This is a genomic window from Streptomyces sp. NPDC088817, assembly GCF_044750345.1.
Taxonomy (GTDB): domain Bacteria; phylum Actinomycetota; class Actinomycetes; order Streptomycetales; family Streptomycetaceae; genus Streptomyces.
This window is the reverse complement of record NZ_JBIVJN010000028.1, coordinates 1-51,548: the sequence shown is the minus strand read 5'-3', so window position 1 is coordinate 51,548 and position 51,548 is coordinate 1. Positions and strand designations below refer to the sequence as shown.

Annotated in this window: 43 protein-coding genes and 1 pseudogene; 13 read left to right on the top strand and 31 right to left on the bottom strand. The window is 72.8% G+C overall.

Features of this window, described 5'->3' with window-relative positions:
• Positions 1–141 precede the first annotated feature (141 nt).
• Both ACIP4X_RS34105 and mgtA read right to left on the bottom strand, forming a co-directional pair.
• Positions 142–891, bottom strand: coding sequence for an MBL fold metallo-hydrolase (locus tag ACIP4X_RS34105; protein WP_358737323.1), 750 nt, complete (start codon positions 889–891; stop codon positions 142–144).
• Positions 892–988: 97 nt separating this feature from the next.
• Positions 989–3,712, bottom strand: a complete 2,724-nt coding sequence (mgtA, locus tag ACIP4X_RS34100; protein ID WP_401352194.1) for a magnesium-translocating P-type ATPase — start codon at positions 3,710–3,712, stop codon at positions 989–991.
• Between the two features lie 612 nt (positions 3,713–4,324).
• Here mgtA and ACIP4X_RS34095 point away from each other — a divergent pair.
• Positions 4,325–5,692: a hypothetical protein gene (locus tag ACIP4X_RS34095; RefSeq protein ID WP_401352191.1), complete on the top strand. Its 1,368-nt coding sequence runs from the start codon at positions 4,325–4,327 to the stop codon at positions 5,690–5,692.
• A 26-nt stretch (positions 5,693–5,718) separates the two neighbouring features.
• Here ACIP4X_RS34095 and ACIP4X_RS34090 read toward each other — a convergent pair whose 3' ends face one another.
• On the bottom strand, positions 5,719–6,171 hold the full coding sequence (locus tag ACIP4X_RS34090; RefSeq protein WP_391460160.1) for a hypothetical protein: 453 nt from the start codon (positions 6,169–6,171) through the stop codon (positions 5,719–5,721).
• A 156-nt stretch (positions 6,172–6,327) separates the two neighbouring features.
• Here ACIP4X_RS34090 and ACIP4X_RS34085 point away from each other — a divergent pair, with 156 nt between their 5' ends.
• The 3 genes from ACIP4X_RS34085 to ACIP4X_RS34075 all read left to right on the top strand — a co-directional run bounded on the left by ACIP4X_RS34085 (position 6,328) and on the right by ACIP4X_RS34075 (position 8,692).
• Positions 6,328–6,978 carry a class I SAM-dependent methyltransferase gene (locus tag ACIP4X_RS34085; RefSeq protein WP_358737330.1) on the top strand — a complete coding sequence of 217 codons (651 nt, stop codon included), beginning with the start codon at positions 6,328–6,330 and terminating at the stop codon, positions 6,976–6,978.
• Between the two features lie 160 nt (positions 6,979–7,138).
• Complete coding sequence (locus tag ACIP4X_RS34080; protein ID WP_401352187.1) at positions 7,139–8,095, top strand: LLM class F420-dependent oxidoreductase; 957 nt, start codon at positions 7,139–7,141, stop codon at positions 8,093–8,095.
• Between the two features lie 24 nt (positions 8,096–8,119).
• The gene (locus ACIP4X_RS34075) at positions 8,120–8,692 is read left to right on the top strand and encodes a cysteine hydrolase family protein (protein WP_401352184.1); all 573 of its coding nucleotides are present in this window, start codon (positions 8,120–8,122) and stop codon (positions 8,690–8,692) included.
• A gap of 376 nt (positions 8,693–9,068) precedes the next feature.
• Here ACIP4X_RS34075 and ACIP4X_RS34070 read toward each other — a convergent pair whose 3' ends face one another.
• From ACIP4X_RS34070 to ACIP4X_RS34045, 6 genes are all read right to left on the bottom strand, one after another.
• The gene (locus ACIP4X_RS34070) at positions 9,069–9,476 is read right to left on the bottom strand and encodes a monovalent cation/H+ antiporter complex subunit F (protein ID WP_401352181.1); all 408 of its coding nucleotides are present in this window, start codon (positions 9,474–9,476) and stop codon (positions 9,069–9,071) included.
• Entirely contained in the window at positions 9,473–9,925 is a 453-nt protein-coding gene (locus ACIP4X_RS34065; RefSeq protein ID WP_401352178.1) for a hypothetical protein, read from the bottom strand. Before ACIP4X_RS34065 ends, ACIP4X_RS34070 begins: the two co-directional genes overlap by 4 nt.
• Before the next feature lie 36 nt (positions 9,926–9,961).
• The gene (locus ACIP4X_RS34060; RefSeq protein WP_358737339.1) at positions 9,962–10,129 is read right to left on the bottom strand and encodes a hypothetical protein; all 168 of its coding nucleotides are present in this window, start codon (positions 10,127–10,129) and stop codon (positions 9,962–9,964) included.
• Positions 10,130–10,131: 2 nt separating this feature from the next.
• Complete coding sequence (locus tag ACIP4X_RS34055; RefSeq protein ID WP_358737341.1) at positions 10,132–10,464, bottom strand: plasmid stabilization protein; 333 nt, start codon at positions 10,462–10,464, stop codon at positions 10,132–10,134.
• Between the two features lie 2 nt (positions 10,465–10,466).
• Positions 10,467–11,531, bottom strand: a complete 1,065-nt coding sequence (locus tag ACIP4X_RS34050; RefSeq protein ID WP_358737343.1) for an SDR family oxidoreductase — start codon at positions 11,529–11,531, stop codon at positions 10,467–10,469.
• Between the two features lie 75 nt (positions 11,532–11,606).
• A complete protein-coding gene (locus ACIP4X_RS34045) occupies positions 11,607–13,367 on the bottom strand; it encodes a glycoside hydrolase family 15 protein (protein WP_401352173.1) in 1,761 nt (586 codons plus the stop codon).
• Positions 13,368–13,560: 193 nt separating this feature from the next.
• Here ACIP4X_RS34045 and ACIP4X_RS34040 point away from each other — a divergent pair, with 193 nt between their 5' ends.
• Complete coding sequence (locus ACIP4X_RS34040; RefSeq protein ID WP_358737346.1) at positions 13,561–14,196, top strand: TetR/AcrR family transcriptional regulator; 636 nt, start codon at positions 13,561–13,563, stop codon at positions 14,194–14,196.
• A 34-nt stretch (positions 14,197–14,230) separates the two neighbouring features.
• Positions 14,231–15,904 carry an FAD-binding dehydrogenase gene (locus tag ACIP4X_RS34035; RefSeq protein WP_391460177.1) on the top strand — a complete coding sequence of 558 codons (1,674 nt, stop codon included), beginning with the start codon at positions 14,231–14,233 and terminating at the stop codon, positions 15,902–15,904.
• Positions 15,905–15,949: 45 nt separating this feature from the next.
• Here the strand turns inward: ACIP4X_RS34035 and ACIP4X_RS34030 are convergent, their stop codons facing one another.
• On the bottom strand, positions 15,950–16,303 hold the full coding sequence (locus tag ACIP4X_RS34030) for a DUF488 family protein (protein WP_358737349.1): 354 nt from the start codon (positions 16,301–16,303) through the stop codon (positions 15,950–15,952).
• Positions 16,304–16,424: 121 nt separating this feature from the next.
• The gene (locus ACIP4X_RS34025; RefSeq protein ID WP_358737351.1) at positions 16,425–17,639 is read right to left on the bottom strand and encodes a saccharopine dehydrogenase C-terminal domain-containing protein; all 1,215 of its coding nucleotides are present in this window, start codon (positions 17,637–17,639) and stop codon (positions 16,425–16,427) included.
• A 111-nt stretch (positions 17,640–17,750) separates the two neighbouring features.
• Between ACIP4X_RS34025 and ACIP4X_RS34020 the strand changes: the two genes are divergently transcribed.
• Together ACIP4X_RS34020 and ACIP4X_RS34015 are read left to right on the top strand one after the other, a co-directional pair.
• The gene (locus tag ACIP4X_RS34020) at positions 17,751–18,506 is read left to right on the top strand and encodes a TetR/AcrR family transcriptional regulator (RefSeq protein ID WP_358737353.1); all 756 of its coding nucleotides are present in this window, start codon (positions 17,751–17,753) and stop codon (positions 18,504–18,506) included.
• A 39-nt stretch (positions 18,507–18,545) separates the two neighbouring features.
• Positions 18,546–19,853, top strand: a complete 1,308-nt coding sequence (locus ACIP4X_RS34015) for an MFS transporter (RefSeq protein WP_401352167.1) — start codon at positions 18,546–18,548, stop codon at positions 19,851–19,853.
• Positions 19,854–19,869: 16 nt separating this feature from the next.
• Here the strand turns inward: ACIP4X_RS34015 and ACIP4X_RS34010 are convergent, their stop codons facing one another.
• From ACIP4X_RS34010 to ACIP4X_RS33995, 4 genes are all read right to left on the bottom strand, one after another.
• Positions 19,870–20,322, bottom strand: a complete 453-nt coding sequence (locus ACIP4X_RS34010; protein WP_358737357.1) for a cyclic nucleotide-binding domain-containing protein — start codon at positions 20,320–20,322, stop codon at positions 19,870–19,872.
• A gap of 149 nt (positions 20,323–20,471) precedes the next feature.
• Positions 20,472–21,482 (bottom strand): cytochrome d ubiquinol oxidase subunit II, encoded by a 1,011-nt coding sequence (locus ACIP4X_RS34005; protein ID WP_358737395.1) that lies wholly within the window; start codon positions 21,480–21,482, stop codon positions 20,472–20,474.
• A 41-nt stretch (positions 21,483–21,523) separates the two neighbouring features.
• The gene (locus ACIP4X_RS34000) at positions 21,524–22,933 is read right to left on the bottom strand and encodes a cytochrome ubiquinol oxidase subunit I (RefSeq protein WP_401352198.1); all 1,410 of its coding nucleotides are present in this window, start codon (positions 22,931–22,933) and stop codon (positions 21,524–21,526) included.
• Positions 22,934–23,170: 237 nt separating this feature from the next.
• Positions 23,171–23,392: a 3-deoxy-D-manno-octulosonic acid transferase gene (locus ACIP4X_RS33995; protein ID WP_401352163.1), complete on the bottom strand. Its 222-nt coding sequence runs from the start codon at positions 23,390–23,392 to the stop codon at positions 23,171–23,173.
• A gap of 272 nt (positions 23,393–23,664) precedes the next feature.
• Here ACIP4X_RS33995 and ACIP4X_RS33990 point away from each other — a divergent pair, with 272 nt between their 5' ends.
• On the top strand, positions 23,665–24,549 hold the full coding sequence (locus ACIP4X_RS33990; protein ID WP_358737363.1) for a SigB/SigF/SigG family RNA polymerase sigma factor: 885 nt from the start codon (positions 23,665–23,667) through the stop codon (positions 24,547–24,549).
• Between the two features lie 77 nt (positions 24,550–24,626).
• The gene (locus tag ACIP4X_RS33985; RefSeq protein ID WP_358737365.1) at positions 24,627–25,058 is read left to right on the top strand and encodes a hypothetical protein; all 432 of its coding nucleotides are present in this window, start codon (positions 24,627–24,629) and stop codon (positions 25,056–25,058) included.
• A gap of 38 nt (positions 25,059–25,096) precedes the next feature.
• Here the strand turns inward: ACIP4X_RS33985 and ACIP4X_RS33980 are convergent, their stop codons facing one another.
• From ACIP4X_RS33980 to ACIP4X_RS33950, 7 genes are all read right to left on the bottom strand, one after another.
• Positions 25,097–27,409: an FUSC family protein gene (locus ACIP4X_RS33980; RefSeq protein ID WP_401352159.1), complete on the bottom strand. Its 2,313-nt coding sequence runs from the start codon at positions 27,407–27,409 to the stop codon at positions 25,097–25,099.
• 95 nt (positions 27,410–27,504) lie between these two features.
• Positions 27,505–28,869, bottom strand: coding sequence for an NAD(P)/FAD-dependent oxidoreductase (locus ACIP4X_RS33975; RefSeq protein ID WP_358737369.1), 1,365 nt, complete (start codon positions 28,867–28,869; stop codon positions 27,505–27,507).
• Between the two features lie 300 nt (positions 28,870–29,169).
• The gene (locus ACIP4X_RS33970) at positions 29,170–30,957 is read right to left on the bottom strand and encodes a GAF domain-containing SpoIIE family protein phosphatase (protein ID WP_358737371.1); all 1,788 of its coding nucleotides are present in this window, start codon (positions 30,955–30,957) and stop codon (positions 29,170–29,172) included.
• A complete protein-coding gene (locus tag ACIP4X_RS33965) occupies positions 30,954–32,045 on the bottom strand; it encodes a SpoIIE family protein phosphatase (protein WP_401352156.1) in 1,092 nt (363 codons plus the stop codon). The genes ACIP4X_RS33970 and ACIP4X_RS33965 overlap by 4 nt, the downstream gene beginning before the upstream one ends.
• Positions 32,045–32,485: an anti-sigma regulatory factor gene (locus ACIP4X_RS33960; RefSeq protein ID WP_401352153.1), complete on the bottom strand. Its 441-nt coding sequence runs from the start codon at positions 32,483–32,485 to the stop codon at positions 32,045–32,047. Before ACIP4X_RS33960 ends, ACIP4X_RS33965 begins: the two co-directional genes overlap by 1 nt.
• Positions 32,485–32,904, bottom strand: a complete 420-nt coding sequence (locus ACIP4X_RS33955; protein ID WP_401352150.1) for an STAS domain-containing protein — start codon at positions 32,902–32,904, stop codon at positions 32,485–32,487. Before ACIP4X_RS33955 ends, ACIP4X_RS33960 begins: the two co-directional genes overlap by 1 nt.
• Positions 32,901–33,800 carry an STAS domain-containing protein gene (locus ACIP4X_RS33950; protein WP_358737378.1) on the bottom strand — a complete coding sequence of 300 codons (900 nt, stop codon included), beginning with the start codon at positions 33,798–33,800 and terminating at the stop codon, positions 32,901–32,903. Before ACIP4X_RS33950 ends, ACIP4X_RS33955 begins: the two co-directional genes overlap by 4 nt.
• Positions 33,801–33,971: 171 nt before the next feature.
• Between ACIP4X_RS33950 and ACIP4X_RS33945 the strand changes: the two are divergent.
• Positions 33,972–34,418: pseudogene (locus ACIP4X_RS33945) on the top strand (MarR family winged helix-turn-helix transcriptional regulator); the annotation flags it as partial.
• Between the two features lie 82 nt (positions 34,419–34,500).
• On the opposite strand, the gene ACIP4X_RS33940 reads toward ACIP4X_RS33945, so the two are convergent.
• The 3 genes from ACIP4X_RS33940 to ACIP4X_RS33930 all read right to left on the bottom strand — a co-directional run bounded on the left by ACIP4X_RS33940 (position 34,501) and on the right by ACIP4X_RS33930 (position 41,876).
• Positions 34,501–34,887, bottom strand: a complete 387-nt coding sequence (locus ACIP4X_RS33940; RefSeq protein WP_358737380.1) for an STAS domain-containing protein — start codon at positions 34,885–34,887, stop codon at positions 34,501–34,503.
• Positions 34,888–35,080: 193 nt separating this feature from the next.
• Positions 35,081–37,504 carry a SpoIIE family protein phosphatase gene (locus ACIP4X_RS33935; protein ID WP_401352146.1) on the bottom strand — a complete coding sequence of 808 codons (2,424 nt, stop codon included), beginning with the start codon at positions 37,502–37,504 and terminating at the stop codon, positions 35,081–35,083.
• Positions 37,505–37,601: 97 nt separating this feature from the next.
• On the bottom strand, positions 37,602–41,876 hold the full coding sequence (locus ACIP4X_RS33930) for a HAMP domain-containing protein (RefSeq protein ID WP_358737382.1): 4,275 nt from the start codon (positions 41,874–41,876) through the stop codon (positions 37,602–37,604).
• A 347-nt stretch (positions 41,877–42,223) separates the two neighbouring features.
• Here ACIP4X_RS33930 and ACIP4X_RS33925 point away from each other — a divergent pair, with 347 nt between their 5' ends.
• Both ACIP4X_RS33925 and ACIP4X_RS33920 read left to right on the top strand, forming a co-directional pair.
• A complete protein-coding gene (locus ACIP4X_RS33925) occupies positions 42,224–42,598 on the top strand; it encodes an STAS domain-containing protein (RefSeq protein WP_358737383.1) in 375 nt (124 codons plus the stop codon).
• Between the two features lie 77 nt (positions 42,599–42,675).
• Positions 42,676–43,047, top strand: a complete 372-nt coding sequence (locus tag ACIP4X_RS33920; protein ID WP_401352142.1) for a PRC-barrel domain-containing protein — start codon at positions 42,676–42,678, stop codon at positions 43,045–43,047.
• Positions 43,048–43,135: 88 nt separating this feature from the next.
• Here the strand turns inward: ACIP4X_RS33920 and ACIP4X_RS33915 are convergent, their stop codons facing one another.
• From ACIP4X_RS33915 to ACIP4X_RS33890, 6 genes are all read right to left on the bottom strand, one after another.
• Complete coding sequence (locus tag ACIP4X_RS33915) at positions 43,136–43,570, bottom strand: ATP-binding protein (protein ID WP_358737387.1); 435 nt, start codon at positions 43,568–43,570, stop codon at positions 43,136–43,138.
• 131 nt (positions 43,571–43,701) lie between these two features.
• The gene (locus tag ACIP4X_RS33910) at positions 43,702–45,609 is read right to left on the bottom strand and encodes an AMP-dependent synthetase/ligase (RefSeq protein ID WP_358737389.1); all 1,908 of its coding nucleotides are present in this window, start codon (positions 45,607–45,609) and stop codon (positions 43,702–43,704) included.
• A gap of 133 nt (positions 45,610–45,742) precedes the next feature.
• Entirely contained in the window at positions 45,743–47,977 is a 2,235-nt protein-coding gene (gene glgB / locus ACIP4X_RS33905) for a 1,4-alpha-glucan branching enzyme (protein ID WP_358737390.1), read from the bottom strand.
• Between the two features lie 4 nt (positions 47,978–47,981).
• Positions 47,982–49,370, bottom strand: coding sequence for a maltokinase N-terminal cap-like domain-containing protein (locus tag ACIP4X_RS33900; protein ID WP_358737392.1), 1,389 nt, complete (start codon positions 49,368–49,370; stop codon positions 47,982–47,984).
• Between the two features lie 29 nt (positions 49,371–49,399).
• The gene (treS, locus tag ACIP4X_RS33895; protein WP_391460212.1) at positions 49,400–51,121 is read right to left on the bottom strand and encodes a maltose alpha-D-glucosyltransferase; all 1,722 of its coding nucleotides are present in this window, start codon (positions 51,119–51,121) and stop codon (positions 49,400–49,402) included.
• Positions 51,118–51,548, bottom strand: a 431-nt coding sequence (locus ACIP4X_RS33890; RefSeq protein WP_391460214.1) for a DUF3459 domain-containing protein, incomplete at its 5' end; no start/stop codon positions are given. The genes ACIP4X_RS33890 and treS, both read right to left, overlap by 4 nt.

The following is a 51,548-nucleotide window of genomic DNA, read 5'->3' as shown; positions in this document are numbered from 1 at the left end:
CTCCAGACACTCCTCGCGACCTGGACCGGCGCCTGCCCCACCTGCCACCGCGACATACCGACCCCAAGAGCAACCTGACCAAGCACTACTAGTGCTGCGACCGGAAAAGGTTCACCGGCTCGCGACGGCGGACCTCTCCGGTCACTGGAGGGCGCGTTCCCGGGCCTGCAGCGCCGCCTGCCCCACCTGACCGCGGTGCATGGGGCCGTGGCCGGGCAGCAGCAGGTCGCCCTCCAGGCCTCCGAGCCGGTCCAACGAGTCCAGTGCCTGGGCGCGTTGGTGGTGGAACATGTCGGGCAGCAGTTGCGGTCCGGTCAGCCGTGAGGTGGGGTGGCCGCTGACCAGGGCGTCGCCGGAGACCACCACGCCGGTGTCGGGGAGGTGGAAGACGGTGTGGCCCTGGGTGTGGCCGGGCGTGTGCACGGGCACGGGTCGCCCCGGCAGGTCGAGCGGGCCGGCGGCCGGGAACGGCTCTGGCGCGGCGACCGGCACGTGCGCGGTGCCGCCGAGGCGCAGGGCGTGCACCGCCCAGGGCAGCACGCCCGGCCGCCAGCCGTTGCGCAGCACCTGCCCGACGGTCACCTGGTGCAGGAACTCCCGCCGGGCGTGCGGAAGTTCGGCCTCGTGCAGGTGTACCGGGGTGCCATGGGTGAGGCGCAGGTACTCGGCTGAGCCCAGGTGGTCGTTGTGCGCGTGGGTGAGCAGCACGGCCGCCACCGCCTGGGGTGAACTCCCCACCGCCGTCAGCGATTCGAGCAACTGCTGCCGGTCGGCGGGGTAGCCGGTGTCGATCAGTGTGGCGGCATCGCCCTCGGTCAGGATGACCCAGTTCGTGTTGCTGCCGTGCACCAGATAGGTGCCGTCCGCGACCTGCTGCACGTCCACGCGCATCGTTCTCCTCGCTCCCGGGTGACTGCCCGACGGGGACAGCCAATCAGATCGGTCCGGGGGCGGTGCAATCGCGGACGCGACAGTGCCGGTAAACCGGTCACAGCCAGCTGTCGAACCGCCGGATGAACCAGGTCTTCACCAGCTGGGTGAGGACGCAGTACGCGAGCAGGGTGCCGATCAGCCACGGGAAGTAGCTCATGGGCAGCGGCTGCAGGCCGATGGACGCACCGAGCGGGGTGAAGGGCAGTGCGATACCGAAGGCCATCACGGCTGCCGTCATGACCATCACCGGTACGGACGCCCTGGACTGGATGAACGGGATCCTGCGGGTGCGGATCATGTGCACGATCAGGGTCTGGGAGAGCAGGCCCTCGATGAACCAGCCCGACTGGAACAGGCTCTGGCTGCCGACTGTGTTGGCGGAGAAGACGTGCCACATCACCAGGAAGGTCGTGATGTCGAAGACCGAGCTGATCGGCCCGATGAACACCATGAAGCGGCCGATCCCGCGTGCGTCCCAGTTCCGCGGCTTGCGCAGGTACTCCGGGTCCATGCGGTCCCAGGGGGTGGCGAGCTGTGAGATGTCGTAGGACAGGTTCTGCACCAGCAGGTGCAGCGGCAGCATCGGCTGGAACGGGATGAACGCGCTGGCGACCAGGACCGAGAAGACGTTGCCGAAGTTCGAGCTGGCCGTCATCTTGATGTACTTGATGGTGTTGCCGAACGTCTGCCGGCCCTGCAGCACTCCCTGTTCGAGGACGGTGAGGTCCTTCTCCAGCAGGATGATGTCGGCCGACTCCTTGGCTATGTCGACGGCGGTGTCGACGGAGATGCCGACGTCCGCGTCCCGCAGCGCGGCGGCGTCGTTGATGCCGTCGCCGAGGAAGCCGACGGTGTGTCCGCCGCGCTGCAGGGCGCGGACGATGCGCGCCTTCTGCACCGGGTTGACCTTGGCGAAGACGGTGGTACGGGCGGCCAGTTCGGTCAGCTCGCCGCCGTCGAGGTCCTCGACGACGGCCCCGGTGACGACCTCGCCCACGACGATGCCGACGTCGGCGCAGACCCGGGCGGCGACCAGTTCGTTGTCGCCGGTGACGACCTTGACGGCGATCCCCTTGTCGGCGAGGGCGCGCAGCGCCCGGGCGGCGTCGGCCTTGGGCGGGTCGAGGAAGGCGAGGAAGCCGGCCAGGGTGAGCTGGTCCTCATCGGCCACGGTGTAGGTGCCGCGGGTGGCGGGCAGTGAGCGGGTGGCGACGGCCAGGACTCGCAGGCCCTTCCGGTTGTGGTCCTGAGCGATACGGGTGACCTGCTCGCGCAGTTCCGCGGTCAGCTCGATCCGCTGGCCCCGGTCCGTCATGTGCGTGCACAGGGCGAGGACTTCCTCGACCGCGCCCTTGGTGATCAGGGTGTGCTCGGCCGAGCGGGCGGCTTCGGCGTCGGCGTACGTCGTGCGGCTCAGCACCACGGACATACGGCGGCGGGCGAAGTCGAAGGGGATCTCGTCGACCAGGGTGAAGCGGGCGTCGACGACGATCTCCTCGGCCTCGTCGACGAGGTCCAGCACCGCCTGGTCCATGAGGTTGCGCAGGCCGGTCTGGAAGTGGCTGTTGAGGTACGCGTACTGCAGCACCTCGTCGTCCTCCTGGCCGTGCGCGTCCAGGTAGCGGTCGAGGACGATGCGGTCCTCGGTCAGGGTGCCGGTCTTGTCCGTGCACAGCACGTCCATCGCACCGAAGTCCTGGATCGCGTTGAGCCGCTTGACCACGACCTTGCGCCTGGACATGGCCACCGCTCCGCGCGCCAAATTGGCCGAGACCACCATGGGCAGCATCTCGGGGGTGAGCCCGACCGCGACGGCGATACCGAACAGGAACGCCTCATTCCAGTCGCCCTTGGTCAAGCCGTTGACCGCGAACACCACCGGGACCATGACCAGCATGAACTTGATCAGGAGGAAGCTGACCCTGCGCACGCCGTTGTCGAAGTTGGTCTGCGGGCGCGCTCCGACCAGGGAACCGGCCATCGACCCGAAGTAGGTGTCGGACCCGGTGGCCACCACGACGCCGGTGGCGGTGCCGGAGGTCACGGAGGTGCCCATCAGACAGAGGTTGCCGGCTTCGACGGGGTCGTCGGTCTCCTGCTGCCCGAGGTCGATCGCGCGGGTGTCGGCCTTGGACACCGGCAGTGACTCGCCGGACAGGGCGGCCTGGCTGACCGTCAGGTCCTTGGCGGTCAGCAGCCTGAGGTCGGCGGGCACCAGGTCGCCGGCTGCGAGCTGGATCACATCGCCCCGGACGACCTGCTCCATCGGCACTTCGCGGGAGGAGGGAGTGGAACCTTCCGCCGTGTAACGCCGCACCCTGGTAGTCGTGGTGACCAGCGCCTTGAGCGTGGCGGCCGACTTCGCGGACCGGTACTCCTGCCAGAACCGGAGCACGCCGCTGATCAGCACCATCGTCGACAGGATCAGCACGCCGGGGTCGGCCGGGTCCTGCCAGTGCATCACGCCGGCCAGGAAGACCAGGACGGCGATGAAGGGGTTTCCGTAGGCCTTGGCCAGTTGGACGTACCACCTGGGCGTCCGCTCGTGGGCGACGACGTTGGCGCCGTCCCGCTCCAACCGGGCCGCCGCCTCGGCGCGGGTCAGGCCCGGCCCGGGGCTGCCGGTGTCCCGCAGGACCTGTGCGGCGGGTGTGCGGCTGATCTGCGCCAGCCGCCTGCCTGCCGCACGGGTGCGGGCCTCCAGTTCCGCGGTCCGGCGCTCGCGGCGGCTGCGGCCGGGCGGGGCCAGGCGCTCCGGGGTGGTCAACGTGTCGGTCATCGAAGTACCTCCCTCCGCGCACGACGGCAGGCGTGAGCACACGGCTGGGCCGGCCGCGGCGCGGAGCAGTTCGGTCAGGAAGACACCGGGGCGGCGGGAGTGCCGCCCCCGGGTGGAGAAGTGATGGGCAGTCGGGATCAGGAAGGCCGGGAAGGACGCCGCCGCGACGCGAGTGCGCGCCCCGAAGCGCGCGGGTGTCCGTGCGGCCACCGCGGGCGGGGCTCAGCCGTGGGTCACAGGGCCGCGCGTGCGCGGTGCGCGGGCGTGCGCGGGTCGGTCAACGCCGCCGGAACGAAGGGGCCGTCGAGGCGGAACGACTGTGACTCGGACCATTGCTGTCGCGGTCCATGTCTCTCGCCTCCTTCCGGCCGGGGCGCGCGGTGCGCCGTGCGACTCGGCAAGGAGCGGCCGGGCGGATCCCGGCTCACCCCAACTCAGCCTTCGAACGTCCCACATGGTAGCCCACTACTTGCGTATGTATGCAAGTAGGGCTCCGGCCCGGCTCTCGAGTCGCTGACACTCGTGCCGAACTCCACCTGGCCGTGGGCCCGTCTGGCATACTTTCCTTATTGCGCAATTGAACAAGTTTTGGGGTTCAAGGAGGTCTCAGTCGTGCGTGTTTCGCCGTGGTCCCGCTTCGCCCGGGCCCTCGCCGTCGTGGGTGTGACGGCTCTTGTGGGACTCGCCCCGCCGGCCTTCGGCGCGTCGGCGGCCACGGACGCGGGTACCGGTGCCGTGGCGGAGGCCTTCAAGAAGGGGCCGGTGTACGTCGACCCGCGAGCCGCGGGGGAGTTGCCGAAGTCCGCGGCCGACAAGCTCGCGGCGAGGATCGAGGCCGCGGACAAGCCGGTCTTCGTCGCGGTACTGCCCCGGTCCGCCGACTACCCGCAGGCGTCCCTGATGCCGGACCTGCGCTCACTCACCGGCATCAGCGGGGTGTACGCCGTGCGCCTGGGCGAGTCGTTCAACGCCAAGGCGGACCATCAGGTGATGTCGCAGAGCGCCGTCGACAACCTCCGGGGAGCGGTGCGGCGTTCCTACGCCTCGGACACGGAGACACAGCTGAACGCGTTCGTCGACCAGGCCGTCCAGCAGGCGAAGGGGCACGCCCCCGCGTCCTGGAAGGACAGCGGTGAGGGCGGCTCCGGCAACGGCGGGCTGATGGTCGGCGGCCTGCTCGCGGCCGGTGCGGCCGGGGGCGGATACGCGCTGTACCGGCGGGCGAGGAAGCGGCGGGAGGCCGAGCGGAGGGAACTGGAGGCGTTGCGGGTGGTGGTGGACGAGGACATCACCGCCTTCGGTGAGGAGCTGGACCGGCTGGCCTTCTCCCCGTCCGAGCCGGGCGCCACCGACGAGATGCGCGACGACTACTCCCACGCCCTCGACGCCTACGAGCTGGCCAAGCGGCAGATGGCCGCGGCGGCCGGGCCGCAGGACGTGCAGCCGGTGACCGCCACGCTGGCCGACGGCCGCTTCGCCCTCGCCACCCTGGCCGCCCGCCGCGGTGGAACCCCGCTGCCCGAGCGCCGTGTGCCCTGCTTCTTCGACCCCCGTCACGGCCCCTCGGCCGACGATGTGAACTGGTCCCCGCCCGGCGGCGTTCCGCGGCTGGTCCCCGCCTGTGCGGAGGACGCCGCCCGGGTCGCCCGGGGCGGGGAGCCGATGGCGCGGATGGTCGACACCGGCCAGGGCGCCCAGCCGTACTGGAACGCCGGCCCGGCGTACGCGCCGTGGGCGGGCGGCTACTTCGGCGGCGCGGGCGCGGTGGCCGGCGGGCTGCTCGCCGGTACGCTGCTGGGGAGCCTGCTCAGCGCCCCGTCCGCCTTCGCCGGCTCCGGCGAAGGCGTCTCGTCCACCCCCGAGCTGCCGGACGGCGGTGAGTTCTCCGGGGCGGACTTCAGAGCGTCCGACTTCGCGGGCGGATTCGACGGTGGTCTCGGGTCGGACGGCGGCGGTGACTTCGGCGGCGACTGGGGCTGATCACGCGACCACGCCGACGGCCGTGATCAGTCCCGCAGGCGGGCCGCGGCGGCGTCGGTCAGCAACCGGGCCAGCGGTGCGGGCAGGTCGAGGTGGCGTACGAGCCAGGCCGTGTCGTGGCCGCGGGCGGCGAAGGCCCACGCGGTGTAGAGGTGGTTGAGGGAGGGAGCGTTCGGCCCCAGCAGACGGGGCCGGACCGCTTCCATGGGGAAACCCTCCAGGGCGCGGGCGGTGAACGACGACTCGTCCATCAGCTCCAGAGCCCGGCGCCGTGCTTGCCGAGTGGCCTTGCGATCCGCGCGCAGCACCGCTGCGAGCAGGGCGAACGCCGTGACTGCCGCGCCCAGCAGGGCGCCGCTGATGACCGGACGGTACGCCGCCGGGGCGGTGGCCAGGACGGTCATCTCCAGTGTGGTGAACGCGAGCACGCCGAGGACGGCGGCGCCGGCGCCGCCTCGCGGGTGCGGCAAAGCCTTCATCACCAACCGTCCTTTCCTCTTTCCGTGTTCGCTCGTCGCGCCGGAGGACGATGGAGGCGCGCGGGACGGGATGACGAAGCGCCTCCTGCTGCCGTTCAGCAGCATAGCCGCATACTTGCGTGTTCGTGCAAGTAGTGGGCTCTAGGCTTCTCGCTCGTGACCCGATCCTTCTCCCACCTCGACGCGACCGCCGACGCCTACAGCGCCGTCGCCGTCCTCTACGCCGACCTCTTCCGCCACGCGCTCGACGCGCTTCCACTGGACCGCGCGGTGATCCGCGCGTTCGCCGAGCTGGCCCGGACCACCGGAGCCGGGCCCGTCGCCGATCTGGGCTGCGGCCCCGGACCGGTCACCGCGCACCTGCGGGACCTGGGCCTCGACGTGTTCGGCGTCGACCTGTCACCGGTGATGATCAAGCTGGCCCGCGAGGCCTACCCCGACCTGCGGTTCGAGGTCGGCTCCATGGACGCCCTCGACCTGGCCGACGGCACCCTGGGTGGCATCGTGGCCTGGTATTCGGTCATTCACGCCCCGCCGCGCGACCTTCCCGCGTACCTTGCCGAGTTCCGGCGGGTGCTCGCGCCGGGCGGCCACCTCCTGCTCGGCTTCTTCGAGTCGGAGGGGGAGCCGGTCACACCGTTCGACCACAAGGTGACGACGGCCTACCGGTGGCCGATCGACGACCTCGCGCAGCTGGCCGGGGCGGCCGGGTTCGCCGAGACCGGCCGGATGCTGCGCGAGCCCGGCGAGGGGGAGCGGTTCCGCCGGGGCCACCTGCTGATGAGCGCGGCCCAGGACCCCGAGTGAGCGGCGGCCGGCCCGGCTCCCCGTCCCCGAAGCGGCAGGGCACCGGGCCGGCGGCACCGCCGTGCTGGCGGTCCCCGCGGCCACGACGTGCGCCCCGGCCCGTTCCGGGTACTCGGCAACACCGTCGCAGAGCCGCAGGAACGACCGGTCAGGAGCGCTGATGGCTGACTTCGGATACTTTCTGTCGTCCGAGGAGCACAACCCGGCAGAACTCGTCGAACAGGCCAGGATGGCCGAGCAGGCCGGTTTCACCTCCCTGTGGATCTCGGACCACTACCACCCGTGGAACGACCGCCAGGGACAGAGCCCGTTCGTGTGGTCGGTGGTGGGCGCCCTCTCCCAGGCGGTCTCCCTGCCGGTGGAGACGGCGGTGACCTGCCCACTGGTGCGCACGCATCCCGCCGTGATCGCGCAGGCGGCCGCCACCAGCGCCGTACAGCTCGGCGGCCGGTTCCGGCTGGGGGTCGGCACCGGTGAGGCGCTCAACGAGCACATCCTGGGCGGCCCCTGGCCCGAGACCTCGGTGCGCCTGGAAATGCTGGAGGAGGCGCTCCAGATCATCCGGAAGCTGTTCACCGGCGAACAGACCAGCCATCGCGGCAAGCACTACACCGTGGAGAACGCCCGCCTGTACACCCTGCCCGAGCAGCCGGTGCCCGTCGACGTCTCCGCGTTCGGCCCGCAGGCAGCCGAGGCCGCCGCGCGGATCGGCGACGGTCTGATCACGACGAAGCCCGACCCCGCCCTCGTCGAGCGCTTCCGGCGTGGTGGCGGCGGCACCCACCCGGTGTGCGGCGGGCTCAAGGTGTGCTGGGGCACGGACCGGCAGGAGGCCGTCCGCACCGCGCACCGTCTGTGGGCCAACGAACAGCTTCCCGGGGAGCTGCCGCAGGTCCTGCCCACCCCGCGTCACTTCGAGCAGGCGTGCGAGCTGGTCTCCGAGGACCAGGTGGCGGCGGCCGTCCCGTGCGGCGACGATCCGGAGGCCCATGTCGAGGGGCTGCACGCCTACGTGGAGGCCGGGTTCGACACGGTCTACGTCAGTCAGATCGGCAAGGACCAGCAGGGCTTCTTCGATTTCTACCGCACCAAGGTCCTGCCGCGGCTCCGCGACTGACCGACGTACGAGGTGGTGGACGCGGTGCCCGGGCCCACGGACCGGGGGCGACGGCAGGGTGGACGCGCGCTGATCGTGATCGACATGATCAACACGTACGACCACGAGGACGCCGAACTGCTTCTCCCCTCCGCCCGCCGGGTGGTTCCCGTCGTGGCGCGCCTGATCGGGCGGGCCCGCGCCGCGGACGCGCCGGTGATCTACGCCAACGACAACTTCGGGCTGTGGCGCTCCCACCACGGGGAGCTGGTGGAGACCGCGCTCGCCCGCTCGCACGCCGAACTGGTGGAGCCGATACGGCCCGACGACGACTCGCTGTTCGTGGTCAAGGCCCGCCATTCGGTCTTCTACGAGACGCCGATGTCCTATCTGCTGTGGCAACTGGAGATCGGGACCGTGGTGCTGTGCGGTCAGGTCACCGAGCAGTGCGTGCTCTACTCCGCCCTGGACGCGCACATCCGCCATCTGTCGGTCACGGTGCCGAGGGACGCCGTCGCGTCCATCCACCCCCACCTGGAGGCGGCGGCCCTGGAGATGATGGAGCGCAACATGGGCGCCAGGATCGTCACGGCCGACGAAGTGGACTTCACGTCATGACGCCGCCCCGTCCCGCGTGCGTGGGGGACCGGCTCAGGACTGGGCGGCGAGCGCGGCGCACAGCACCGCGATGCCGAGGGCGAGCCAGGCCAGATAGTCGCCGAGGCGTCCCGAATGCAGGTGGCGCACTGCAGGGTGGCCCCGAGGACGGTGCCGAAGAGGATGGACTCCTCGCCGAGGGTGTCGAAGGCGCGGATGTCGAAGTTCACGGACGAGACGACGTTGGCCGTGTGCCGGGCGATCGCCGCCGCCACCGCCCGGTCGCCGTAGGGGTGCCGGGCCGACCGGAACCGCGGGAGCCGGAGGCAGGCGCCGGTGAAGAAGGCGGCGATCACCGCGGCGGAGACCAGGAAGAGGAATAGCCGGGTGCGCGCCGTCACTCCCGGCCCTCGCCGTCGCCCGTGCCGGCAAGGTCGCCGGCGCCGCTGGAGCGGCGGGCGACCTTGCGGACGGTGAGGAGGATCAGCAGCGGGGTCAGCGCGGTGCCGACGGCCAGCTGGGACAGCGCCACGTCCGTCGGACGGGTCTCGTGGCGGCTGCCCGCCACGAAGCGGGTGAAGACGAGGGTGCCGGCCGGGGCCAGGACGGCCAGCATCAGCGCGAGGTCCTGGTAGGCGGGCCGGTGGTAGGCCTGCGGCAGGACGAGGAACACCGCGCCCACCGTGGTCGGCAGCAGCGCGGCCCCGGTGAGACGGCGGACCGCGGTGCCGCGGGACACCACCCACAGGTACGCGGGCACCGTGTCGGCCACCAGGACCAGCGCGGCCGCCGTCCAGGTGTTCACCGCCTCCCGTCCGTCCCGGCCACCGCCGCCTCGACCGGCCCCGCGTCCGGTCGCAGGGCGTGCACCAGCACCACGTCGTCGCCCGGGATTCCGATCACGCAGGTGTCCGGCGACGCGGCGATCAGCGTGCCGGCCCATGCCGCGTCCGCTCCGGGCCGCAGCCTTACCCACCGCACGGTCGCCTCCGCGGGACGCGCGGCCACGGAGGACACCAGGACGGCCGGGCCGCGCGCGAGCCCGTACGGCAGCGCGAGGGCGGCGCGGGCCGCGTGGCGGAACCCCGTGACCCGCACCCCGCCGGCCGGGCGCATCCGCCGTGCCGCGAACGCCCCGGCCAGTGCGGCCAGGCCGGCCACCGTCAGTTCGACGGGCGACACGGTGCTGATCGACACCACCGTCACGCCGGTCAGCACCGCCCACCACAGCGGACGGCGGCGTGTCCCGGGCATCACCCGCATGGCTGAACGCCGTCGAGCGGCCAGGAGTCAGTCGGGCGGCTCCGGCGGGCGGGGCCGTACGGGCTCGGGCGGCGCGGCCGGCTCCGGGCCGGGCTCCGCCGGACGGGGCGGAGCGGACGGCTCGGGCGGCGGCACGGGCGTGCCGGGCGGCGCCGGCGGGTCGCGGGGAACGGGCGGCTCGGCCACGGAGACCATGATCACGACTCCTGGCGCCCGAGGGCGTCCCGCAGTTGCGCCTTGGTCATCTTCGAGCGGCCGTGGATGTCGCGCTGCCTGGCCTCGTTGTAGAGCTGGTCGTAGGTGGGGCCCTGGGCGCCGCTGTGCGAGCGCTGCCCGCCGCGGCGGGAGGAGGACATGTCCTGGAGCGAGGTCCGGCTGGCGGTCCTCGACTCCCCGTGCCGGGCGCGTTCCTTGTTCACGGTCCGGGCGGCGATCTCCTCGGCGCGCCCCTCCGTCTCGCCGCGCTCCAGCGCGCTTTCCCTGATGTGCTCGTACTGCCGTTCCCGCTTGGGGCTCGATCCGCGGGGCATGGTCACACGCTCCTGTCCTGTGCTCGGAGGGCCCGGGTGCCCCGCATCCGTGCCGCGAACCCGGCGCCGAGCCGGGGCACGGCCGCTGCCGCGCGTCGGGCACCGTCCGCGGCGGTGCCGAGGGTGTGCGCGGCCCGCTGCTGGACGCTGCGGGCACGGGCCCGTCCGTCGAACCGGCCGTGCGCTCCGAAGTCCCGTCGTGCGTCCGCCGGTTGGAAGAGGTTGTCCGGCTCCCCGGCCTGCCTCGGGTGGCCGTCCTGCTGGGAGGAGAAGCCGGTGCGGGCCAGGTAGCGGTCCAGCAGGCCCGGTACGACGGCGTTCGCCAGCAGGGTGGCGACGGTGCTGCCGCCGACCCAGTACTCGCGCCTGCCCGGGTGGTCGGCGGCGTACAGCACGGCGCGGGCGGCGACCTCGGGCTGGTAGATCGGCGGCACCGGCTGCGCCCGTTCGGGCAGGCGTGAGCGGACCCAGTCGAACTGCGGGGTGTTCACCGCGGGCATCTGCACCATGGTGGTGCGCACCCGCGTGCCGGAGGCGAGCAGCTCGCAGCGCAGCGCCTCGTGCCAGCCCTGGATGGCGTGCTTGGCGCCGCTGTAGGCGCTCTGCAGCGGGATGCCGCGATAGGCGATCGCCGAGCCGACCTGCACGACGACACCCCGGTCGCGGGGCAGCATCCGGCGCAGCGCGGCGCCGGTGGCGTAGACGTAGCCGAGGTAGGTGACCTCGGTGACGCGCCGGAACTCGTCCGGGGCGATCTCGGTGAAGGGCGCGAAGACCGAGGCGAACGCGTCGTTGACCCATACGTCGACGGGGCCGAGCTCCTCCTCGGCGCGCCGGGCCGCGGCCTCCACCGCCTCCGGGTCGGCCGTGTCCGCCTCGATGGCGACCGCCTTCGCGGCACCTGCCCGCTCGGCCTCGCGCACCGCGCCGTCGAGGCCGGCCCGGCCGCGGGCGATCAGCGCCACCCGGTCCCCGCGGGCGGCGAACGCGACCGCGACCGCGCGGCCGATCCCGCCACTGGCTCCGGTCACCACCACGGTGCGGCAATCGGGTTCGTCAGATGTCATACGGTCCGGTTCTCCTCGATGCGCGGGGGCAAACGGAGGGGCGGGGACGCGGCCGCCGGGCCGGTCGTGGCCGGGTCAGTCCGCGCCGGCGAGCGTGGTGGCGGCCTCCAGGAGCAGGGCGTGGACGAACGCCTGCGGCAGATTGCCGCGCAGTTGGCGCTGGGCGACGTCGAACTCCTCCGCGTACAGTCCGGCGGGGCCGCAGGCGGCCCGGTTGCGTTCGAACCAGCGCACCGCCTCCACGGCGTCGCCCTGCTGGTGCTCGGCCAGGGCCATGACGAACCCGCAGAGCAGGAAGGCCCCTTCGGCGTCCTGGAGCGGTCGCGCGTCGTGCCGGAAGCGGTAGACGAAGTGGTCCTGGACGAGGTCGGCGCGGACCGTGCGCAGGGTGGCGAGGGTACGGGGGTCCCCGGCGGTCACGGCGCCGCGCAGGGCGGGCAGCAGGAGCGCCGTGTCGACACGGGGGTCGGTCGGGGAGCGTTGCCAGCGGCCGGACGGATGCAGGCTGTCGGCGGCGGTGCCGGCGACGATCCGGTCCGCGAGCGCCGCCCACCGCGCCGCCGTCCCGGCGCTGCCCGAGGGCGCCACTGCCGCGGCGGCGCGCAGTCCCGCCGCGCAGATCAGCCGGCTGTGCGCCCAGCGGTCCGTGTGCAGTTCCCAGATCCCGGCGTCCCCGTCCCGGTGGCGGGCCTCGATGGCGTCGGCGGCGATGAACGCGGCGCGCCAGGCCTCGGCGCCGATACGGTCGTGGCGGGCGCCGGCCGCGATCAGCAGCAGGACCTCACCGAACACGTCCAGCTGGAACTGGCGGTTGACCCGGTTGCCGACGACGTCGAAGCCGCCCGGGTAGCCGGGCAGGTCGAGGGTGCGCTGGTCGGGCACCGGCCCGCCCGTCGCAGCGTAGGCGGGCGCGAGACCGGGGCCGTGTTCGATCAGGCGTTCGGTGACGAACCGTACCGAGCCGTCCAGGAGTTCGTAGGGGCCGGTCGCCGCGGCGGACTGGCCGATGTAGGCCTGGTCGCGGATCCACACGTACCGGTAGTCGTAGTTGCGGCCCTGCTCGGCCCGCTCCGGCAGGCTGGTCGTCGCGGCGGCCACGGTGCCGCCGCCCGGGCCCGTCATGCCGCTGAGCACCGCGTACGCGTGCCGGGCGTCGCGCACGCCCAGCGCGCCGCGCAGATCGGGCACACGCGCCGCCCATCCGGACTCGGTGGCCCGCCACAGCCGGTCGGCCGGCTCGGGCGCGGGCAGCGGCAGGTCCGAGATCTCCAGGACGAGATCGTGGTGGGTACCGGCGGCCAGGCGCAGCTCCGCGCCCAGCCCCGGGTGGTCCGGGTCCGCCGGTCCGGCGCCGGGCGCGCCCGTGAACCGGAGGTGCAACTCGCCCGCCCGGCCCGTCCACCGGCCCTCCTCGTCCCGGTGCGGTTCGTTCAGCGGCCACCGTCCGAACCCCGCCGCCGGGTGGAGCCGTACGCCGACCCTGGCGTCCCCGTCGACGGCCATGACCCGGCGCAGCACCGTGAGGCGGTGCGGATCGCCGGGGAGGGCGAGGGCCTCGCGGCACTCGACGATGCCGCCGGTCGTGATCCAGCGGCTGCGCCAGATCAGCCCGCCCTGCTCGTAGTAGCCGCCGTGCACGAACGGCTCGGCGGGCGCGACGGTGTACCAGCCGGGGCCGCCGATCAGGGCGGCGAAGACGGCCTCGCTGTCCCAGGCGGGCGCGCACATCCACACGAGGTCGCCGCGCGGCCCCACCAGGGCGCCGCGCTCGCCGTCCGCGAGCAGGGCGTAGTCGCGCAGCGTGTGCGGGGCGGGTACGTCGCCGGACGAGTTCACGGTTCCCACTCCTTCCCGGCCCCGGCGCGCCCGCGGTACCCGGTCGGCCGCCGTGACGTGCACACGGCCCACCGGCCCGACTGACCACGGGCGCCGCGGCGAAACCTCGCTCCCCTTCGGGCACTCCTTGTTCGCGGCCCTTTCGATACATCAGCGCATCGGATACATTCCTGTATCGAACGGGGGTGGCGACATGACGGTCGAGGGCACGGAGAAGCGCGTCACCCGGCGCCGGCAGCGAACGCGGGCCAACCTGCTCGACGCCGCCTTCACGGTGTTCGCCGCCAAGGGCTTCGGCCGAGTGTCGATCGAGGAGGTCTGCGAGGCCGCCGGCTACAGCAGGGGCGCCTTCTACTCCAACTTCGCCACCCTCGACGAGCTGTTCTTCGCCCTGTACCGGGAACGGGCCGAGCTGATCGCCGACCAGGTGGCCGGGGCGCTCGCCCTCGACGGCCCCGACCTCGACGTGCCCGCCGCCGTCGACCGGGTCACCGACGTCCTGCTCCTCGACCGGGACTGGCTCCTGGTCAAGACGGACTTCCTGGTGCACGCGGCCCGCGACACGGCCGTGGCCCGGACGCTGCTGGAGCACCGCGCACGGCTGCGCCGTGCCGTCGCCGACCGGCTCGCCCGCGCCCGCACCCCGCTGCCCGCCGTCCTCGGCGACGCCGAAGACGCCGCCCACGCGGTCGTCGCCGCGTACGACGGAGTCACCACCCAATTGCTGCTCGACCGGGACGTCGAGGGCGCCCGCGCCTGGCTCGGACAACTGCTCACGGCGCTGCTCACCGACGGCGGCACCGCCGCACGCAACACCCGGGACGCTTAGAAAGCCCAGGAAACCGAGGAAGGGGACGGTCACCATGGACGCCGACGTCATCGTCGTCGGAGCAGGCCTGGCGGGCCTGGTCGCGGCGCACGAACTGACCAGCCGGGGCCGCAGGGTCGCCCTCGTCGACCAGGAGAACGCCGCCAACCTCGGCGGCCAGGCCTACTGGTCCTTCGGCGGGCTGTTCCTCGTCGACACCCCGCAGCAGCGCAGACTCGGCGTCAAGGACTCCTTCGAGCTGGCCTGGAACGACTGGCAGGGCAGTGCCCGGTTCGACCGGCTCGGCGACGAGGACTCCTGGGCGGTGCGCTGGGCGCGCGCCTACGTCGAGTTCGCGGCGGGGGAGAAGCGGTCCTGGCTCGAAGGGCACGGCATCAGGCTGCTGCCCACGGTCGGCTGGGCCGAGCGCGGCGACCTGCGCGCCGACGGCCACGGTAACTCCGTACCCCGCTTCCACATCGCCTGGGGCACCGGCACGGGCGTCGTGGAACCCTTCGCCGCGTACGCCCTCCAGGCCGCGCGCGACGGGCTGCTCACCTTCCACCACCGTCACCGGGTCGACGAACTCGTGGTCCAGGACGGCGCCGTCCAGGGCGTGCGGGGCACGGTCCTCGCCGAGGACGACGCGCCCCGGGGCGTCGCCTCCAACCGCGAGGAGACCGGCGCGTTCGAGCTCACCGCGCAGGCCGTCGTCGTCACCAGCGGCGGCATCGGCGCCGACCACGGCCTGGTGCGCCGCCACTGGCCGAAGCGGCTCGGCACCCCGCCGTCCCGGATGGTCACCGGCGTCCCGGCGTACGTCGACGGCCGGATGCTGGACATCAGCGAGGAGGCCGGCGCACGGCTGGTCAACCGCGACCGCATGTGGCACTACACCGAGGGACTGCGGAACTGGAACCCGGTCTGGCCCGGCCACGGCATCCGCATCCTGCCCGGCCCCTCCTCCCTCTGGCTGGACGCCCTCGGCCGCCGGCTGCCCGACCCGTGCCTGCCCGGCTACGACACGCTCAGCACCCTCAGACACCTGCGCACCACCGAGGACATCGCCGGGTACGACCACTCCTGGTTCGTGCTGAGCCGCAGGATCGTCGAGAAGGAGTTCGCCCTGTCGGGCTCCGAGCAGAACCCCGACATCACGGCCGGGGACCGCAGGGCCGTGCTGCGCGACCGGCTGCTCGGCAAGGGCGCGCCCGGCCCCGTACGGGACTTCCTGCGGCACGGCGAGGACTTCCTGATCGCCCGCACCCTGGAGCAACTGGTCGAGAAGATGAACCAGTCGACCGGCAAGCCCCTCCTGGACGCCGCCGGAGTGCGGCGCCTGATCGAGGCCCGCGACCTCCAGATCGCCAACCCCTACAGCAAGGACACCCAGGTCCAGGGCATCCACAACGCCCGCCGCTACATCGGCGACCGCCTCGGCCGGGTGGCCGCCCCGCACCGCCTCCTGGACCCGGCGGCAGGACCGCTGATCGCCGTCAAGCTGCACATCCTCACCCGCAAGACGCTCGGCGGCATCCAGACCGACCTGGACTCGCGCGCCCTCGGCCGGGACGGGCAGGCGATCGACGGCCTCTACGCGGCCGGTGAGGTCGCCGGCTTCGGCGGCGGCGGCGTCCACGGCTACAACGCCCTGGAGGGCACCTTCCTCGGCGGGTGCCTGTTCTCCGGACGTGCGGCGGGACGCGCCGCCGCACGCCAGACCGCCTGAACGGGTGTCACGGCCCGCCCCCGCACGGCGCGGAGGCGGGCCGGCTCACTTCCTCTTCAGCAGATCGGCCAGCACCGAGGCCTGGCTCTGCTCCGGGTGCTTGGAGGCCGTCAGCAGGGTCACCCCGCCACGGCGGGCCAACTTCCTGATCTGGTCGAGGAGTTCGGCCGCCTCCGGCTCGGCCAGTTCGGCCTCGTAACGGCGCTGGAACTCCTCGTACGACCCCTCGCCGCCGTGATACCAGCGGCGCAGCTCGGTGGACGGCGTCATGGCCTTCGGCCACTCGTCGATGTGCGCGTCCTCCTTGGAGACCCCGCGCGGCCAGAGCCGGTCGACCAGGACCCGCACGCCGTCCTCGGACTCGGGCGGATCGTAGATGCGGCGCACACGGACGCTCACGGCCGGGCCTTCCTCGGGGGTGCGGGGGACTCTGCCCGGAGCGTACAGCGGTACGCCCCGGACCCGGCCGCACCCCGCGGGCGAGGAGGCCCGGCACGACCCGGACGGCGCCGGGGCGCGCTCACTGCTCGCGGACGCCCCACGGCGAGCCGTACTCCGTCAGCAGGTCCAGGAAGGGGCGGGCCGGGAACGCCTCGGGGCCCAGCACGCCCGCTCCCGACCAGACGCCGGTGGCCAGCAGCTCCAGGGCGACCACGGGGTTGACCGCCGTCTGCCACACCACCGCCTGGCATCCGTACTCGGCCATGGACCACTCGTTGTCGACCACGTGGTACAGGTACACCTCGCGGGGCGCGCCGTCCCGGGTGCCGCGCACCCAGGTGCCCGCGCAGGTCTTGCCGCGCATCCGCTCGCCCAGGGTCGCCGGGTCGGGCAGACAGGCGGCGACGACGTCACGCGGCGAGACGGCGACCGGCCCGTCCGGGCCCGGCACGGTGACCGGCTCGGTGCGGTCCAGACCCAGCAGGTGCAGCGTCTTGAGGGTGTCGATGAACTCGCGGCCCAGACCGTACTTGAAGGTCACCCGCCGCGCGTCGACCCAGCGCGGGACCAGCAGCACCTCCTCGTGCTCCACGTTCACGCACTCGACCTCGCCGATGCCCTCGGGGAAGTCGAACACCTCCGGCTCGCTGAACGGCTCGGTGGTGAACCAGCCGCGCCCCGCCTCGTACACCACCGGCGGGTTCAGGCACTCCTCGATGGTGGTCCAGATACTGAAGGACGGCGCGAAGTCGTAGCCGTCGACGGTCAGGTTCGCGCCGTCGCGGACGCCGATCTCCTCGATCCCGTCGAAGAGTTCGTCGGCGGCGTACCGCGCGAACACGTCGGACAGGCCCGGCTCCACCCCCATGCCGACCAGCGCCAGCGCGCCGGCCTTCTCCCACTCCTCGGCCAGCGCGAACTGCTCGTCGCCCAGCCTGACCCCGCACTCCTCGTACGGCCGCTCGGGGTGCGGCCGGGACAGGGACATCGCCATGTCGAGGTAGCCGGCGCCGGCCGTGCGGGCCGCGCGGAACAGCGGCATCACGAAGCGCGGATCGGTCGCGTTCAGCAGCACGTCGCAGCGGTGCCGGGCAAGCAGGTCCGCCACCGCCGCCTCGTCGCTCGCGTCGACGCGCTCGGCGGTGAACCGGGCGTCGTCCACGGCCGCCACGGCGGACTCGGCCCGCCCCCGGTCGTAGTCCGCGACGACCATCGACTCAAGGAACGGACGACGGGCCACGATCCGGGTGATCGCCGTACCCACACCACCGGCACCCACGAGCAGTACACGCATGACCTGGACTCCCTCTCGGCTTTTCTTCGCTGAGCGTCGATGACAACGCCGCGCGGCACGTAAGGTCAATGGCGTTGGCATAAGACTGGCGAGGAGTCCGAGGAGGTCGGGATGCCGAAACCGGTGGTCCCCGAGGAGAAGCGACGGCGCCGCCGCCCCACCCGGAGCGGCACCGTGCTGTCCGAGACACTGATCGTCGACACCGCGCTCCGGCTGCTGCGGGAGCACGGCAGCGTGGGACTGACCGCCCGCCGCCTCGGCCTGGCGCTCGACTGCGACCCGAGCACCCTCTACCGCTACTTCCGCGGCATGGACGACCTCACCCTGGCGATCGGGGACGCGCTCATCGGCCGGGCGCTGGCCGGCTGGGAGCCGAGCGGGCGGTGGCGGGCCGACCTGCGCGAGGTGGGCCTGCGCATCCACTCCGCGTACACCGCGCATCCGCAGGCCGCGGTGGTCACCGCCAACCGCGTCTCCGGCCGGACCCACGAACTGGCCGCCGACGAGGCGGTCCTGGGCGTGCTGCGCGGCGCCGGTTTCCCGCTGCCCGACACGGTGCGGATCTACCACGCCTTCGTCGACCAGACCCTCGCCTTCGCCGCGCTCGACGCCGCCTCCCTGGCCCTGCCGAGCGCCGCCCTGCGTGCCGACGAGGAGATGTGGCGCTCGACCTACGCCCGGCTGCCCGCCACCACGCATCCGCGCATCGCCGAGGCGGCGCCCCTGCTCGCCACCCGCATGGTCATCAGCGCCTACCCGACCGCCCTCGACATGCTGCTCGACAGCGCGGCCGCCCGACTGGAGCGCGTGCGCGCGAGCGGTCCGGATCCGAAGGGTCCGGGGACCCGGCCGCTGCTGCGACACTGAACACCGCACCGATAGATGTAACGAACAACCAGGAAGCCCGTGGACACCAGCGAGAGCACCGGCAGCAGCACCGCACCGCACAGCGACGCCCCCGACCCGTCCGGAGCGGGCCGGCGAGGCTGGCGCCGCTGGGCCATGGACACCCGGCCGCTGCGCCGCCCCGCCTTCCGCCGGCTGTGGTCCTCGACCATCGTGACCGCGGTCGGCAGCCAGCTCACCGCCGTCGCCGTGCCCAAGCAGATCTACGACAGCACCGGCTCCTCGGCCTGGGTCGGCTACGCCAGCCTCGCGGGCCTGGTCCCGATGGTCGTGTTCGCGCTGTGGGGCGGCGCCGTGGCCGACACGGTGGACCGCCGCAAGCTGCTGCTGGTCACCAACAGCGGTATCGCCGTCACCTCGCTGCTGTTCTGGCTGCAGGCCGCGGCCCGGTTCGACTCGGTCGTGGTGCTGATGGTGCTGCTCGCCGTGCAGCAGGCCTTCTTCGGACTGAACTCACCGGCCCGCAACGCCTCCATCGCCCGGCTGGTCCCGGCCGGGGAACTGCCCGCCGCCAACGCCCTCGGGTCGACCGTCATGCAGACCGGCCTGGTGGCGGGCCCGCTGCTGGCCGGCGTGCTCATCCCCGTCATCGGGCTGCCCGAGCTGTACCTCATCGACGCCGTGGCGCTGTGCCTCACCGTGTGGGCGGTATGGCGCCTGCCCGCGCTGCCGCCCCTGGCCGGAGCCGCCGTGCGCCGCGCGGGGGTGCGGGAGATAGCCGACGGCTTCCGCTACATCTCCGGGCACAAGGTGCTGCTGCTGTCGTTCCTCGCCGACATCATCGCCATGGTCTTCGGCATGCCCCGCGCCCTGTTCCCGCAGCTCGCCGCCGAGACGTACGCCTCCTACGGGCAAGGGCACGCGCTCGGCCTGCTGTTCGCGGCCATCCCGGTGGGCGCCGTGGTCGGCGGGCTGTTCTCCGGCGCCTTCTCCCGGGCGCGCCGGCACGGCTGGATGGTGATCGGCGCGGTCACCGCCTGGGGCGCGGCCGTCACCGGGTTCGGGCTGAGCCGCAGCCTGTGGTTCGCGGTGGTGTTCCTGGCGGCCGCCGGAGTCGCCGACATGGTCTCCATGGTGTTCCGCGGCGCCATCCTGCTGTCCGCCGCCACCGACGAGATGCGCGGCCGGATGCAGGGCGTCTTCACGGTCGTCGTCGCGGGCGGTCCCCGCCTCGCGGACGTACTGCACGGCACGGCCGGCTCGGCCTTCGGCCCGCGCATGGCGGTGGCCGGCGGCGGCCTGCTGGTGGTCGCCCTGATGCTGGGCCTGGCGGCGGCCGTCCCCGCGCTGCGCCGCTACCGGATCTGACCCAGCGGTCGACGGGTCAGTGGGTGCGCCGGGGGATGGTGTACTGCTCCAGGAGCTTGCCCCGGGTCAGCTCCAGCCGGTGGGCGAGGACCTCGGCGACGGTCCGCACCAGCGACAGCCCGAGCAGCGGATCCTCCACGGACAGCGCGAGAACCGCCGAGGCGTCGAACTCGTAGGCGCGGACCTGGCTGAACGCCGACGCCCCGAAGTCCCACTGGTACGGCGGGAACAGCCAGGACCAGCCGAGCAGGTCGCCCGCGCCGAGGGACGCCACCGTCACCCGGCGGGTGGGCGTCACCTGCTGGTCCAGGTGCACGGCCCCGGAGCGGATGACCCAGAAGCGGTCGGCCGTGCCCCCCGCCTCGAAGATCCTCGTGTCCTCGGGGAAGGAGACTTCGCGCGCGACCTCCATCAGCCGTTCGCGTTGTTTCTGGGGGAGGGCGGTCAGCAGTTTTATCGCTTTGGTCATGACCCGAAGCTCCTCGCCGGCGATGGGTTCCCCGCATGTGCCTCCTCCCCATTTCAGCCGCTGCGGATCCCTCGGGCACCTCGGCGGAGACGACTTCTCAGCCGTCCTCACGCGCGGGGACGGCTCGTCACTCTCCGCTCATCCTCCGCTCACCGCGACGAGGGCTGTCCGGCCGACCCACGCTGGAAGGTGGCGTACAGCAGCCACAGCGAGGGGACCAGGAGCACCGCGCCGACGCCCAGCGACACCAGGACCGCCGTCAGCACGGAGGAGGTCGCCGCGGCCTGCGCGACGGTGGTGCCGCCGACCAGCATGGCCGGGTACTGGGCGGCTCCCCACGCCCACAGGATCGCCGCGACCGCCAGGGCGGCGGCCCCGCGGGCGGCCACGAAACGCCGCCGGGCAGACAGGCCGAGGCCGGCGAGCCCGGCCACCGCGCTGACGATCACCAGGGGCAGCGCCCGGTGGGTCAGCCCGTGGAACAGCGCCGGGGCGTCCGCGTGCAGCACCGCGATCCCGGCGAGGGCCACGACTCCGGCCGCCAGCCCGCTGAGTACGGCGTCGCGGGCGAAGGCCGCCGCCAGCTCCGGCCGGCCCTCGCGGTCCGCGTCGGCGCACAGGTACACCGCCGCCAGGTGCGCACAGGCCACCACCGCCAGCACCCCGCCCAGCACCGACGTCGGATTGAGCCAGCCGGTGATCACGTCGCCCGCCGCGAGCCCCGGCGGCACGCGCCCGGATGCCACACCGCCGGCGACCGTGCCGAGGAAGAACGGCGTGAGCAGCGAGGACAGCGCGAAGCACGCCCCGAACAGCCGCTGCTGCCACAGCTCGGTACTGGCCTTGCGGAAGGCGAAGGCGGCGCCCCGCGCGATGATGCCGAGAGCGGCCAGGGTCAGCGGGATGTACAGCGTCGACATCACGGCGGCGAACACCGGGGAGAACGCCGACCACAGCAGCACCACCACGAAGATCAGCCACACATGGTTGGCCTCCCACACCGGCCCGATGCTGTGCTCGATCAGCGCGCGCCGGGGCCTGCCCCGCTCGGCCCCGCCGGCCAGCAGGTCCCACACCCCGGCGCCGAAGTCCGCCCCGCCGAACAGGGCGTAGCAGGTCAGGCCCAGCCACATCACGGCGAGCGCCGCGTCCGCGAGCACGGTCACCTCCAGGGGGTCGTACGGCGGGGCCCGGCGGGGCCTCACACGACGGGGTAGCCGGTGACGTCCGCCTCCTGCGGGGCCTGCGGCACCGGGGTGCCCCGGGCCAGGCGGCGCAGGACGTACACGGTGGCCGCGGTCATGGCGGCGTACACCAGCAGCACCAGCCACAGGCCGGTCATCAGCCCCGGGGCGGGGTTGACGGCGTCCCGCACGCTCATCACGCCCCACACGATCCACGGCTGGCGGCCCAGTTCGGTCACGGTCCAGCCGCACTCCAGCGCCACCACGGCGGCCGGGCCGGCGACGGCGGCGAGCGCCAGGAACGCGCGGGGCGTGCCCAGCTCCCCTCCGCCGGTGCGGCGGCGGTGCCACCACTGCCACAGCAGCCACACGCCCATGAGCAGCAGGAAGAAGCCGATGGCGACCATCAGGTCGAAGGCCCAGTGCACACCGGTGACCGGCGGACGCAGGGCGACCGGTACGCGGTCCAGGCCCTGTACGACGGTGCCGGGACGGTAGCCGACCAGCAGCGACAGCCCGTCGGGGACCTCCAGGCCGTACTTCAGCCTGTTGTCGCCCGCGATGCCGCCGATGGTCAGCGGGACATGGGAGCCGGTGCGGTACACGCCCTCGATCGCGGCCAGCTTCGTCGGCTGGTAACGGGACAGGAAGCGTGCCGCCCAGTCGCCCACGACGATCTGGAACGGGGCCACGATCACGCCCAGCGTGAACGGGATGAAGAAGCCGGCCCGGTGGTAGGCGTCCCGGCGCCCGCGCAGCAGGGCCACCGCGTACACGGCGGCGGCCAGGAACGAGGCCACCATGAAGGCCGCGAGGATCATGTGCACGGTCTGCGGGGGACTGGCCGGGTTGAGCATCGCCGCCCACGGGTCGACGTGCACCACCTTGCCGTCGCGCAGGGTGAAGCCGCGCGGCTGGTTCATCCACGCGTTGGCGCACACCACGAAGAAGGCCGAGGCGGTGCCCGCGACGACGATGGGGATGCCGGTCAGCAGATGGCGGCGGGGCGGCAGCCGGTCCCAGGCGTACAGATAGATCCCGAGGAAGATCGCCTCCAGGAAGAAGGCGATGCCCTCCAGGGCGAACGGCAGCCCGATCACCTGGCCGAACCGGCCCATCAGCCCGGGCCACAGCAGCCCCATCTCGAAGCTGAGGATGGTCCCGGACACGGCGCCCACCGCGAAGAGCACGCCCATGGCGCGCGCCCACCGGCGGGCGAGCAGCCGGTGGGCCGGATTCCCGGTGCGGATGCCGTACCACTCCGCGAGCAGGGTCAGCACCGGCAGCCCGACCCCGAGGCAGGCCACGATGATGTGCCAGGCGAGGGAGAACCCCATCTGCGCCCGCGCCGCCGCGAGGTCTCCCTCCGTCGCGCGGCGTACCGCGTCCACGGCGAGTACCGCCGGACCGGAGAGCAGAGCGCGCATCACGAGGACTGCCAGTACCCGGCTGAAGCTGCCCGAACCGGGATTCTTCGCCCATTTTCCGGGTGATCGCATGGAAAAAGCCCTGGCTGGACGGGGGAAGCCAGCCAGGGCCGTACAGGGCGGCTTGCGGGGGACACGCCGGGTCGACCCCGCCGCCGCGTATGGGTGAACCGTAAACCATCCATGAGTGTTTCGCGCAGCCGGAGCAGGGTCACGTGAGCGGACTCACTCCGCCCCTCAGCTCCGGTCGGGATGCCGGCCCGGGACCAGGATCTCGTCCAGCACCCTCAGGACGGCCTCGTAGGTCAGGACGCGTACGGCCGCCTCGCGCGCGGCGTCCGGATCCGTCGCCCCGAGGGTGTCGCGGCGCTCCTGCCATCGGCGTTCCTCCTGTGCCGCGCACGCCCTTGCGCGCTGGATCCGCCGCAGCAGTTCGTCCGAGTGCACCACATCCGTCATGTCCTGCACCTACCCGCTCCGACGCGCCGTGATGGCGGCGCGAAGCAGCCAGTGTGGGGCCGGGCGGGAGCCGGCGGGGGAGCGGTAGGGGAGAAGAACTGCCGGAAGCGGAGTTTGCCGCTCCCGCTGCCGGGCAGATGGAACCTCGTGCTTCGGACCGGAGGCGCGTCAGCGGAAGCTGTACCTGCTGCTCCGGGAGGTCTCCCGACGGACCGGACGGCACCACCTCTTCCGCGGTCAGTCCCTGAAACGCCGTTCAGGAGCCATACCGCATGCTCATCGACATATCGACAAGCCGCCCCGACATTCCCACGGACCCGGCGGCGCCCGCCCGCCGGCCGCACGACGACGCCCCTGACACCGCCGCCCTCTTCCAACGCCTGGCCGCCGCCGGTGACGGCCCCGAGAGGGAAGCCGTCCGCGACGAACTCGTCAGCGCGTGGCTGCCCATGGCCCACCGCATCGCCGGCCGCTTCCGCGACCGCGGCGAGTCCCTGGAGGACCTGCGGCAGGTGGCGGCACTCGGGCTGGTCAAGGCCATCGACCGGTTCGACCCGGACCGCGGCGCCTTCGAAAGCTACGCCGTGCCCACCATCACCGGCGAGGTCAAGCGGCACTTCCGGGACCGGATGTGGGCCCTTCGCGTGCCCCGCCGCGTCCAGGAACTGCGCAACAAGGTCCGGGTGGCGCGCCGCGAACTCACCCAGAACCCGGGCAGCCCCGAACCCTCGGTCGCGGCGATCGCCGCACACGCCGGACTGACGGAGGAGGAGGTCAACGCGGGGATGGAGGCGATCGACAGCTTCAGCACCCTGTCCCTGGACGCCGAACTCTCGGCCGGCGGCGACGGCTACAGCCTCGCCGACAGCCTCGGCGCGTCGGACTCCTCCTACGACACCGTCGTCGACCGCGAGTCGGCCAAGGAGGGCCTGCGCCGGCTCCCCGAACGGGAGCGTGCCATCCTCTACATGCGCTTCTTTGAGGACATGACACAAAGCCGGATCGCCGACCGGCTCGGCATCTCCCAGATGCACGTCTCCCGGCTCATCAGCCGCAGCTGCGCGCGGGTGCGCGACGAGGTGCTGGCGGAGCGGGCGAAACGCCCCGGCGACGGACCGCGAGCGGCGACCGACACCACGACCGATCCCACCCCGTGAGGGGCAGCTCTCCCCGGCTCGTGCCGCCGGTGGCCCCTTCCGTGTCTGAGCGGGCGTTCGCGGGGAACACGGAACCAATGAACGAAGACGAGCTTCCGCCCGACGGCCGGGCCGTGGAGGTTTATCTCGATCTGCTCCGCGTCCGGATGCCCGAAGAGGACTACGAACTGCTGCTCGACGTCGTCGACCCGGTGCTGCGGGCCATCGACGAACGAGGCGTGCCCTCCGCGGACTTCCCGCTGGAGGGCGCCCAGGCGCAAGGTCTTCCCCAGGAGATACGGGACGAGGCCGCGCTGGTCATCGCGACCGCCGTCACCGGCAGGCTGGACAACGAGCTGGTGGTCCTCGACATCGAGGAGACCGGCCCGGTCCGGGTGGTCACCGACGCGGCGACCGCCGCCGACCCGGCACGCCTGACCGAGATCGCCGACTACATCCGCGACCGGCACCGGGAGACCGAGGAGCTGCGGGGCATCGCCGAGGCCAGCGACCTGCCCACCGACTTCTGACGATCGCGGTGACGGGCCGGGGCACCTGCCCCGGCCCGTCACTGTGCCGGTTTCGACACCGGGACGTCCAGCGGACGGGCCAGGCCCACCACCGCCTCGTCGAGGCGCTGGAGATGCCGCAGCACCCGGTCGGTGATGCGCCCGAACCGCGGGACGCCGGGCGCACCGTCCGGCTCCAGCAGCGAGGCGATGCTCGGCCCCCGCTCGACCTCCGCGGTGGCGGACTCCTCGGTCACGTGCGCGCGGATCGTCTCGATGTTGCGGGTGATCCGGGCACACGCCTGGCGCAGCCGGGGATCCGCGGCTATCGACGGATGCGTGGGCAGCAGCTCCGCGGTCGCCGCCAGCGACCGCGCGTGGTAGGCGCAGGTCTCCAGCAGCGCCACGACGTACTGGGCGGTGTTGCGCCGGGCCCGCAGCGGGGTGATCGGATGCGTCAGCGGCTGCGTGCCCGCCCGGAGGTCGGCCAGCGCCTGGTCCAGTTCGCGCGCCCGGTCCAGCAGATCGACCACCGGACCCCCGCTGAGCTGCTCGACGGCGGCGGCCGTGACGTCCGTCAGCCGCTCCAGCACCCGGCCGAGCAGCTCGTTCGTACGGCCGTGGGTGTGCACCGGCAGCACCAGCGCGGCCGCGATGATGCCGCAGGCCGCCCCGAGCGCCGTCTCCTCCACACGCAGCACGAGCACCGCCGCGCTGTACCTGTGCAGCAGCGTGTACAGCAGCCCCAGCGCCGCGGTGACGAAGAACGACATCAGCGTGTACGACAGCGGGGCCGTGTAGAACATCGCGAAGACGAACAGCAGCACCAGGGCCAGCGCCGTCCACGTGTGCGGTCCGACCAGCCCCGCCAGCACGATCCCGGCCACCACGCCGAGCACGGTGCCCACCAGACGCCGGTAGCCCTTGACCAGGATCTCGCCCGTCGACGAGGTGTTGATGAAGACGATCCAGCAGGTCAGCACCGCCCAGTACCAGCGCTGGCCGGAGAGGAACTCGCCGCCGACGATGGCCAGCGACGAGCCCACCGCGACCTGCACGGCCGACCGCGTGGTGGGCCGCCGCCACCCGGTCGGGGCCTGCTCCTCCCGCTCGGCCTCCTCGGAGCCCTCGATGGCGGCGTTCTCCGCGTCCAGCTCCTCCCGGGAGCGGATCGTGGCCGGCGCGTCGTCGGACTCGTCCTGCGGGCCGTCCAGCGCGATCCGCAGACCCAGCACGGCCCGCGCGGTCTCGCCGATACCGCGGAAGACGTCCTGCACGGCGGGCGAGGCGGGCGGCAGGTTCTCCTCGTCCCGGTAGCCGAGGAGCCGGTTGCGCACATGCGCCAGCGCGGTCCCGCCGCCCTCCCCGACGGGCCGCAGCACGAGCAGTGCCAGCGCCCCCAGGTCGCGGCGCAGCGTCTCGGTCGCCTCGTCCCGCACCGGCAGCCGGCCGCTGGAGGGCACGGACGCGCCGGGGAGATGGAGGGTGAGCGTGTCGGTCCGCTCGGCGCTGCGGGCGTTCAGCAGAAGCAGCCCCAGCCGCTCGGCGGCGATCTCGGCGTCCGCGATCCGCCGCTGCACCAGCCGCGCCACGGCCTCGTCGGAGGTGCCGTCCGCCAGCCGCGACTGGATCATCATGGCCGTGTCGTGCAGCCGGGCCGTGCCCAGGCGCACCGCCTCCACGACCTTCTCCACCTCGTCGGGACCGGCGTCCAGCAGCTCCCGCTGCGCCGTCACCAGTTGCGCGAGCCGCACCCGGAACGCCTCGCGCAGGCGTTGCAGGACACCCGCAGGCGTCTCATACACGATCACGAACCGCACAAGGGCGCTGGAGCCGAACGCGACCGCGATCACACCGTAGAGCCCGGGCAGCGCCGACGCCGTGGCGCCGACGAACAGGGACATGAAGTAAAGCTGGAAGCCGATCAGACCGAGCGCGTTGCCGCGGTCGCCGAACCGCCGGCTGTAGACCGCGCAGAAAATCAGGACGACGAAGAAGACGTCCCCGGCCACCACGAGCGGGTTGAGCAGCGCGCCGAGCGAGACGGACACCAGCGCCACCGGAAGGCCGAGGGCGAGCGTGACCGCCTGCCGCGAGCGCTGCTTCTCCCGGATGGCGAAGGTGGCCGCCATCGACGCGATCGCCCCGGCCACCAGATGCGTCACGGGCACGCGCAGCGCGCCGAGGACGGCCAGCGTCAGCGCGATGGAGCCCGCCGTCCGTGATCCGGCCGCCAGTCGCAGCAGGCCGGGATCGGACGCCGTGAAGCGATCACGCAGCCGCGACCGGACCGGCCTCTGTGCTGCTCCCACGCCGCCGTACCCTCCCGTTTCCCGTCCCTCGTCTCCCGCCATGATCCGCCCGACCAGCATGGCACGCCACGGCCGGACCACCCGTCGCGGCCCGGCCGTGCCCGGCGGGAGAGGCCCCGCCCTGGTGCCCGCGCCCCGGTACCCGCGCCCCGGTGTCACATCTGCCGGGGGCGGGCCCCCTCGACGTGCTCCCGTACCTGCTCGGGCGTCATGTACGCGTCGGTGTACTCGAAGTCCTTCAGCTTGGCGGGCTTGCGGGCCTGGAATCCGGTGCGGACGAAATCGTCCCCCGCGACCGCGTTGAGCAGCCAGTTGGTCGCGACCCTGGTCTTGGCGACGTTCGTGCGCAGCGCCCCCAGGTGGTAGCCGCGGGCCACGGCCTGGGCCGGGACACCGCGCAGTTCCACGCCGAGCGGCTTGGAGACCGCGTCCGCGCCGCCGAGGTCGACGACGAGCCCCAGGTCCTTGTGCTCGTACGGCCGCAGGGGCTGCCCGTGCAGCGTCGCGATGAGGTTCTCGGCGACCCGCCGGCCCTGTCGCGTGGCGTGCTGCGCGGTCGGCGGGCACACGGCGCCTCCGCCCTTGGCCAGGTCGGGCACGGCGGCGGAGTCCCCGAGCGCGAACACCCCGTCGTGTCCGGGCAGGCACATCTCGGCTGTCACGGCGAGCCGGCCCCTGACCGTCTCCGCGCCGAGGGTCGCGATGAGCGGGCTGGCCACCACGCCCGCGGTCCAGATCAGGGTGTGGGTCGGCACCACCCGGCCGTCGGTGAAGGTGACCTCCTCCGGCCCGGCCTTGGCGATGGACACCCCGAGCGAGATCTCGACGCCCCGGCGGCCCAGCACCTCCTGGGCGCTGCGGCCCAGCTTGTCGCCCAGCTCCGGCATCAGCTTCGGCGCGATGTCGATCAGGTGCCACTTGATCAGCGCCGGGTTCAGCCGCGGGTAGCGCCTGACGGCGGCGTGCGTGAGGCGCTGCAGGCAGGCCGCGGTCTCGGTGCCGGCGTACCCGCCGCCGACCACCACGAACTGCAGTCGCGAGGCGCGTTCGGCCGGGTCCTCGCTGGCGTCGGCGAGGTCGAGCTGGGTGATGACGTGGTCGCGGATGTAGGCGGCCTCGGCCAGCGTCTTCATGCCGAATGCGTGGTCGAGCAGCCCCGGGATGTCGAAGGTGCGGGTGACGCTGCCGGGGGCCAGCACGAGGTAGTCGTACGGCTCGTCGACGACGCGGTCGGTGAGCGTCCGGACGACGCACACCTTGGCCTTCAGGTCCACGCCGATGGCGCCGCCCGGAATGATCCGGGTGCGGTACTTCCTGCTGCGGCGCAGGGAGATGGCGACCGACTGGGGCGTCAGCACCCCGGAGGCGACCTGGGGCAGCAGCGGCAGATAGAGCTGGTAGGACTGCGGGGTCACGAGGGTGATGTCCGCCTCGCTGGGGGAGAGCCTGCGCTCCAGACGGCGGACGCACGCCACTCCGGCGAAGCCTGCGCCGACCACCAGGATCCTGGGTCGTGTCACGATGTTTCATCCCTTCTGCGGGGCTCCGGGCGGCTGCATCGACGTCCTACCGTCTGCCCGGGGACGGCTGCTTCGCACCTCACCGGTCCATCGGGTCGATCCCGTCCGTCGAGCACCACGATGCCCCCACCGGGCCGCGCGCGCACCGGACACCGCCGTCCCCGCCGCCGGGAACGCGGCCGGACGGCGGGGGCCGCCCCGGCGGGTTCCCGGGATCCGCTGTCCTATGGGCCGTCCCGGCCTCCAGGCGTCCAGGCGCTCGGGTGCTCGGACGTTCGGGCGCGCCTGCGCCGCGCGGTGCTACCGCAGGTGGTCCACGCCCGCCGGGATCCGGTCCGGTTCGCCGCCGGCCGCGCTGTCGATGTGGCACAGCAGGAGGCAGACGTCGTCGTCGCGTTCGGAGTCGCTCAGCAGCGGGCCGAGGAGGCGGTCGGCCGAGCCGTCCAGGTCGGCGTCCAGCTCGGCCGGGTCGAAAGCGCCCAGCGCGGCGGCGAGGCGGTCGATGCCGGGGTCGATGCCCAGCGCCCGCCGCTCCACGAGGCCGTCCGTGTACAGCGCCAGGGTCGCGCCGGGGGAGAGGCGCACCGTGTGGTCCTCTATCTCCTGCCGCAGCGGGATGCCGAGCATGGCGCCCGGCTTGGCGTCCAGGACGTGCACCCGGCCGTCCGGCAGGCGCAGCACCGGCGGCGGATGGCCCGCGGCGGCCCAGGTGACCGTGGGGTCGTCCGGGCTGAAACGGGCGATGACCGCGGTCGCGAACAGGTCGGGCTGCAAATGGTGCAGGAACACATGCAGCCGGGTCAGCAGCCGGCCGGGGCTGCCGCCGTCGACCGCGTAGGCGCGCAGCGCGGTCCGGAGCTGACTCATCATCACGGCGGCGTGCAGGCCGTGCCCGGTGACGTCGCCGATGACGGTGATCAGGCTCCCGTCCGGCTGCCGGAAGGCGTCGTACCAGTCCCCGCCGATGTTCAGCCCGTGCGTGGCCGGCAGATAGCGCGCCGCCAGGCGCAGGCCCGGTGTGGTGGGCAGGTCGGTGAGCAGGGCGCGCTGCAGCGTCTCGGCGATGTCGCGGTTGTGCTCGAAGCGGCGCGCGTTGTCGAGGGCGACGCTGGCCCGCCGGGCCAGCTCGATCAGCATGACGGCGTCGTCGGGGTCCCAGCGGGCGCCGGGCGGCGACAGGGTCAGCACACCGAGAGGTGTCCGCCGCGCGAGCAGCGGGACGCACAGCACGGGTCGGCCGGGGTTCAGCGCCGACGGCGGCTGGTCGTCGACGCCCGGCAGATCGCCGGGATGGTCGGCGGCGTACTGCGGGCGGCCGGTACGGGCCGCGAGCACCGCGGCCGCCGGGTGCGGGGCGGGCCGGTGCCGGTCCCCCTCGTGGTCGAACAGCCATACGTCCACACGGTCGGCGTACCGGGGCACGAGCAGGCCCGGCAGCCGCCGCAGGATCTCCTCGTGGTTGAGCGAGGTCGTCAGCAGAGCGCTGGCGTCGGCCAGGAACCTCAGTCTGCGGCGGGCCTCCTCCGCCTCGGTGCGAGCGGCGCGCTCGGCGGCGAACGCCTCCTGCTGGGCCCGCCAGGCGGCGTCCAGATCGGCGTGCAGGGCGAGGACGCCCTGGTTGGTCTGATGCAGTTCCTCCCGATGGAAGGCGACCAACTCCTCCTGCTCGGTGAGTCTCTCCAGGACCGCCGCCGTGTCGTCGTCGGCCCCGAGCAGCGCCTCGGCCAGAGCAGACGCGTCGTCGCCGGCTTCGGGCTCCGGCTGCGGCTCCGGCGACGCCCCGCCCCCGGGACAGAGGGCGGACATCCGCCACGCCGGCTCCCCACCGCCCTCCCGGTCAGGGGCCGACGCGACCGTGATGTGGAGGGCCCCCGCGTCCGCGTCCCCGTCCGTGTCGGGGACCGGCGTCCGGACGGTGACCGTCCAGGTGCCGCCCTTGGTCAGGCAGTGGCGCAGACGGGTGCCGAGGGCGGTGGTCAGGTGGGCGCGTTCGAGCGGGGGGACGCCGTACGCGACCGCCGTACGGGCCGCGGCGATACGGGCCCGGGCCGCGTCGGTTGCCGTGCTGATCTGCCAGGTGCTCGTCATGGGCGGTCCGGCGGGGCGGAGGTCAGGACGGCCACGGTGGTGTCGTCCCGGACCGGGCTGGCGGAGCTGCCGGTGTCGCGCACGGTCAGGGCGGCCGTCACCGCGGGATCGGCCGCCGTGGGCAGAGCGGCCGCGCCGGGCGGTGCCCACCGGCTGGGCAGGCCGTCGCTGTGCAGGACGAGCAGGCGGTCGGGAGCCCAGGCCACCTCGGTCTCGGGCAGCGTCGTCGGCCGGTGCACACCGACGATGCCCGGCCGGGACAGCAGGTGGCGCCAGGAATCGCCCTCGCGCAGCCGCGCCCCGACATTGCCGATCCCGCAGAAGCGCAGCCGTCCGGCCCGCAGATCCAGCTGGGCCACGGCGACGGCCGCGCCCCGGGTGCCGCGCAGCGCCGTGTCGAGCCGCCGCAGCAGCTCGGTCGGCGTGAGACGGGCCGAGCGGTGCAGCGTCTCGACCGCCGCCGACGAGGCGCGGGCCGCCTCCCGGCCGTGGCCGAGGCCGTCAGCCAGCAGAAGGGTCACCAGGTCCCCGGCGCCCGCCCAGGACCAGGCGTCACCCGAGTACTCCGCCCCGGCGTACGGGACGGTGACGCCGCCCGCCCGGACCGCCCCCGCGTACGGGAGGGTGTCGTCCTCCTCGGCCCGAACCGCCCTGGGCCGGGGCACGGTGGCCCCCAGCCGGGCGAGCGCCACCGTGCCCCGGCCGATGACGCTGTGCAGATGGAACTCGTCGGCCGCGCGGCGGCAGGTGCCGAGCCCGGCCCCGAGCGAGCCGCTGGTCGAGAACCCGTCGCGCCGGGCGGCGGCGACGTCGGCGATGCCGGGACCGTGGTCGACCGCCGTCATCTGCACCACCGGCGCCGGATCGCCGTGCCCGTACGGAGCGCGCGGCGGGGGCACCACCTCGACCAGGAGCCGCCCGTCCTGGGCGTACTTGAGCAGGTTGGTGGCGAGTTCCGTCGCCACCAGCGCCGCGGCGGCGGTGCGGGACTCGTCGAGACCGGCCAGCGCGGCCGCCTCCTCGGCGGCGACCCGCGCGTCGCGTACCCGGGTCGAGTCGGGCACCGGAACCTCCCAGACGCGCGGCATCAGGCTCCCCCGTACGGCCGCGCCGGCCGGGTCGCCCAGGAGGTGACGGTGACGGTGGTGCCGGCACCGGGGGTGCTGTCGATCGCGAACTCGTGCACCAGCCGCCGGGCGCCGCCCAGACCCATGCCGAGGCCGTCGCCGGAGGTGTAGCCGTCGCTGAGCGCCCGGTCCAGGTCCGTGATGCCGGGCCCCTCGTCGCCGAACGCCAGCCGGAGCCCGTGCACCTGTCCGTCGACCACGTGGGCCGCCTGCATCTGTCCGCCCCCGCCGTGCACCAGCGTGTTGCGCGCCAGTTCGCTGGCCGCGGTGACCAGCTTCGTCTGGTCGACCAGGCTGAAGCCGAGCCGCCCGGCCGCCTGGCGCACATGCTGCCGCACCCACACCAGGTCCATGTCCGACCGGATCGGCAGGCAGGTCTCGACGCCCGCTGCTGTCTCCATCACCGGCTCCCCGCCTGTGCGCCGCCGGGGCGTGGCAGCTTCGGCCGGGCGGTGACGAGCCGCAGGGCGTCCTCGGTGGTGAGCGCGGTCCGCAGCCCGGGCAGGGTCAGACCCAGTTCGACCATGGTGATCGCCACCGCCGGACGCATCCCGGCCACCACGGTCTGCGCGGCCAGCAGCCCGGCCTTGGTCGCGATCTCGGCCAGCACCCGGCCGAGGAAGGAGTCGACGATCTCCACTCCGGAGACGTCGATGACGACTCCCGTGGCCGTGTGGTGGGCGATGGCCTCGCCGATGTCCTGCTGGAGCTGTTCGGCGGTGCTGTCGTACAGATCCCCCTGGAGCGTGACCAGGAGGACGTCGCCGAGTCTGAGTACCGGCACCTGCCCCGTGCCGGGCGGGGGGAGACGGTCGATCACCGTTCACCCGCACCGTGGGGCGCCCGGCTCACGATGTCGGCGCCCAGCTGGTGCAGGGCGTGGGCGAGCGCGTCGGCGAGGGTTGCGCGGGTGACGACCGAGCCCAGGTCGAGGCCGAGGTGGACGATGGTCTGCGCGATGGCCGGGCGGATGCCGGAGACCACGCACTCGGCGCCCATCAGCCGGGCGGCCGCCACGGTCTTCATCAGATGCTGGGCGACCAGCGAGTCGACGGTGGGCACCCCGGTGATGTCGAGGATGGCGAAGCGGGCCTGCTGGTCGACGACCGCCTCGAGCAGCGACTCCATCACCACCTGGCTGCGGGCGCTGTCGAGCGTTCCGATCAGCGGTACCGCGACGATGCCGTCCCACAGCTTGATGACCGGGGTGGCCACCTCGAGGAGCTGGAGCCGCTGGCGGTCGATGAGGTCCTGGCCCTCGCTGAGCGCCGTCTGCATCACCACGAGCCGCAGGGTGCCGGTGAGCACGGACAGGACGTTGGCGCACTCCCGCAGGTACTCCTCCGGGGTGCCGGCGAGCTCGGCGGTCAGCAGCTCCAGCGCGGGCGGCCGCAGGGCGTCCACGTCACGCGAGACCTCAGCGGCGGTCAGACCGGTCCTGCCGCGCACGGCGCCCATCCGCGCGAGCTGCTCGCGCACCGGCAGGAAACCGTCGGCGTCCGGGTCGGACACCCGCTCGGAGGCGGCCACCGCGGCCAGGGCGTCGACGACCGCGCGGCCCGCCTCCACGGCCTCGTCGCGGGAGACGGTGAACACGGCTCGGAAGATCGGCTCCTCGGCCCACCGCTGGGCGATCTGCTCCGTGCGACGGCGCAGGAAGTCCCCGACCTCGCGCGCCGGCGATCCGTGCTGTGCTCCCGCTGCGTGCTCCGGCACCTGTTCCACTCCTCATCCGCGTTGCACCGTTCCGAATCCGCCCCCCGGGCGGCACCGCGGTGCGACTCTTGCCGGGCGACAACTGTAACCACAGGCCGACCGCGTACGACACCTCGTGAGGGCCCAGAGGGGCGAGCTGACAGCCTCTCTCAACCCTGCGAGAGTGTCAGCGTGACGTCCTCCCACCCGCGCCCGCGGTCGCCCGGCGAGGCGGCGCGCGCGACCTCCGCGGCGGCGGAGCTGCTGGAGGTGCTGTGGGGCCGCGCGTCCACGGCACCCGTCTCCGCCTCCCAGCTCAGGGTGCTGTTCGTCCTCGAACGCAACGAGGGCGTCAACCTGCGCACCCTCGCTGCCGCCCTGGGCTCCACGCCACCGTCCACGAGCAGGCTGTGCGACCGGCTGCAGGCGGTGGGCTTCGTACGGCGGCAGGTGGCCGCCACCAGCCGCCGCGAGGTGGAACTGCGCCTCAGCCGCCGCGGCCGCGCGTTCCTCGCCGATGTGCGGGCGCGCCGGGAGGCGGAGCTGCGGTCGGTCGTGGAGCGGATGCCGACGGGCCAGCGGATGGCGCTGCTGACCGGGCTGGAGGGGTTCTGCGCGGTCGCGTCGGCGCTGATCCACGCCGTCGGCGCGGCGGGCGACGACGGCCCCGTCCGACGCTCTCCCCCCGCGCACCCCGAGGCCTCCGCGCCCGCCCCCGCGCTCACTTCGCCCCCGGCTCCTCCGGCTGCCGGTCCACCAGGGCCAGCGCCTCCTCGGCGGTCCGCGAGACCGGCACCGTGATGCTGACGCCCGTGAGCTCCAGGATCCGCAGCACCGCCGGGGCCGGGGCGATGATGTGCACACTGCCCGCCCGCTCCCGGGCCTCCTGGTACACCCGCAGGATGATGTTCATGCCCGAGGAGTCCATGAAGGGAACGGCGGACAGCTCCAGCAGGAAGTGCCGTCGGCCGTGATGGAGCTGGTTGGCCAGATGGGCCTGCAACTCGGTGGCGGTGTCGACGTCCAGGTAACCCTCGACCGTGAGCAGGGCGACATCCTCCCGCGGCAGGGTGACCTCCACGGACAGCGGATTGTGGGCAAGGGGCACGAATACCTCCAACGAATGCTGACGCCGGCCAGTGCCGGTTACCCCCCGGCGACGCCTTCGACGCACACCGGGCCCGCACCGGTGACGTGATCCGTTTCTCATCACCGGCGACGGGAGCAACCCGCACCGCGCCCCCGCGTCTACCCCTGAACCGGGCTCCCATGCCTCGCACCCCGTCCGCGCCCGCTCGCCGTCAGGCGACGCGGATGCCCACGATGCAGGTGTCGTCGTCCGTGTCCGACTTGCTGTACGTCAGCAACCGGTCGAGCTGCTGCTCCAGGGTCCTGGGCGCCGAACGGGCCGTGGTCAGCAGATGGCTCAGCGACTCCTCCACGGAGCGGTCCCGGCGCTCGATCAGACCGTCGGTGTACATCAGCAGCGTGTCCTGCGGCGCGAACTGCAGCTCGGCCTCCTCGTACACGGCCTCCGGCACCGCACCCAGCAGCATGCCCCGGACCAGCGGCAGCGGGGCCGCCTCCGCCCCGCGGACCAGGACGGGCGGCAGATGCCCGGCCCGGGCCCAGCGCAGGGTGCGCCGCGCGGGGTCGTACAGGGCGCAGACCGCCGTGGCGGTGACGGCGCCGGTCAGGTGGTGCGCCACGATGTTGAGCCACGACAGCAGCTGGCCGGGCCCGGCCCCGGTCACGGCCAGGCCCCGCAGCGCGTTGCGCAGCACCACCATGCTGGTGGCCGCCTCTATGCCGTGCCCGGCGACGTCGCCGACGCACAGCAGCACGAGCCCGGAGGGCAGCACCACCACGTCGTACCAGTCGCCGCCCACCAGATGCTCGGTCTCCGCCGGCCGGTAGCGCACCGCCACGTCCAGGCCGCTGACCCGCAGCGGTGCCTGGGCCGGCGGCATGATGGCGTGCTGCAACTGGAGCGTCAGCCGGTTGCGCTCGGTCGCCTGCTGCTCGGTGTGCGCGAGCTGGTCGCGGGTGGCGGCGAGCGCGACCTCCGTCCAGTGCTGCGCGGAGATGTCCTGGTAGGCCCCGCGCACCACGAACAGCCGCCCGTCGGTGTCCAGGACCGGCTCGGCCACCACCCGGATGTGCCGGGTCACCCCGTCCGGCCGCTGCAGCCGGAAGGCCGCGGAGGCCGGACGGCGGTGGTGCAGCAGCGTGCGCAGGAACCGCCGGATGGCCGCGGCGTCGTCCGGGTGGGCGTGCGCGGGCAGTTCCTCCAGCGGCACCGGCGTGCTCGAAGGGTCACGGCCGTAGAGGCCGAACAGCTGGTCGTTCCAGGTGATCTCACTGGTCAGCAGATTCTCCTCGAAGCCGCCGATCCGGCCGAGGCGCTGCGCGTGCTGGAGCAGACTCGCCAGCCGGGCCGTCTCGTCCTCGATGCGCCAGATCAGCAGCACGCAGCCGCCGTGCCGGCTGATGCTGATGTCCGCCACCGCCGACAGCGGCACCTGGTCGACCAGCGCCGTCAGATGCATCCGCTGCGCCCGGTACGCCTCACCTGTGGCGTACACCCGCTCCACCCGCTGGAACAGCTCGCTCTTCCCGGCGGCCATGGGGAAGGCCTCCAGGAGCAGCGCGCCGTTGACCACGGCCCGCGGCCGGCCGGCCGGGTCCAGGAAGCGGCTGTTGACGTGCTGGATGCGGAAGTCGACCAGCTGCCCGTCGCCGTCGACGTGCGGGACCAGCACCAGGGCCGGGTCGTGCAGTCCGTCGGCCAGGTCCATCAGCTCGGCGGCGTCCGGCAGCACCCGCGGTTCCTGCCCCACCTCCTGAGGCAGCGTGGACGTCTCCAGCGTGTGCGCGCACAGTTCGGCGAGGGCCTCCACCTGGCGTACGACCTGCGGCGGCTGCGGCTCCAGCGGTCCGGGCCAGGCGATCTCCAGCACCCCGTGGATGCGGCCGCCGGTGCCCGCGGGCACCGCCACCCGGCCCCCGTCCGGATGCAGGTGCCGCCCGATGGTGGGCAGTCCGGTCGTGGCGAGCGAGGAGAACCACTGCCCGGTGCGCTCGCTGAGCCCCCGGCGGGCCACCGTGGACACCTCCGGCGGCACATAGCGCCACCGGGTGGCCTCCGCCGGGGAGAAACCCGCGCTGCCCGACAGGGTCAGCGAGCCGTCGGCGCCCGCCGCCCAGACCGCCACGGCCACCGCGCCCAGCGGGCACAGCGCGTGCTCCAGCAGCGAGTCGGCGACGGCCTGCGTGTCGTCCGCGGCCAGCGCGCCGCTCTCCGCGGCGCGCAGCCGCACGGCCGAAGCGCGCTCCAGGGCTCCCTCGGCGGCGGCCAGGAAGGCGTCGGTGACCTCGGAGACACGGTCGCGCGCGGCCTGGTTGATGACCTCCACCGCGAACTCCAGCGGCGTCAGCCGGGCCTGCTCGGCCAGCTCGGCGAGCTGCCGGGCGGCCTGCGCCGGACCGCAGCCCAGCCGCTCCACCAGGATGCCCTTGGCGAGTTCGACCAGGGCCCGGCCCTCGGCCTCCGCCTGCGCCGCCCGCACCTCGCGGCGCAGCCGCTCCACGGTGGCGGCCAACCGCCCCACGGGAGACGTGGAGTTGGGCGCCGCGTCGCCGGCGGGCGACGGCGCCCCGGACACGGACGGCTCCTGACCCGGCCCGGCGGCGGCCGGATCGCGCTGCTGCTCGGACGTGCTCACGATCGACAAGCTCCTCGGCTGAACGGCGCGGGGGTGCGGGAGGTGCCGCGGAGGGGCGGGCCCGCCCCGCCGGTGCGCGGGGCGGGCACCGACGCGCTCACGCGGACAGCCAGTGCCGGACGCAGGCGATGAGGTCGTCCGTGTCCACGGGCTTGGTGACGTAGTCGCTCGCCCCGGACGCCAGCGACTTCTCCCGGTCCCCCGGCATCGCCTTCGCGGTGACGGCGATGATCGGCAGCTCCGCGTACTGCGGCAGCCTGCGGATCTCGGCCGTCGCGGTGTAGCCGTCCATCTCCGGCATCATCACGTCCATCAGGACGAGCGCGACGTCGGGGTTGCCGACCAGTGTCTCGATGCCCTTGCGCCCGTTCTCCGCGTGCAGCACCCGGAAGCCGTGCAGCTCCAGGATCCCGCTGAGCGCGAACAGGTTGCGCGCGTCGTCGTCGACGACGAGGACCGTATGCCCGGCGAAGGCGCCGTCGACGGGTGGCGCGAGGTCCTGCGGTTCCTCCGCCCGCACCAGCGACAGCACGTCCCCGGGCTCCTCGGCCGACAGGTGCAGGGCGATGCGCTCGCGCAGCTCGTCGAGGCTGGAGAGGAACTCCAGCGAGCCGTCGTCCCCGCGCGAGCGCAGCGCCTCCGCGCGGGCCACCTCCGGACGCCGGCCGCTGTGCACCAGCACCGGCACGCCCGCCAGCGCCGAGTCGCCCTGGAGCGCCTGGAGGAACCGGGACGCCTCCCCCTCGGGCATGTCCAGGTCGAGGACGACGCAGTGGCACGGCTCGGAGGCCAGCGCCCCCGCGGCCTCCTGCGCCCCCATGGCGGTGATGACGTCGATGGTGGGCAGGGCACCCGTGTCGTCGGCGCCGTGCCGGACCACGTCCGCGACCACGCTCTCCGCGACCAGGGTGAGCAGCCCGCGGGAGCGCTCCTCGACGACCAGCAGCCGCCGCCTGCGCGGCCCGTCGCCGACCGGGAGCGCACGCCCGGCCTCCCGGTCCGCCGCGGCGGCCGGCACCAGTTCGGCCGGCGCCTTGTGCGGGGCCCGGCCGCCGCCGAGCACCTGCTCGAAGTCGGGGCGGGCCACCGGCAGGAAGAGCGTGAACGTGCTGCCCCGGCCGGGCACGCTGTCCACGGCGACGGCACCGCCGAGCAGATGCGCGATCTCCCGGGTGATGGACAGCCCGAGGCCGGTCCCGCCGTACTTGCGGCTGGTGGTGCCGTCCGCCTGCTGGAACGCGCCGAAGATCGTCTCCAGGTGCTGTTCCGGGATGCCGATGCCGGTGTCCTTGACCCGGAAGGCCACGACCGCGCCGCCCCGCACGACACCGTCGGGCACCTCTCCGTCCGCGGCCGGCTCGATGCGCAGCTCGACGCCGCCCTGCTCGGTGAACTTCACCGCGTTGGACAGCAGGTTGCGCAGGATCTGGCGCAGCCGGGAGTCGTCGGTGAGCAGGTCCGCGGGCGCGCCCGCCGCGGTGGTCACCGCGAACTGGAGGCCCTTCTGCGTCGTCATCGGCTGGAAGGTGGCCTCGACGTAGTCGATGAGCTGGCGCAGCGACACCCGCTCCGGGGTGACGTCCATCTTGCCCGCCTCGACCTTCGACAGGTCCAGGATGTCGTTGATCAGCTGGAGCAGGTCGCTGCCCGCGGAGTGGATGATCCCCGCGTACTCGACCTGCTTCGGGGTGAGGTTGCGCGAGGGGTTCTGCGCGAGCAACTGGGCCAGGATGAGCAGGCTGTTGAGCGGGGTGCGCAGCTCGTGGCTCATGTTGGCCAGGAACTCCGACTTGTACTTCGAGGCCAGCGACAACTGCTGGGCGCGGGCCTCCAGTTCCTGCCGGGCCTGCTCGATCTGGAGGTTCTTCGCCTCGATGTCGCGGTTCTGCTCCGCCAGCAGCGAGGCCTTGTCCTCCAGTTCGGCGTTGGAGCGCTGCAGCTCGTCCTGCTGGGACTGCAACTCGGCCGAACGGGCCTGGAGTTCGGCCGTCAGCCGCTGCGACTCGTCCAGCAGTTCGTCGGTGCGCGCGTTGGCCACGATGGTGTTGACGTTGACCCCGAGGGCTTCGCGCAACTGCTCCAGGAAGTCCCGGTGCACCGGAGTGAACGCGGCCACCGACGCCAGCTCGATGACGCCGAGGACCTGGTCCTCGAACAGGATCGGCAGCAGGATCAGCGCGCTCGGCACCGCCCGGCCGAGCCCCGAGGAGATGGTGACGTACCCCGCAGGCAGCTCGTCGACCGTGATGGTACGGCGGCTGCGCGCGGCCTGGCCGACCAGCGAGCGGCCGAAGGAGAAGCGGGTGGGCCGCTCGTCGTCGGGGCTGCCGTAGGAGCCGACGAGCCGCAGCTCGGGGCCGCGCTCGCCGTCCTCGGCCAGGTAGAAGGCGCCGTACTGGGCCGACACCAGCGGGGTCAGCTCGTCCATGATGAGTTCGGCGACGACCGGCAGGTCGCGGTGGCCCTGCATCAGACCGGTGATCCGCGCCAGGTTGCTCTTGAGCCAGTCCTGCTCCTGGTTGGCCCGGGTGGTCTCGCGCAGGGACTCCACCATGGAGTTGATGTTGTCCTTGAGTTCGGCGACCTCGCCGGAGGCCTCCACGGTGATGGAGCGGGTCAGGTCGCCCTCGGCCACGGCGCTGGCCACCGCGCCGATCGCCCGCACCTGCCGGGTCAGGTTGCCGGCCAGCTCGTTGACGTTCTCCGTGAGCCGCTTCCAGGTGCCCGACACACCCTCCACCTCGGCCTGTCCGCCGAGGCGTCCCTCGGTGCCGACCTCGCGGGCGACGCGGGTGACCTCGTCGGCGAACGCGGACAGCGTGTCGACCATCGTGTTGATGGTCGTCTTCAGCTCCAGGATCTCGCCGCGCGCGTCGACGTCGATCTTCTTCGACAGGTCGCCCCTGGCCACCGCGGTCGTCACCAGCGCGATGTTGCGGACCTGGCCGGTGAGGTTGTTCGCCATCGAGTTGACGTTGTCGGTGAGGTCCTTCCAGGTGCCGGCGACGTTGGGCACATGGGCCTGTCCGCCGAGGCGTCCTTCGGTGCCGACCTCGCGGGCGACGCGGGTGACCTCGTCGGCGAACGCGGACAGCGTGTCGACCATCGTGTTGATCACGTCGGCCAGGGCCGCGACCTCGCCCTCGGCCTCGACCGTGATCTTCCGGGACAGATCGCCCCGGGCCACCGCCGTGGCGACCTGGGCGATCGAACGGACCTGCCCGGTCAGGTTGGACGCCATCACGTTGACGTTGTCGGTGAGGTCCTTCCACGTCCCGGACACGCCCTGGACGTCGGCCTGTCCGCCGAGGCGTCCTTCGGTGCCGACCTCGCGGGCGACGCGGGTGACCTCGTCGGCGAAGGCGGAGAGCTGGTCGACCATCGTGTTGATGGTGTTCTTGAGTTCGAGGATCTCGCCGCGGGCGTCGACGGTGATCTTCTGGGAGAGGTCGCCCTCGGCGACCGCCGTCGCCACCTGGGCGACGTTGCGGACCTGGGCGGTGAGGTTGCCCGCCATGAAGTTGACCGAGTCGGTCAGGTCCCGCCAGGTGCCCCTGACGCCCTGGACGTCGGCCTGTCCGCCGAGGCGTCCTTCGGTGCCGACCTCGCGGGCGACGCGGGTGACCTCGTCGGCGAAGGCGGAGAGCTGGTCGACCATCGTGTTGATGGTGTTCTTGAGTTCGAGGATCTCGCCGCGGGCGTCGACGGTGATCTTCTGGGAGAGGTCGCCCTCGGCCACCGCGGTCGTCACCTGGGCGACGTTGCGGACCTGGGCGGTGAGGTTGCCCGCCATGAAGTTGACCGAGTCGGTCAGGTCCCGCCACACACCCGCCACGCCGGGCACCTTGGCCTGTCCGCCGAGGCGTCCTTCGGTGCCGACCTCGCGGGCGACGCGGGTGACCTCGTCGGCGAACGCGGAGAGCTGGTCGACCATCGTGTTGACGGTCTCCTTCAGCTGAAGGATCTCGCCGCGCGCGGGCACGTCGATCTTCTGCGACAGATCGCCCTTGGCCACCGCCGTCGCCACCTGCGCGATGTCACGCACCTGGGTGGTGAGGTTGCCCGCCATGGCATTGACCGAGTCGGTCAGATCGGCCCAGGTGCCCGAGACCCCCGGCACCTCCGCCTGACCGCCGAGCGTGCCCTCGGTGCCGACCTCCCGGGCCACCCGGGTGACCTCGGAGGTGAACACCGACAACTGGTCGACCATGCCGTTGAACACGGTCGCGATGTCGCCCATGAGCCCGTCGGCGTCCTCCGGCAGGCGCGTGCCGAAGTCGCCGTCCCGCACGGCCGTCAGGCCGGCCAGGAGCTGCCGAAGCTCCCGGTCGCCCGGCACGGCGTCGAGGACCTCGGTTCTCTCGCTGGTCATGCGCACCCTCGTCCCGCTCCCCAGGAGTCCTCGCCGGCGAGGACTCGCACTTCTCCATCGGGCCGTGGCAGGCCCGCCGACGTGCGTGCATTTCCGTGATTTCACGGATCTGCGTGATGAGAAATACGGGGCAGGCTAACCCACTCGGCCCGCCCCGAACAAAACTCACGCGTCCATATCCGGACCCCGGAATTCACCCCCGCACGGGGTGCATGACCTCGTGGTTCAGGGGTACGCGGACGGTTTGACCGCAGGGCGCCCCATGCCCGACGGCGCCGCCGTTCGGCATGACGCTCCTTTCGGAACGACCCGAAGACCCCGGCCCCGGAAGCACCCGTATGACAACAATGCCGCCTTCACTCTTCAGCCTCTCCGTCGAGACCCGAGGAACCGCCGTCGCGGTACATGTGGAGGGCGACCTCGACTACCTCACCAGTCGCGAACTCGTCGACGCGGTGACCGTCGCGCTCACCCGGCGCCACGCGGCACGGAACCCGGTCGTCGGCATACGCCTCGACTTCTCGCGGCTCCAGAGCGTCGACTCCTCCGGCCTGTCCGCGCTGCTCCGGATCCGCCGCCTCGCGGACGAGGCGGGTCTCGCACTCCACCTGGACGAGCGTCCGGCCGTACTGGAGCGGCTGCTGGACATGACCGGAACGCTGGAACTGCTCGCCTCCCCGCCCGGGAACGTCTCTCCGAATGCCGTGGTCACAGACGGGTAGTTGGTGCGGTGGGAGCCGATGTGCCGGGATGTCGGCCCGACGCTCGTGACACGTCAGCCCGGGGAGGAAGGAGCAGCGTGACCATAGACAGAATCTGGTCGTATCCGCCGCAGGTCGCTCGCACCGAGGAAGAGGACCTGACCGGTTTCACCGTCGTCGCCGACGACGGCACCGTGGGCCACGTGGACCGGGAGGGCGGTCACTCAGGGATGCGGCACCTGGTCGTGGACACCGGGGTGTGGGTGTTCGGCAGGAGCGTCATGGTCCCGGTCGGCATGGTCGCCGGCATCGACTCCGCGGAGCGGAGGATCACGGTGGCCTGTTCGCGCGGGCAGATCAAGGCCGCGCCGCGGTTCAGGACCGACAGCGAGACCAGGGACCCGGAGTATCTGACGCGGGTGGGCGCCTACTACCAGGCCCTTCCGCCGCGCGAGGCGACCAGCGCCTGAGCCGGTGCGGCGAGGCCCGCGGTGCGGGTCCCGGCGCCGCGTCCGAACCCGGACCCCGTCCGCGGCCGGGGCTCCGGGTGATCCGGGCTCACCAGGGCAGGAAGACGTGCACGTCCTTGCCGCGATCGTTGACCACCACGCTCACCTGGTCGCACAGCGTGTGGATCAGGTGCCAGCCGATACCGCCGCCGCCCCGGCTGGGGCGGAACGGCCGCGGGGCCGGCTGCGTGGTGCTGGTGTCGCTGAGCGTGACGTGGACCCCGTCGAAGGTGCGGCGCATCCGCAGCTCGAACGGGCCCGGCGCGTACTGCACCGCGTTCGCCGCCAGTTCCGTCACGACCAGCAGGATGTCGTCCCAGTGCTCGGGCGCCGCCGGCCGCGCGTGCCGCGCCACCTCGTCGAGGAAGTCCTCCGCGGCGAGTCGCGCACCCGTGACATGGTGCAACTCGCCCGCGAAGCGGGCGGTGCGGCTCGGAATGCCCTCGCTGGCCAGTGTGTCGTCCCCACGCGGCTCGAATGCCATCTCGCCTTCCGGCCCGGCCCTCGTCGCCGGGCTGTCGTCCTTTCTTTCCCTCGCGTCCCACTGTCTTGTTCCCAGGGGCGAGGAGCCTACGCTTGGGGCGTCGCAGGCGGCGGAAAGGCAGGCGGGAGGCGTCAGCGGAACACGTCGTCGGGCTCGTCCCAGTCGGCCGTCGGATCGTGCGCGGACTCCCGGCGTGCGGCGCGGCTGCGCGCCTGGTACATGGCTTCGATCTCGACCGCGTACTGCTCCGCGATGGCGTCCCTGCGCGGCTTCATCGACGGTGTGAGCAGCCCGCCCGCCACGTCGAAGGGCGCGGACAGCACCCGGAAGACCCGGACGGACTCCGAGTGGGACACCGTGCTGTTCGCGGCGGCGACCGCCCGCTCGATCTCCTCCCGCAGCGCGTTCTCCTCCCGCGCCTCGTGCTCCGGCCCGTCACCCCGCAGGGCCAACGCCGCGCGCCAGTGGGCCAGGAACTCCGCGTCCAGGGTGATCAGCGCGCCCACGCACGGCCGGCCGTCACCCACGAGAACCGCCTGCCGGACCAGCGGATGCGCGCGCAGCCGCTGCTCCAGCACGGCCGGGGCCACGCTCTTGCCGTCGCTGGTGACGATGATGTCCTTCTTGCGCCCGGTGACGGTGAGGTAACCCTCGGCGTCCAGCTCGCCGACGTCCCCCGTGGCCAGCCAGCCGTCGTGCAGCACGGCCCGGGTCGCGGCCTCGTCGCCCACGTACCCCTGGAACAGCGACGGACCCCGGACCAGGATCTCCCCGTCGTCCGCCACCTCGATCGCCGTGCCCGGCAGGGCCTTGCCGACGGTCCCCGACTTCTCCCGGCCCAGCGGCTGCATGGTGATGCCGCCCCCGGTCTCCGTGAGCCCGTATCCGTCGTGCACGTGGATGCCGATGCCCTCGAAGAACAAGGAGAGGTCGCGGCCGAGCGGGGAGCCGCCGGAGGCGGCCCGGACCACCCTGCCACCCAGCTCGGTCCGCAGCTTGCGGTACACCGTCCGCTCGTACAGGGCGTGCTGCAGCCGAAGGTCCAGGCCGGGGCCCGGGCCCTGACCCAGCCGCTGCCGCTCCAGCGCGGTGGCGAAGTCCCGGGCCGTCTCGGCCGCCCGCTCGAACAGCGCGCCGCGGCCCGCCTGCTGCGCCGTGCGCAGGAAGTTCTTGTAGATCTTCTCGAAGACGGGGGGAACGGCGTGGAAGTACGTCGGCCGGAACGAGCGCAGCGCCGACGCCAGCGCCTCCTCGCCCGCCTCCGGCTCGTGTCCCATCAGGATGCCGCCGCGCAGGCACAGGCTCTGGACCATCAGCCCGTACACGTGCGAGAAGGGCAGGAAGGCGAGCACCGACGCCTGCTCGCCGGGCGGCGCGGCGGTGTGCCCCCAGCCGGCCAGCAGCGTGTCGCAGGGGTTCGCCAGCGCGCGATGGCTCAGCGCGCAGCCCCGCGCGCGGCTGGTGGTGCCGGAGGTGTAGACGATCGCCGCGGTCGCGTCGGGCAGCACGATCCGGCGCAGCGAGTTCACCGTGGTCGGCGGCACCACCGCTCCCCGCTCCGCCAGGTGCGCCAGCGCGTCCGCGTCGAGCTGCCACACATGCTGCAGCCGGGGCAGCGTCGCGCACAGCGGGCCGACCGTCATCACGCCCTGCTCGTCCTCGACGACGACGGCCACGCACTCGGAGTCCCGCAGGATCCACTCGACCTGCTCGCGCGAGGAGGCCGGGTGGATCGGGACGACCTCGGCGCCGACCGCCCACAGCGCGTACGCGAGGACCGTCCACTCGTACCGGGTACGGGCCATGACCGCCACCCGGTGGCCGGGCGAGATCCTGGCGGCCACCAGCCCCCTGGCCAGGTCGGTCACCTGCTCCCGCAGCTCCGCGGCGGTCACCTCCTCCCACACCGGGGAGGAGGGGGCGGCACGGCGCGCGAGCACCGGCAGGTCGGGACGGGTCTCCGCGGTCTCGAAGACGCTGTCCGCGAGTCCACCGGCCGGCGGGGCGACAGTGGACGGAGCGAGGGCGAGGTCGCGCATGCGCTGCTCCTGGGTTTCACGGAGGTGACTGCGCCGGTGACGGTCTCGGTCGACGCGGATCGAATGTAGCCCAGGTCCGCACGTCACGGGTCCCGAACTGGGAAGTAGTCCCGTCTCCCGCGCCCCGGCCCGCTCAGGCGGGGTGCGGAGTCAGCCAGAGTGTGGCGAGCGGTGGCAGTGTGAGACGGATGTGCCGCTCCTGGGGTCCGCCGTCCGGTTCGAGCGGCTTCGCGTTGGTGACGCCGCCCCCGCCGTAACGGCCGGCGTCGGTGTTCAGCACCTCGCGCCACGCGATGACGTCGCCCGGCACGTCCAGGCGGTAGTCCTCGCGCACCACGGGGGAGAAGTTCGACACCGCCAGCAGCGGGCCGCCGGCCGCGTCGAGGCGCAGGAACGCGTAGACGTTGTCGTCGGCGGCGTCCACGGCCACCCAGCGGAAGCCCTCCGGCCGGGTGTCGCGCTGCCACAGGGCCGGGGTGGCCCGGTAGACGGTGTTGAGGTCGCGCACCAGGTCCCGCACCCCGCGGTGGTCGCCCGCGCCGCAGTGGTCCTCGTCGAGCAGCCACCACTCGGGCCCGTGCTCCTCGGAGAACTCGCCGCCCTGAGCGAACTCCTGCCCCATGAACAGCAGTTGCTTGCCCGGATGGGCCCACATGAAGCCCAGGTAGGCACGGTGGTTCGCGCGCCGCCGCCACCAGTCGCCGGGCATCTTCGACACCAGCGAACGCTTGCCGTGCACCACCTCGTCGTGCGAGATCGGCAGCACGTAGTTCTCGCTGTAGGCGTACACCATCGAGAACGTCATCTCGTGGTGGTGGTACTTGCGGTGCACCGGCTCCTTGCTCATGTACTGGAGCGAGTCGTGCATCCAGCCCATGTTCCACTTCAGCCCGAAGCCCAGGCCGCCGCTGTCGGTCGGCGCCGTCACCCCGCCCCACGCGGTCGACTCCTCGGCGATGGTCACCACGCCCGGGGCACGCCGGTACACGGTGGCGTTCATCTCCTGGAGGAACGCCATCGCGTCCAGATCCTCCCGGCCGCCGTACGCGTTGGGCGTCCACTGGTCCGAGTCGCGCGAGTAGTCCAGGTAGAGCATGGAGGCCACCGCGTCCACCCGCAGGCCGTCGACGTGGAACTCCTCGCACCAGTACACGGCGTTCGCGACCAGGAAGTTGCGCACCTCGGTGCGGGCGAAGTCGAACTCGTACGTGCCCCAGTCGGGATGCTCGGCGCGCTGCGCGTTCCCCGGCTCGTACAGCGGGTCCCCGTCGAAGCGGGCCAGCGCCCAGTCGTCCTTGGGGAAGTGCGCCGGCACCCAGTCCATGATCACGCCGATCCCCGCCCGGTGGCAGGCGTCGACGAAGTACCGGAAGTCGTCCGGCGAGCCCAGACGCGCGGTCGGGGCGTAGTAGGAGGTGACCTGGTAGCCCCAGGACGGCCCGAAGGGGTGCTCGGCGACCGGCATCAGCTCCACATGGGTGAAGCCCAGATCCTTGACGTACGCCGGGAGCTGCTCGGCCAGCTCGCGGTACGTCAACCCCGGCCGCCAGGACGGCAGATGGACCTCGTACACGGAGAACGGCGCCTCGTGCACCGGCACGTCCGCGCGGTGCGCCATCCACTCCTGGTCGCCCCACTCGTGGTGCGCGGCCGTCACCACGGACGCGGTGGCGGGCGGCACCTCGGTGCGCCGTGCCATCGGGTCGGCCTTGAGGAACCGGCCGCCGTACTGCGAGGTGATCTCGAACTTGTACTTCGCGCCCTCCCCGATCCCGGGCAGGAACAGCTCCCACACGCCCGCCGCGCCCAGCGAGCGCATCGGGAAGGCGGTACCGTCCCAGTGGCAGAAGTCGCCGGCCACGCGCACGCCCCGGGCGTTGGGCGCCCACACCGTGAACCGTGTCCCGGTCACGCCCTGGTGGGTCATCGGCTCCGCGCCCAGCGCCTGCCACAGCTGCTCGTGCCGGCCCTCCCGGACCAGGTGCAGATCCAGCTCGCCGAGGGCGGGCAGGAAGCGGTAGGGGTCGTGGACCTCGTACTCGTCCCGCTCGTAGCCGACCACCAGCGTGTACTCGGGGATCGCGGCCAGTGGCAGTACGGCCGAGAACAGTCCGTCGCCCTCGGAGGCGAGCGGGGTGCGCTCGCCGTCCACGACCACGCTCACCGCACGGGCGAAGGGACGCAGCACCCGCAGGACGATCCCGTCCGGCCCCGGATGCGCGCCGAGCAGCGCGTGCGGGTCGTGGTGGCCGCCGGACAGCAGGCGCTCACGGTCGGCGGGATCCAGCGGCGGGGCCGTGTGCCCCCGCACCGCCGTGGGCAGGACGGGGCCGGACGGCTCGGGAAGTGACGTGTCGCGCAGTGCCATCGGTTCAGCCTCCTCTCACGGCGAGACGTTCGATCGCCGCCATCGGTACGGCGAGCCAGTCGGGGCGGTGCCGGGCCTCGTACAGCACTTCGTACACGGCACGGTCCGTCTCGTAGGCCCGTAGCAGGGCGTGTTTCTTACGGGGGTCCCAGCCGGCCCGGGAGGCGTAGCCGGCGCAGTACGCCTCCCGGCAGCGGCGCGCCCACTCCGGGCGCCATGGGCGGCGCTGGCGGGCGGCGTAGTCGAAGGAGCGCAGCATCCCCGCCACGTCCCGGACCGGGGACTCGGGGATGCGGCGCTCGGTGAGCGGACGCGACGGCTCACCCTCGAAGTCGATGACGAACCACTCCCGCCCGGCCCGCAGCACCTGACCGAGGTGCAGGTCGCCGTGCACGCGCTGGGCGGGCGGCCCGGCGTCGCAGCTCGCCAGCGCGGCGAACGCGGTGCGCAGCCGGGTCGCGTACGGGCGCAGCGCGGGGACGCTGTGCGCGGCGGCCTCCAGATTCTCGGTCATCGTCGCGGCGGTGCGCGCGATGTTCTGGTGGGCGCCGGTGGGGAAGGCGTCGGCCAGCGCCAGGTGGACCTCGGCGGTCGCCTGCCCCAACTGGTGCGCCTGGGTGGTGAAGTCGTCACCGGTGGCCAGGGCCCGCAGGGCCAGCGTCCAGCCGTCGGCGGCGTCGCGCAGGAACGGCTGGAGCACCCCGAGCGTGGCCGGTTCCGGTTGCGTGGTGCGGAACCAGGCCACCGGAGCGGGCACCCGGGTGCAGTTCTGTCCGGCCAGGGCCCACGGCACCTCCAGGTCCGGGTTGACGCCCGGCTGGATGCGGCGGAACACCTTCAGGATGAACTCGTCCCCGTAGATGATCGAGGAGTTGGACTGCTCGGCGTCCAGCAGCCTGGGCACCAGGGCGCCGGGGATCGGTACGGACGCGTCCGCCTCGAAGTGCAGCGGGCCCGAGGTGCCGGGGTGGCGCATCCGCTCCAGGAGCAGTTGTGCCGAACGCGGGTCGCACAGCGCGTCGTAGACCGCGAAGCCGGCCAGCGGCCCTTCTTCGGGGCGGCCGATGAACGCCCGGTGCAGGCGCGGGGCCAGTTCCCGCCGTACGCCGAGCAGCAGTTGGTAGCAGTCGGCGGGCGGCGGGGCGGGTGTGCCGGTGGGGGAGGGGACCGTGCCGGGACCGGAGGCGACGTCCGCGTGCTCGGCGTGGACGAGCAGATGCAGACAGCCCGGGAACAGCTCCGTCATCGACAGCAGACGCAGGTCGGTGACGGGCCGGTCCTTGCCGGCGAACCAGCGTTGTCGCGGCAGCCATTCGCGCAGCAGCGAGCCGAGCGAGGTCATGGGCCCGGCCGGGCTCTGGGCGCTCGGCGCCGGTGATGCGGTCTTCGGCATGGTCACGCCTCCTTTCGTCGGCCGAACGCTCACCCGCGTCGGCCGGTCCGGGATGCGACGTCGGCGGTGAGCCGGAACCAGTAGAACCCGTGTCCCGCCAGGGTCAGCAGGTACGGCAGTTCCCCGATGGCCGGGAAGCGCACTCCGCCGATGAGCTCGACCGGGCTGCGTCCCTCGAAGACCCGCAGATCGAGTTCGGTCGGCTGGGCGAAGCGGGAGAAGTTGTGGACGCACAGCACCAGGTCGTCCTTGTACGCGCGGAGGAAGGCGAGGACGGCGGGGTTGGTGGAGGGCAGTTCGGTGTAGGAGCCGAGTCCGAAGGCGGGGTTCTGCTTGCGGATCTCGATCATGCGGCGGGTCCAGTGCAGCAGCGAGGAGGGCGAGGACATCGACGCCTCGACGTTGGTGACCTGGTAGCCGTAGACCGGGTCCATGATCGTGGGCAGGTAGAGGCGGCCGGGGTCGCAGGAGGAGAAGCCGGCGTTGCGGTCGGGGGTCCACTGCATGGGGGTGCGCACGGCGTCGCGGTCGCCGAGCCAGATGTTGTCGCCCATGCCGATCTCGTCGCCGTAGTAGAGGATCGGGCTGCCGGGCAGGGAGAGCAGCAGGGCGGTGAACAGCTCGATCTGGTTGCGGTCGTTGTCGAGGAGGGGGGCGAGGCGGCGGCGGATGCCGATGTTGGCGCGCATGCGGGGGTCTTTGGCGTATTCGGCCCACATGTAGTCGCGTTCCTCGTCGGTGACCATTTCGAGGGTGAGCTCGTCGTGGTTGCGCAGGAAGATGCCCCATTGGCAGGTGGCGGGGATGGCGGGGGTCTTGGCGAGGATCTCGGAGACGGGGTAGCGGCTTTCGCGGCGGACGGCCATGAAGATGCGGGGCATGACGGGGAAGTGGAAGGCCATGTGGCACTCGTCGCCGCCGGCGGCGTAGTCGCCGAAGTAGTCGACGACGTCATCCGGCCACTGGTTCGCCTCCGCCAGCAGCACGGTGTCCGGGAACATCCGGTCGATCTCCTTGCGCACCCGCTTCAGGAAGGCGTGGCTCGCGGGGAGGTTCTCGCAGTTGGTGCCCTCCTCGGCGTAGAGGTACGGCACGGCGTCCAGCCGGAAGCCGTCGATGCCCAGGTCCAGCCAGAAGCGCAGGGCGGCCAGGATCTCCTCCTGCACCGCGGGGCTTTCGTAGTTCAGGTCCGGCTGATGGGAGAAGAACCGGTGGAAGTAGTACTGGCCGCGGACCGGGTCGAAGGTCCAGTTCGAGGTCTCGGTGTCGACGAAGATGATGCGGGCGTCCGGATAGCCCTTGTCGTCGTCGGCCCACATGTAGAAGTCGCCGTAGGGGCCGTCCGGGTCCTCGCGCGACTGCTGGAACCACGGGTGCTGGTCGCTGGTGTGGTTCATGACGAAGTCGATGATGACGCGCATGCCGCGCTGGTGGGCGGCGTCGACGAACTCCACGAAGTCCGCCAGGTCGCCGAACTCCGGGAGCACGGCGGTGTAGTCGGAGACGTCGTAGCCGCCGTCCCTGAGCGGCGACTTGAAGAACGGCGGCAGCCACAGGCAGTCCACGCCGAGCCACTGGAGGTAGTCGAGTTTGGCGGTCAGGCCCTTCAGGTCGCCGACGCCGTCGCCGTTGCTGTCCTGGAAGGAGCGGACGAGGACCTCGTAGAACACGGCACGCTTGAACCAGTCCGGGTCCCGGTCCCTGGCCGGGGCGTCCTCGAAGATGTCAGGGACGGGCTCGTTGACAGTCATGGCGCTGGGGGCCCTCCGATCTCGGACGAGGTGGACGGTCGCTGGACGTGGAGGACGTGCGCGGGCCGTTCGCCCGGTTGCAGGCGCACGTAGTTGGCCCTGCCCCAGTGGTGGGTCTCGCCGGTGAGCTCGTCGCGCACCGGCATCGACTCGTTCCAGTCCAGGCCGAGTTGCGGCATGTCCAACGAGACCGTGGCCTCCTGGGTGTGGTGGGGGTCGAGGTTGGCGACCACGACGACCGTGTCCGGCCCTTCGCTCTTGCTGTACGCGATCACGGCATCGTTGTCGGTCGCGTGGAAGCGCAGATTGCGCAGGCGGTGCAGCGCGGGATGGCGTCGGCGGACGTCGTTGAGTTTGGTGATGAGGGGGGCGATGGTGCGGCCCTCGCGTGCGGCGGCCGCCCAGTCGCGGGGTTTGAGCTGGTACT

Bases quoted from the DNA above. Each gene is read 5' to 3' on its own strand.
- ACIP4X_RS34105 (WP_358737323.1), bottom strand. From the start codon at position 891: ATGCGCGTGGACGTGCAGCAGGTCGCGGACGGCACCTATCTGGTGCAC.
- mgtA (WP_401352194.1), bottom strand. From the start codon at position 3,712: ATGACCGACACGTTGACCACCCCGGAGCGCCTGGCCCCGCCCGGCCGC.
- ACIP4X_RS34090 (WP_391460160.1), bottom strand. From the start codon at position 6,171: ATGAAGGCTTTGCCGCACCCGCGAGGCGGCGCCGGCGCCGCCGTCCTC.
- ACIP4X_RS34080 (WP_401352187.1), top strand. From the start codon at position 7,139: ATGGCTGACTTCGGATACTTTCTGTCGTCCGAGGAGCACAACCCGGCA.
- ACIP4X_RS34065 (WP_401352178.1), bottom strand. From the start codon at position 9,925: ATGCCCGGGACACGCCGCCGTCCGCTGTGGTGGGCGGTGCTGACCGGC.
- ACIP4X_RS34060 (WP_358737339.1), bottom strand. From the start codon at position 10,129: ATGGTCTCCGTGGCCGAGCCGCCCGTTCCCCGCGACCCGCCGGCGCCG.
- ACIP4X_RS34055 (WP_358737341.1), bottom strand. From the start codon at position 10,464: ATGCCCCGCGGATCGAGCCCCAAGCGGGAACGGCAGTACGAGCACATC.
- ACIP4X_RS34050 (WP_358737343.1), bottom strand. From the start codon at position 11,531: ATGACATCTGACGAACCCGATTGCCGCACCGTGGTGGTGACCGGAGCC.
- ACIP4X_RS34040 (WP_358737346.1), top strand. From the start codon at position 13,561: ATGACGGTCGAGGGCACGGAGAAGCGCGTCACCCGGCGCCGGCAGCGA.
- ACIP4X_RS34035 (WP_391460177.1), top strand. From the start codon at position 14,231: ATGGACGCCGACGTCATCGTCGTCGGAGCAGGCCTGGCGGGCCTGGTC.
- ACIP4X_RS34025 (WP_358737351.1), bottom strand. From the start codon at position 17,639: ATGCGTGTACTGCTCGTGGGTGCCGGTGGTGTGGGTACGGCGATCACC.
- ACIP4X_RS34020 (WP_358737353.1), top strand. From the start codon at position 17,751: ATGCCGAAACCGGTGGTCCCCGAGGAGAAGCGACGGCGCCGCCGCCCC.
- ACIP4X_RS34010 (WP_358737357.1), bottom strand. From the start codon at position 20,322: ATGACCAAAGCGATAAAACTGCTGACCGCCCTCCCCCAGAAACAACGC.
- ACIP4X_RS34000 (WP_401352198.1), bottom strand. From the start codon at position 22,933: ATGCGCGCTCTGCTCTCCGGTCCGGCGGTACTCGCCGTGGACGCGGTA.
- ACIP4X_RS33995 (WP_401352163.1), bottom strand. From the start codon at position 23,392: ATGACGGATGTGGTGCACTCGGACGAACTGCTGCGGCGGATCCAGCGC.
- ACIP4X_RS33990 (WP_358737363.1), top strand. From the start codon at position 23,665: ATGCTCATCGACATATCGACAAGCCGCCCCGACATTCCCACGGACCCG.
- ACIP4X_RS33985 (WP_358737365.1), top strand. From the start codon at position 24,627: ATGAACGAAGACGAGCTTCCGCCCGACGGCCGGGCCGTGGAGGTTTAT.
- ACIP4X_RS33980 (WP_401352159.1), bottom strand. From the start codon at position 27,409: ATGCTGGTCGGGCGGATCATGGCGGGAGACGAGGGACGGGAAACGGGA.
- ACIP4X_RS33970 (WP_358737371.1), bottom strand. From the start codon at position 30,957: ATGACGAGCACCTGGCAGATCAGCACGGCAACCGACGCGGCCCGGGCC.
- ACIP4X_RS33965 (WP_401352156.1), bottom strand. From the start codon at position 32,045: ATGCCGCGCGTCTGGGAGGTTCCGGTGCCCGACTCGACCCGGGTACGC.
- ACIP4X_RS33960 (WP_401352153.1), bottom strand. From the start codon at position 32,485: ATGGAGACAGCAGCGGGCGTCGAGACCTGCCTGCCGATCCGGTCGGAC.
- ACIP4X_RS33930 (WP_358737382.1), bottom strand. From the start codon at position 41,876: ATGACCAGCGAGAGAACCGAGGTCCTCGACGCCGTGCCGGGCGACCGG.
- ACIP4X_RS33925 (WP_358737383.1), top strand. From the start codon at position 42,224: ATGCCGCCTTCACTCTTCAGCCTCTCCGTCGAGACCCGAGGAACCGCC.
- ACIP4X_RS33915 (WP_358737387.1), bottom strand. From the start codon at position 43,570: ATGGCATTCGAGCCGCGTGGGGACGACACACTGGCCAGCGAGGGCATT.
- ACIP4X_RS33910 (WP_358737389.1), bottom strand. From the start codon at position 45,609: ATGCGCGACCTCGCCCTCGCTCCGTCCACTGTCGCCCCGCCGGCCGGT.
- glgB (WP_358737390.1), bottom strand. From the start codon at position 47,977: ATGGCACTGCGCGACACGTCACTTCCCGAGCCGTCCGGCCCCGTCCTG.
- ACIP4X_RS33900 (WP_358737392.1), bottom strand. From the start codon at position 49,370: ATGCCGAAGACCGCATCACCGGCGCCGAGCGCCCAGAGCCCGGCCGGG.
- treS (WP_391460212.1), bottom strand. From the start codon at position 51,121: ATGACTGTCAACGAGCCCGTCCCTGACATCTTCGAGGACGCCCCGGCC.